At 50.8% G+C, this 43,963-nt stretch carries 27 protein-coding genes and 2 tRNA genes; 9 read left to right on the top strand and 20 right to left on the bottom strand.

Going from position 1 to position 43,963, the window contains the following annotated elements:
* Positions 1–2,551 precede the first annotated feature (2,551 nt).
* Positions 2,552–4,996 (bottom strand): hypothetical protein, encoded by a 2,445-nt coding sequence (locus JOD20_RS24400; RefSeq protein ID WP_204757783.1) that lies wholly within the window; start codon positions 4,994–4,996, stop codon positions 2,552–2,554.
* Between the two features lie 17 nt (positions 4,997–5,013).
* A complete protein-coding gene (locus JOD20_RS24395) occupies positions 5,014–6,639 on the bottom strand; it encodes a choice-of-anchor Q domain-containing protein (protein WP_204757782.1) in 1,626 nt (541 codons plus the stop codon).
* Positions 6,640–6,777: 138 nt separating this feature from the next.
* Here JOD20_RS24395 and JOD20_RS24390 point away from each other — a divergent pair, with 138 nt between their 5' ends.
* The 3 genes from JOD20_RS24390 to JOD20_RS24380 all read left to right on the top strand — a co-directional run bounded on the left by JOD20_RS24390 (position 6,778) and on the right by JOD20_RS24380 (position 11,166).
* Positions 6,778–9,396, top strand: a complete 2,619-nt coding sequence (locus JOD20_RS24390; RefSeq protein WP_204757781.1) for an ATP-binding protein — start codon at positions 6,778–6,780, stop codon at positions 9,394–9,396.
* A gap of 417 nt (positions 9,397–9,813) precedes the next feature.
* A complete protein-coding gene (locus tag JOD20_RS24385; RefSeq protein WP_204757780.1) occupies positions 9,814–10,452 on the top strand; it encodes a chloramphenicol acetyltransferase in 639 nt (212 codons plus the stop codon).
* A 120-nt stretch (positions 10,453–10,572) separates the two neighbouring features.
* Positions 10,573–11,166 (top strand): SH3 domain-containing protein, encoded by a 594-nt coding sequence (locus JOD20_RS24380; RefSeq protein ID WP_204757779.1) that lies wholly within the window; start codon positions 10,573–10,575, stop codon positions 11,164–11,166.
* 43 nt (positions 11,167–11,209) lie between these two features.
* On the opposite strand, the gene JOD20_RS24375 is transcribed toward JOD20_RS24380, so the two are convergent.
* Entirely contained in the window at positions 11,210–11,479 is a 270-nt protein-coding gene (locus tag JOD20_RS24375) for a DUF2277 domain-containing protein (protein ID WP_204757778.1), read from the bottom strand.
* A gap of 6 nt (positions 11,480–11,485) precedes the next feature.
* Positions 11,486–12,022 (bottom strand): dihydrofolate reductase family protein, encoded by a 537-nt coding sequence (locus tag JOD20_RS24370; protein WP_204757777.1) that lies wholly within the window; start codon positions 12,020–12,022, stop codon positions 11,486–11,488.
* Positions 12,023–12,147: 125 nt separating this feature from the next.
* Here JOD20_RS24370 and JOD20_RS24365 point away from each other — a divergent pair, with 125 nt between their 5' ends.
* The 3 genes from JOD20_RS24365 to JOD20_RS24355 all read left to right on the top strand — a co-directional run bounded on the left by JOD20_RS24365 (position 12,148) and on the right by JOD20_RS24355 (position 16,349).
* A complete protein-coding gene (locus JOD20_RS24365) occupies positions 12,148–12,804 on the top strand; it encodes a winged helix-turn-helix transcriptional regulator (RefSeq protein ID WP_204757776.1) in 657 nt (218 codons plus the stop codon).
* A 422-nt stretch (positions 12,805–13,226) separates the two neighbouring features.
* Positions 13,227–15,428: a fascin domain-containing protein gene (locus JOD20_RS24360; RefSeq protein WP_204757775.1), complete on the top strand. Its 2,202-nt coding sequence runs from the start codon at positions 13,227–13,229 to the stop codon at positions 15,426–15,428.
* Positions 15,429–15,557: 129 nt separating this feature from the next.
* Positions 15,558–16,349, top strand: a complete 792-nt coding sequence (locus JOD20_RS24355; protein WP_204757774.1) for a tryptophan 2,3-dioxygenase — start codon at positions 15,558–15,560, stop codon at positions 16,347–16,349.
* A 5-nt stretch (positions 16,350–16,354) separates the two neighbouring features.
* Here JOD20_RS24355 and JOD20_RS24350 read toward each other — a convergent pair whose 3' ends face one another.
* The 7 genes from JOD20_RS24350 to JOD20_RS24320 form a co-directional block, all read right to left on the bottom strand.
* Positions 16,355–16,996, bottom strand: a complete 642-nt coding sequence (locus JOD20_RS24350) for a hypothetical protein (RefSeq protein WP_204757773.1) — start codon at positions 16,994–16,996, stop codon at positions 16,355–16,357.
* 69 nt (positions 16,997–17,065) lie between these two features.
* Positions 17,066–18,841, bottom strand: a complete 1,776-nt coding sequence (locus tag JOD20_RS24345; RefSeq protein ID WP_204757772.1) for a right-handed parallel beta-helix repeat-containing protein — start codon at positions 18,839–18,841, stop codon at positions 17,066–17,068.
* A 106-nt stretch (positions 18,842–18,947) separates the two neighbouring features.
* Positions 18,948–19,037: transfer RNA gene (locus JOD20_RS24340), tRNA-Ser, on the bottom strand.
* Between the two features lie 10 nt (positions 19,038–19,047).
* A tRNA-Ser gene (locus JOD20_RS24335) sits at positions 19,048–19,137 on the bottom strand.
* Positions 19,138–19,703: 566 nt separating this feature from the next.
* Positions 19,704–21,830: a serine hydrolase domain-containing protein gene (locus JOD20_RS24330; protein ID WP_204757771.1), complete on the bottom strand. Its 2,127-nt coding sequence runs from the start codon at positions 21,828–21,830 to the stop codon at positions 19,704–19,706.
* A 358-nt stretch (positions 21,831–22,188) separates the two neighbouring features.
* A complete protein-coding gene (locus JOD20_RS26800; RefSeq protein WP_204757770.1) occupies positions 22,189–25,233 on the bottom strand; it encodes an Ig-like domain-containing protein in 3,045 nt (1,014 codons plus the stop codon).
* Between the two features lie 220 nt (positions 25,234–25,453).
* Entirely contained in the window at positions 25,454–26,980 is a 1,527-nt protein-coding gene (locus tag JOD20_RS24320) for an adenylate/guanylate cyclase domain-containing protein (protein ID WP_204757769.1), read from the bottom strand.
* A 175-nt stretch (positions 26,981–27,155) separates the two neighbouring features.
* Between JOD20_RS24320 and JOD20_RS24315 the strand changes: the two genes are divergently transcribed.
* Both JOD20_RS24315 and JOD20_RS24310 read left to right on the top strand, forming a co-directional pair.
* Positions 27,156–29,003, top strand: coding sequence for a carbohydrate-binding domain-containing protein (locus JOD20_RS24315; protein WP_204757768.1), 1,848 nt, complete (start codon positions 27,156–27,158; stop codon positions 29,001–29,003).
* 346 nt (positions 29,004–29,349) lie between these two features.
* Positions 29,350–30,453 carry a YfgM family protein gene (locus tag JOD20_RS24310; RefSeq protein WP_204757767.1) on the top strand — a complete coding sequence of 368 codons (1,104 nt, stop codon included), beginning with the start codon at positions 29,350–29,352 and terminating at the stop codon, positions 30,451–30,453.
* Between the two features lie 253 nt (positions 30,454–30,706).
* Here the strand turns inward: JOD20_RS24310 and JOD20_RS24305 are convergent, their stop codons facing one another.
* The 3 genes from JOD20_RS24305 to JOD20_RS24295 all read right to left on the bottom strand — a co-directional run bounded on the left by JOD20_RS24305 (position 30,707) and on the right by JOD20_RS24295 (position 34,549).
* Complete coding sequence (locus JOD20_RS24305; protein WP_204757766.1) at positions 30,707–32,299, bottom strand: choice-of-anchor Q domain-containing protein; 1,593 nt, start codon at positions 32,297–32,299, stop codon at positions 30,707–30,709.
* 82 nt (positions 32,300–32,381) lie between these two features.
* Positions 32,382–33,158, bottom strand: coding sequence for an ethanolamine ammonia-lyase subunit EutC (gene eutC, locus JOD20_RS24300; protein ID WP_204757765.1), 777 nt, complete (start codon positions 33,156–33,158; stop codon positions 32,382–32,384).
* Complete coding sequence (locus JOD20_RS24295) at positions 33,158–34,549, bottom strand: ethanolamine ammonia-lyase subunit EutB (RefSeq protein ID WP_204757764.1); 1,392 nt, start codon at positions 34,547–34,549, stop codon at positions 33,158–33,160. Before JOD20_RS24295 ends, eutC begins: the two co-directional genes overlap by 1 nt.
* Positions 34,550–35,153: 604 nt before the next feature.
* On the opposite strand from JOD20_RS24295, the gene JOD20_RS24290 reads away from it, so the two are divergent.
* Positions 35,154–37,364 (top strand): N-acetylmuramoyl-L-alanine amidase, encoded by a 2,211-nt coding sequence (locus tag JOD20_RS24290; protein ID WP_204757763.1) that lies wholly within the window; start codon positions 35,154–35,156, stop codon positions 37,362–37,364.
* 57 nt (positions 37,365–37,421) lie between these two features.
* On the opposite strand, the gene JOD20_RS24285 is transcribed toward JOD20_RS24290, so the two are convergent.
* The 6 genes from JOD20_RS24285 to JOD20_RS24260 all read right to left on the bottom strand — a co-directional run bounded on the left by JOD20_RS24285 (position 37,422) and on the right by JOD20_RS24260 (position 43,597).
* Positions 37,422–38,093, bottom strand: a complete 672-nt coding sequence (locus tag JOD20_RS24285; RefSeq protein ID WP_338034212.1) for an ABC transporter ATP-binding protein — start codon at positions 38,091–38,093, stop codon at positions 37,422–37,424.
* A gap of 30 nt (positions 38,094–38,123) precedes the next feature.
* Positions 38,124–40,571 (bottom strand): ABC transporter permease, encoded by a 2,448-nt coding sequence (locus JOD20_RS24280; RefSeq protein WP_204757762.1) that lies wholly within the window; start codon positions 40,569–40,571, stop codon positions 38,124–38,126.
* A gap of 67 nt (positions 40,572–40,638) precedes the next feature.
* The gene (locus tag JOD20_RS24275; RefSeq protein ID WP_204757761.1) at positions 40,639–40,995 is read right to left on the bottom strand and encodes a hypothetical protein; all 357 of its coding nucleotides are present in this window, start codon (positions 40,993–40,995) and stop codon (positions 40,639–40,641) included.
* Between the two features lie 75 nt (positions 40,996–41,070).
* Complete coding sequence (locus JOD20_RS24270) at positions 41,071–41,634, bottom strand: TlpA family protein disulfide reductase (protein ID WP_204757760.1); 564 nt, start codon at positions 41,632–41,634, stop codon at positions 41,071–41,073.
* Positions 41,635–41,642: 8 nt separating this feature from the next.
* Positions 41,643–42,224 (bottom strand): MauE/DoxX family redox-associated membrane protein, encoded by a 582-nt coding sequence (locus tag JOD20_RS24265; RefSeq protein WP_204757759.1) that lies wholly within the window; start codon positions 42,222–42,224, stop codon positions 41,643–41,645.
* A gap of 155 nt (positions 42,225–42,379) precedes the next feature.
* A complete protein-coding gene (locus tag JOD20_RS24260) occupies positions 42,380–43,597 on the bottom strand; it encodes a cytochrome P450 family protein (RefSeq protein WP_204757758.1) in 1,218 nt (405 codons plus the stop codon).
* Positions 43,598–43,963: the final 366 nt, after the last annotated feature.

Here is a 43,963-nt window from a genome sequence, read left to right as displayed (position 1 = left end):
CCCGACGACGAGGGGTTTAAAACTTTTTCCTCTGACGTCATGTCTTCGTCAAACATTTGTTCAACTCACTGCCCCGACGACGAGGGGTTTAAAACTTTTTCCTCTGACGTCATGTCTTCGTCAAACATTTGTTCAACTCACTGCCCCGACGACGAGGGGTTTAAAACGTACAGGCCCTTGCCTGCGATCAGGAGGGTAAGGCCCGTTCATCTCACTGCCCCGCCGTGGAGGGGTTTAAAACAAAAAGTCACTTTGACTTTATGGGAAGCAGTGCTTCGTTCATCTCACTGCCCCGACCGCGAGGGGTTTAAAACCGAAGTCTGGAAGAAACACAGCGATGATGAGTGCGAGTTCATCTCACGGCCCCGACCGCGAGGGGTTTAAAACATGAAGGCACCATCTGATGATTCCAGTAAATACATGTTCATCTCACGGCCCCGACCGCGCAGGGTTTAAAACACGTATTGCCGAACCAAGTGTAGAGAAAATTCTCAAGTTCATCGCACGGCCCCGACCGCGAGGGGTTTAAAACCTATTGGAAGCCCCCAAATGCTACCAACAATCCGATCAAAGTTCATCTCACGGCCCCGACCGCGAGGGGTTTAAAACTTGTAAAGGTTTGGAAAATATTCCCGTGCTGATGCAAGTTCATCTCACTGCCCCGACCGCGCGGGGTTTAAAACACAGTTGGGGCATTCGCGATCCGAATTACATCCACATCGTTCATCTCACTGCCCCGACCGCGAGGGGTTTAAAACTCTTCCCATTCACCATCTTGGAAACTTTCAATGATCGCGTTCATCTCACTGCCCCGACCGCGAGGGGTTTAAAACACCACACCCCGCCGCCCCAGTCGGCGCTGGTTCGGTCAGAGAAAATTCTCAAGTTCATCGCACTGCCCCGACCGCGCGGGGTTTAAAACGAACGATAATGAACCGAGCATTCACACCCTCGGACGTTCATCGCACTGCCCCGACCGCGCGGGGTTTAAAACACGTATTGCCGAACCAAGTGTAGAGAAAATTCTCAAGTTCATCGCACTGCCCCGACCGCGAGGGGTTTAAAACTTAATACCCATTCTCTTCTAGTTGTTGAACTACCCGTTCATCTCACTGCCCCGACCGCGAGGGGTTTAAAACTCTACCGTTTGTTCGTTTCCGCAGTTAGGACAAAAGTGTTCATCTCACTGCCCCGACCGCGAGGGGTTTAAAACGAACGATAATGAACCGAGCATTCACACCCTCGGACGTTCATCGCACTGCCCCGACCGCGCGGGGTTTAAAACTCAGGCGTTGTGCCTTCGTCTTGAGTTAGCTTGTGTTCATCTCACGGCCCCGACCGCGCGGGGTTTAAAACGCGATATTGGCGATACAACCTGTAATCGGTGCCATAGTTCATCTCACGGCCCCGACCGCGCGGGGTTTAAAACCAGGTAGAGCACGGTATCCATTCTCGTCATAGTAAAAGTTCATCTCACTGCCCCGACCGCGCGGGGTTTAAAACGCTCGGCTCACCGCCGCCAGCCATGGATTCAGTTTAGGTAGGTTCATCTCACTGCCCCGACCGCGCGGGGTTTAAAACTCGAGCACGGTTGTGCCATAACCTGTACGCAGTCAATAGTTCATCTCACTGCCCCGACCGCGCGGGGTTTAAAACTCGCGCCGTCCCCGCAGATATCCAGTCGAACCAGCCGTTCATCTCACTGCCCCGACCGCGCGGGGTTTAAAACTAGGTTGTTTCCATCACTTCGCCGTAGACGTAGATTACGTTCATCTCACTGCCCCGACCGCGCAGGGTTTAAAACCTTGTTGGTCTCCATCGAGGTGCTCCTTTTGGGTGTTCATCTCACGGCCCCGACCGCGCGGGGTTTAAAACACGCCAAAGCTGCCAAACCAGCCATCTCGGTCCTCCTAGCTGTTCATCTCACTGCCCCGACCGCGCGGGGTTTAAAACCAGAATAATACACCTACTGGATTTTGTGCGTCGCATTGTTCATCTCACTGCTCCGACCGCGAGGGGTTTAAAACTGAGTTCTTCGGGAGCTTTGCTAGCGTTTTCATCAATGTTCATCTCACGGCCCCGCCGTGGAGGGGTTTAAAACAGTGCACCTCAATATGGCTGAGGATGTTGAAGCGTTTAATGTAGCCCCAAACCTTTGCAAGTTACGCTTGTGGATTTTCCAACATTCGTAAAAATGCGCAGCCCTCTCGACCATAGTGGTCGAGAGGGCTTTTGTTTTGGTTGCAAGCATCGCTTCAAGCTTAGCTTCGTGACCCTTCGTGTTCTTCGTGGTTTCATCCGTCATCGGTTTAGCCACAAATTGCAGAGCTAATTGCCTATAGCCAAAAGCCTATAGCCTCATCCTTCATATTTTCATCCCTCATCCCTCATAATTCATCCTTCATCCTTATCAATCAACGCTCTGCGCCTCTGCGTTAACAGCGTGATCAATTAAGCTTCGTTGGATTATCGTCCCATAACCAATAGCCTCATCCCTCATAATTCATCCCTCATAATTCATCCTTCATCCTTATCAATGTTCTATGTTCTTTTATTCGATGATCAACACTCCACCACTATCGCTCATTTGCGCGCCACCTTGGCTGATGCTCACGCTGTTGCCGTTGCGCTGCACGCTGTAGCCAGTATTTGGCTGCAAGCCAGTAATTAATTGCAGATTGGCAGCGCTTGGCATGCTATATTCGATTGTGGCAAAGGCTTGATTAACATTAATCGGGAACAGCACTACCTGCGAGCCAATTTGCGCCCCAACATAATTGCCCGAAGTCGCCTGAATTAAGCTCACGCTGGCTGGCGTAACGCCACTATCGGTTGCTTGAAGCACTTGCAAAAAGCGCACATCCTGCGGATTACCAGGCGCATCGATCCGCAATCGCACTTTCATCGGGTCGTCGCTGGCAGCAGTATTTTCGACCTGCTGATCGCTGGTGTTGACGGCGGTTAATGTGGCGTTGGCTGGCAATAAACTGGTGATATTCAAACTTTGGCCGCCAGCTGTTGTCATCGTCGCACGATTGGCGTTGATCGTCGCGGGCGTGGGCAGTTGTAGCCACCAGCGTTTGAAACGATTGGCGGTTTGCGACGTGCCCCGATCATAGGTCACAATCGCATCGGGCTTGAGCCAAACAATCGAGCGGCTGGCATGGCTAATGTCGGTCGTTGCCTCATTTTCGCTGTTGTAGAGATTGGTCGCATCGCCCAACGCATAGACAAAACGGCTATCAAGGCTATGCGCGACCAACGTAGGATCACCAGTTGGTACCAAATTCCATTGCGAGCCACGTCGCCAGAGATCGATCCGCCAATCGCTTGGGTCGCGATCAGGTTGATCGTTTTCGAGCGCGATCAGGTTGCGAAATTCGGAGCTAGCAATGCCTTCGGCAATATCGGCATAGCCAGTGCGCGCTTTGGTCAGCCATTCGCCCTTGCGATACCACTCAAAATGGTTGCCATCGGCCTGTTGATGGTCGATAAAATTCCAACTCAGGCTGAAATTGAACCAGCCTGCATCATCGGCCCAGCTGCTACGCGAGAAAATTTTGTGCATGCCCTCGGCGTAAAAATCAAGCGCCATGCTTGGCCGTGGGTCACTCGCCGCAGCCGCAGTTGGGTCAAACAGCATAAAATAGATGATTGCATCGCGAAAATCATTCGGGTTGCCAACCCGCTCAATCAAGCCCTCAGCGCCACCAGGCGGGGTCACGGTTTCGATCCAGCGCACTTTGGCCAAACGTGCAGCATTGCCAGTCCGTTGATCGTACATCCCCAACGAGCCAAAGGCGTTGATAAAATCGACCAAGTGATAGCTCTGAGCATCGCCATACCACGCTGGCTGATAGACCAAGCCATGATTGGGATCTTCGCTTGGATTAGAACTCAGCGAGTGCAAATAGCTGGTGACAAAATCATCCCAAAATGGATTTTCGCTGAGTTTGCAATGCTGGCCACACGTGTCTTTGCCTGCGGTTTGCAAGGCCAGCAAAAATTGAATCGCATAGCTAGCAGTTTGCGGGCTATACTCAAAGCCCTCGGGCAACAGGCCGCCCTTGCTATCGGTGCGGGTCAGATGATCAAAAATATACAGCCAAGCGCCCGTGGCATTATCCAAATAATGACGCAATTGGTTATTGGGGTCGTCGTTGGCATCAAATGCTAATGCCATCATGCCCAAATTGCGCATATGGGCCACAAAATAATTATTGCCCGACCAACGTACTTGCTCCGTGTTGGCAATTAAGCTGGGATCATTGATCACGCCAATTGGCTCTGGATGATGGTAGGCGCGTTGGACAATTTCATCTGACCAGCGCAAAAATACACCGCGAATCGCCGCTTTATCGCTGGCACTCAACACCGGATAAATCCAATCGACGACCAACGGAAAGGCCTCGCCATGCCAGCGCGCGCGGTTGGAATCCTCGGTGAAAAAGCGCGGGCTACGAAATGGTGGGTAGCCAGTCGATTGGGTTTCAGGGCATAAATAATCGTCGTTTTCGGCGGGGCCTTGCGCAGCAATATTAATAATGTACATCAACAAGGTTCGCGCTCGTTGGGCATAATCGGCACGCGCCGCTTCGTTCGGCTCGATCAACGCCATAAAGGCAAAGAGTTCTGCATACATTTCGGTCGGAAATTCTTCATATTCGGTGCTGCCACAATCGCGGCTTGGCACATCCCCAGCATCCATGGTGATTTTGGCTTCCTCAGCCACCAACTTCAAGCCATCACGATAGAGCGGGTTGCTATCGCTGGCCCAGGCTCGCAGCCGAGGCAAATCGGCTTGGGTCAGCCACAAACGCGGGTGAGCATTGGGATCGCCAGTCATTACCACGGGCAAGCTGGTTTTGGTCGCATCGGGCGGCACATTGGTGGCTTCAGGATTAACGCTTACGCTGGTGGAGCCACTTGGAGCTGGTGCTGCAACTCCACAACCCATTAAGATCAGCAGCACAACGAACATTGATATACGTCGCATACATCCTCCAGGGTGAATTAGCGCTTGGCTAAAGGCAAATAAACTTGCACCAACATCGCCGCCGCTTCGACCGCGCCCACATCGCAGCTTGCAACTCGCGCCGCGCCGCGCTGATCGCTCGCTGGGCAAAGGTTGGGGTCGGCACTATTAATTAATGGGCTGGTTGCGAGCGGCGTATAAACAGGCATGGCAATCCGCCCACCATTGACTTGCAACGCCGAAAGCTTGAGATCGCTCGTGTTTTGCTGGTCGCTGGCGCTATCCAAGCCAGCACATGTTCCATCGCTAAAATTGAAGCCCAACGATTGCACAGCGCTGCCGCCACAATTGTTGCTTACGCCCGCTACCACACTATTGCCAATTTGAATAATGCCTGGTTGCTCAGCGGTCAAAGGCGAATCTTCATACAGTTCAGTGCCCGCCAAGGCCAAATTGCCATAAAACGTGCTGTTGGTAATTACTGCATACCGCGCTTTGTGATACAGACCACCGCCAAATTGATCGGCCTGATTCGCGGCCACGGTTACGTTGGTCAAGGTCAAGTTATCATCGGAAGCTTGGTAAATTGCGCCGCCATGGCCAGCAGTTGCCTGGTTGTGAATCAGGCTGGCATTGGTGATGAAGATCGTGCCATTATCGTGAAAAATGCCACCGCCGCCGTTTGTGCCAGTCGCCACATTGCCTTCGATCAGCAGATCGACTAATTCGGCGTGGCTGCCATAGCTGCTGATTGCGCCGCCTTCATCTGCTTGGTTGTCAAGCAAGCGCGAGCGTTTGAGCAACAAACGTCCGCCGCTGTTCCAAATTGCGCCGCCCGTGCCGCTGACAGTGTTGGCTTGCAACAAGCTATCGGTGATCGTCAGGCCGCCAGTATTTTCCAGCGCGCCGCCATAGCCGCCACTATTTTCGAGAAAATTGCTCAATCTGATGGTTGCTGAGGCTTGGTTGTGGATGAAGATTGCGCCGCCATCACGAGCCTGATTCTGGTAAAAGCGCGTATTGTTGATGCTGGTTGGCCCAACGCTATAAATCGCGCCGCCAAACGAGGTAATATTGTTGGTTGGTGCGCTATTCGCCGTAAAATCGCTATTGTCAATCGTTAATCCGCAGCCATCGTTATAAATTGCGCCGCCTGAGGCCGAGCGATTGCCAGCAAAGCTACTGTCGCGAATCGTCAGGCTGCCGCCGCTGCCTTCAAAACAATAGATCGCCCCGCCTTGGTCGGTCGCTTGATGGTTGTTGAAGCGCACCCGATCGAGCACAACCGTCGCCCCAACCAACTCCAAGGCTCCGCCGCCAACTGCTGAGAAACCAGCTTCAAGCGTGAGATTACGCAATGTAAACTGAATGTCGCCATTGGCCACAAACAAACGATTGAGATTGCGCCCGCTCAGCGTGATTTGATTTGCCCCATCAATCGTGGTAGAACTAACCAAAATCTTGTCGCTGCTCAGGTTGATTGTGGCTGGGCCGCCGCAATTAAAGCTGATAGTGCCGCCATTGGTGAGCGCTGCATCAAATGCCGCCTCGCTGCAACTCGCTGGCGTGCCAGTCCCCACAATGCCAGCCATTGGCGCAGCCTGAACCTGAAATGCCAACGCCAACGTACAACACCATAGCAGGAAAATCTTTAAAAAGTGCATAACTACCTCCTTCTAGGTTGCGGTAGTTATAGCAGCAGTACGCAGCAAAAACTTGACATTTCCTACCAGTCAAGCGGATTGGCCCAAACGCAGCAAGCGAAATCGGGCAGGCGCAATCCCAGCTACGAGGACGGAACAATGACTCAAAGTGCCATCAATTCACCAGCATTTGGCAAGCAATTACGCTTGTTGCGCCGTCGGGCACGCCTAACCCAAGCAGAATTGGGGATTGCGGTTGGTTATAGCGATGCCCAAATTTGTCGGCTTGAAACAGGTCGTCGCCCGCCCGATTTGATTACTTTGATTGCGCTCTTTCTGCCAGCCTTGGATCTTGAGGCCCAATCGCAGGAAGCGCAGCAGCTTTTGGAATTAGCGGCGGTTGCCCGCGAAGAATTAACCGCCGAGCCAGCCAATAGTTCAACCAGCCAAATGCCCAAGCAAGCAAGCCCCTTGTTGGCGAGCCATTTGCCCAGCCCAACCAGCCAATTTTTTGGGCGTAATCCAGAACAGCAACGAATAGTGCAATGGCTGAATAATCCTCGGATTCGTTTGATCAGCCTCGTTGGCTTGGCGGGAATTGGCAAAACCCAATTGGCGCTGCATTGTTTGCATCAATTTGCCAGCCAAAGCGAATATCAGTGTATTTTTGTTGATCTGGTCAGCGCCAACGAACCAGAATCGATGATTCAGGCGATCAATAAAGCACTTGATTTAACCGAAAGCCCCGATGAGCAACCGCTGATTTCAACGATTAATTACCTTGGCCAACAACCAAGCTGTTTGCTGCTCGATAATTGTGAGCAAATTCAAGCAGCAAGTCGGGTGATTAACCAATTGCTGCAAGCCGTGCCAAATCTCAAATTGATCGTTACCAGCCAACTTGCCTTGCGCTTGAACGACGAACATGTGCTGCAACTTACGCCCTTGGCCGTGCCAAATCTCTTGGCTTTGCCAGCATTGGCCGAATTGGCCCAAATCGAAGCTATGGCCTTGTTATTGGCTCGTTTACAGGTGCATAACCCCAAGCTTGAGCTGACCGAGAAAAATGCGTTGGCGCTGGCAGCCTTGTGTGTGCGGGTCGATGGCGTGCCGCTGGCGCTGGAGTTAGTTGCCGCTTCTGGGCGCTTGTTCGATCCCGAGGCCTTATTGAGCGAATTGGCCAGCCATTTTTTAAGTATGCGGCGGCGTGGTCGCGATTTACCTTCGCGCCACTATTCGGTCACAACCGCGCTGGCTTGGAGCTACCAACAGCTTGATTCGGCGACCAAACGCTTGTTCGAGCACCTAAGCGTGTTTGTGAGCGGCTGGACGGTCGAGAGTGCGCTAGCGGTTTGTGGCGCAGAGCAGGAACGCCATGAGTTAATCGAACAATTAAATAGCTTGCTTGATCATAGCCTGATTCAACAACAGAGCAACGAAGCTTCAACCCGCATGCGTATGTTGACCATGGTACGCACGTTTGCCCAAGAGCAAGCCCAAACGCATGGCGAAAACGAGCTGTTGCAACGCAGGTTGCTTGCTTATCAGATTGACTTAGCGCGCCAAGCAGAACAGGCTTTACGCACGGGCAATAGTCAGGCGCAATGGATTCAGCATCTCGAAGCTGAACACGATAACATTCGAACGGCGTTAAATTGGGCTTGGCAACATAATGCTCAGCAGCAAGCGATTCAGTTAATCGGCTATATTTGGCGTTTTTGGTATATGCGTGGCTATTTGCGCGAAGGGCGGCGTTGGTTTGAAAAACTGCTAATCAGCTATGAACCAAATGCCGATGTGGATTTTGCGCGGGCGCTCGATGGCGCAGGCATTTTGGCTTGGCGGCAAAGCGATTATCAACAAGCTGAACAATGGTATCAGCAAGCCCTAGCCATCTACCAAACCAACCAGCATCGCTCAGGGCAGGCGCAGGTGTTGGGCCATTTGGGCTTGGTGGCGATGGATACTGGCGCATATCATCAAGCAGCAGCCTATTACGAACAAAGCTTGCCGCTCTATCAAGCGCTTGCTGATCAAGCGGGCGTTGCTGCAACCTTACACAATTTAGGCAATCTGTATTGCCAGCAATCAGAAAATCAACGAGCTAGCGAGTTATATCAAGCGTGTTTGCAGATTTATGCGCAGCTGGGCGACCAATCTGGCGTTGCCTTAATTGCCTTGGGCCTTGGCGCAATTGCCCGCGATGAACAACGCTTGGAAGCAGCCCAAGCTTCATTTGAACAAAGCCTGAACTTAGCACGCGAGCTAGGCGACGAGTGGAATGAGGCAACAGCGCTGATTAATTTGGGCAATATTGCAGCCGATGTGCACCAGCCAGCCCATGCCTTAACCCATTATCGAACCGCAAAGCAGATTTTTGAGCGCTTAGGCGACCAACAATCGCTGTGTTTGCTCGAAAATCGGATTGCCAATGCCTATTGGCTGCTCGGCGAGCATGCTCAAGCCCAAATTGGCTATCGTCAATGCCTGATGTTAGCTCATGCAATTGGCTTTGATGGCGGCATTGTTGAAGGATTAGAAGGCATCGCCCAGTGTTTGAGCCAAAACTTGCCGACCACCGCTGCCCAGCTGTTGGCCTACGCTGATCACTTGCGCAGCACCAAAGGCTATCCAATGATTCCCGCCGATCAACAGAGCTATAACCAAATTGTGCAAACAATTCAAGCACATTTGAGCGCCGAAGCATGGCAACAAGCTACGCAACAAGGCCAGCAATTGAGCTTGCAACGAGCAATCAGTTTGGCGCTTGCCAATTAGCGCCTACTTGCGCTTGATTGACGATCAAGCTTGGCTGATTATAATGGTTCATTGGATTGACCAAGGCATGTTTTCTGTTCACCCCAACCTCTCTCCCACGATGAGGGACAAGGGGTGCTTTTGCTGTAATGTTGCTGTTATTTAGCTATTAGCACAATAGTCTGTTGCTTATAGTTCTCTGCTCAGAACCCAGAAATGACTGGTTCATCACTGTATGCTTTCGTACCACCCAATGTCCTTTAGGGGGTGCAGGGGGATGAAAACCCCCTGCGTCTCCCGCCTTGAGGCGGGACGGAAGGGTGGTGAACCTGATATATGCCAACATTCCTTGATTCGGTAAACATGGTCTTAAGTAAACAAGGAGTAAGGATCACTGCTGCGGGCCAATCCAATAAACCATTACATATAAGGAAGCATATGCGTACCATTGATCTTGCTACATGGCCCCGTCGCCAGCACTTTGCCCACTATCATAGCATGACCTACCCGCACTTTAGTTTATGTGCCAATATTGATATTCAAACCTGGTATCAAGCGATCAAAGCCCGCCAAATGCGATTAAGCACCAGCCTAACCTTTGTCTTTGCGCGCGCCGCCAATGAGCAAGTGGCCTTTCGCTGGCGAATTCGCGGCGATAGCGTGGTTGAGCACGATCGGGTTGATCCTTCGCCAACCGTTTTGCTCGATAACGATTTATTTAGCTTTTGCGTTATTCCCTATCACTCAAATTATGCAGAATTCGCGCCGCTTGCTGAGGCCAAAGTTGCTGCGGTCAAGGCCAATCCAACAATCAGCGACGAGCCAGGTCAAGATAATCTGCTCTACATGACCAGCATTCCGTGGGTTAGTTTCACAGGCATCATGCACCCCGTTCATCTCAACCCAATTGATTCAGTGCCACGGATTTCGTGGGGCAAACACACCCTCGAAGGCCAACGCCGGCTCATGCCTTTAGCCGTACAAGTGCATCATAGCCTAATGGATGGCTTACATGTTGGGCGGTTCTATGAGCGCGTTCAAGCCATTTTAGACAATCCCGATGAGTTTTTAGGCTAATTTGAGGATTTACTAATGGAGGATGCAATTGCGAAAAGCATGCATCCTCCATTAGTAACCTTCTTGCATAATTGGCGTATACACTCCAGCCTTTGATGTATTGAAGCTATGAGGGATTGTATGCGACGAGGTTTGTTACTTGGGCTTGGGATTTTGTTGTTGGCTGGCTGTGGGCGGGCCAAAAGTGCGGCGCTGCCAACCAATGTTGCCCGTTCGGTCGTGAATGTATCCAACACGCCGCTTCCCAGTCCAATTCCAGTTGAAGCCACGCCTTTACTTAGCTCGGTAAGTTCGATTTCGAATTTGCGGGCTGAGCCAAGCACCGATGCAGCGATTATTACTACAGTTGATCCGCAAGCATCAATTGAGATTTTGGCACAACGCAACGATGCTGATCACGTATGGTATCGGGTGCGGGTCAATGATTATCTTGGTTGGATGAGCGCTAGTCTGTTCAATTTGCCAGCCGATCAACAAGCCAGCTTGCCTTGGGAACAGGCCTTGATTGCAACCGCCTCGCCAACTTTTCGGCCAACCAATCGACCCTATGCAACGACGCGGCCCTACGCGCCAACGCGGCCACGCGCAACCACCAGACCGCAGGCTCCCAGTCGGCCAAACAAGCCAAAGCCGCCGATAACCAGCAAACCACAGCCCGCCAAGCCGAAGCCGCCAACAAGTAGTAAACCGCCAAGCTCAAAACCACGCCGCTAATTCCAGCTGGAATTAGCAAGCGTGATCAGGAATACGCAGCTACTTATGAACCAAAGCGCTGGACATTACGAGCCTGCGCTTTGTGCTTTTCAGTCTCGCGATCTTTGGCGGGGCTGGTCGTTTGCAACGCGGCCAAGAGGGTTTGGGCATTAGCGGTTATCGCCGCCACAGCCGCCTCGAAGGCCTCGCGATTGGCAGCAGAAGGTTGATTGAAGCCGCTAATTTTGCGCACAAATTGCAGCGCAGCAGCTTGAATCTCAGCTTCGGTGGCAGGTGGCTCAAAATTGAACAATGGGCGAATATTACGACACATAAAGCGTTACTCCGCTGCTTGTTCAATGCGTTGATATTTCAGCATCGCCACGCCAGTGCTCATGGTGCGGGTTTCGACCAGTTTGAGGGTTGCGCTTGTGCCTTGGTGAAAGAGGCGTTGGCCTTCGCCAAGCACAACAGGGTAGATCAGCAGGCGATATTCATCGATCAAATTGTGCTTGATCAAGCTATCGGATAAAACGGTACTACCGTAAATCAATAAATTGTGCTCTTTACGCAGCTCGCGAATTTGCTCGATTACGTCGCCCTTCAAGAAAGTAGCGTTCCACTCTGGGGTTTCGAGGGTGCTGGTTGGCACATATTTGGGCAAGGCATTGATCTGTTCAGCACCTTCATCTTTGGATTCGGGCCATGCTTTGGCAAAACCCTCGTAGGTTACCCGACCAAGCAGCAAGGCCGTACATTCAGCTGATTCTTCGCCTTTGAAGGCGGCAATATCATCAGCCCAATATGGCATCGACCAGCCTGGATTTTCGACTACACCATCGAGCGAAACAAACATGGTTAGTACAATCTTACCCATTCGTACATTCCCTTTACACTAATAGAACATATTTGCTATAATATAAGCACTACTTCAAAAAGTCAAGCCCTGATTTCAGGTATACTTGTAGATAATCCTATTATTGAAGTATATGTTAAAGCATTATGAATAATCGCAGTTACAACCAATATTGTGGGCTAGCCTATAGCCTCGAAATTCTCGGCGAACGCTGGACAATGCTCGTCATTCGTGAGCTGATTGCTGGGCCACGCCGCTTTAAAGATCTGCTTAATGGCCTACCAGGGATTAGCACCAACCTGCTCACCGAGCGGCTCAAACATCTTGAGCAGCAAGGCCTGATTATGCGCCAAGTGCTCGCGCCCCCAGCTGGCTCGACCGTCTATGGCCTAACCGATGTAGGCCGAGCGCTTGAGTCAAGTTTGCTCGAATTGGGCAAATGGGGCAGCCAGTTTGTGCCAACCAATACTGAAAATGTGCATATGTTGAATATTGGCTCGTATGCCTTGACGCTCAAAACCTTTTTTCGCCCAGCGCAAGCCCAATTCCACGAACGCTATCAATGGCATGTTGATGGCGAATTGCTGAGCGTGACGATTGATCATGGTCAATTGCTAATTCAGCAAGGGCCGAGCCAGCAACCAGCAATCATGCTGCACACCTCAATTGAGCATTATTTGCAACTATTGCAAGGTGCGCTCAAGCCTGAGCAAGCAATTGTTCAAGGGCTTGTGCAAGTTCAGGGTGATCCCAGCGGCCTCACCCGTTTCCTCATGTGCTGTGCAATTAATCCACCAGAATAAGATTTCCCCTCACCGCCAGATCTCCCCTCACCCCAACCCCTCTCCCGTGGCGCGGGCGAGGGGCTTTAACTCGATGGTTCTAGCACAATTCGTCGGTAAAAACCGGTGCTCCCCCTCGCCCGCGTTTTCGTGGGAGAGGGGGCTGGGGGGTGAGGGAATATTTAACCACCACGCTTTTTTAAAACCTACCCTTGAGAGGAGAGGGGTTGAGGTGAGGGAAGCTCAAACCACACTAGGCAAATGTTTGCAGGCTTGACAAACCTTTAAATTTCATTAATATAGTCGGTATCGTTTCCGGAAACGATACCGACTTGGTATTTTTAGCAGTACGATGCAGGTTTCCGTTCCGCAGGCCCACCCTATCGCATTGTTGGATAGCTGATTTCGAGGATGAAACTGGGTTCAATCTACGGAGGAACGCAATGCTTACTCATGTTTGGCGTAAACTGGCGGCGCTTGGCCTTGCCCTCAGCATCCTGTTTACGTTTATTACAGCGGCTCCCCAAACGGCGTTTGCCGCAGCGCCGCTTGGCCAAACCATCTGGCTACGGGCAGTTTCTAGCGGCAAATATGTTTCGGCGGATAGTAATCGTGGAGCCAACACGCCGTTGGTGGCCGACCGCGATGCTGCTGGTGGTTGGGAGCACTTTCAGGTTGTCGATGCAGGCAATGGCAATATTGGCCTGCGCGCCTTGGCCAATGGCAAGTTTGTTTCAGCCGACCAAAATTTTGCCAATACGCCCTTGGTTGCCGACCGCCCCACAATGAGCGGTTGGGAAGTCTTTCAATGGGTCGATGTAACGGCGGGCCAAGTGCAATTGCGCTCGCTTGGCAATAACAATTTCGTTTCTAGCGATCTTAATCTTGGCACTCACGCACCTTTGGTTGCCAACCGCCCAACTGCTTCTGGCTGGGAAACCTTCAATTGGGGCATCGTTGGAGCCAATCCAACCCCGATTCCAACCACGCCGCCAGGCACAACGCCTGATTTCGGCCCGAATGTTTTGATGTTTGATCCATCAATGTCAACAGCCTCGATTCAAAATCAAATCAACAATGTCTATGGCATTCAGCAAAATAGCCAATTTGGCTCAGAGCGCTATACCTTAATGTTCAAACCAGGCACCTACAATGGCCTGAATATTCCGGTTGGTTTCTATACCCAACTGCTGGGCGTTGGCGCATCACCCGATAGTGTCAACATCAACGGCAGCGTTTATTCGAACGCCTATCTGGGCAACGATAATGCGACCTGTAATTTCTGGCGTGGCGCAGAAGGCTTATCGATTACGCCCGCCAACGGCACAATGCAATGGGCAGTTTCGCAGGCCGTGCCCTTCCGCCGCATGCACATTCGCGGCAATATGAAACTTAATCAAAATAATGGCTGGTCGAGCGGCGGCTGGATGTCGGATGTGCTGGTTGATGGCAATGTTAATTCTGGCACGCAGCAGCAATGGATTTCGCGCAACACCCAATGGGGCAGCTGGACTGGCTCAAATTGGAATATGGTGTTTGTTGGCGTGACCAATCCGCCAGCAGGCAATTGGCCAAATCCACCGTATACCAAAATTGATCAAACGCCGATTGTGCGTGAAAAACCGTTTGTAACGGTCGATGCTGCTGGCAATTGGGGCGTGCGCGTGCCAAGTTTGCGCACCAACAGCAACGGCATCACATGGGCTGGTGGTTCAACGCCAGGCACGACCATCGCCATGAGCCAATTTTTTATCGCCAAACCAAGCGATAGTGCCGCCACGATCAACGCTCAGTTGGCTGCTGGCAAACATTTGTTGTTTACGCCTGGCATTTACGCCTTGAACGACACAATTCGGGTCAATAACCCAAATACTGTGGTTTTGGGCTTGGGCTTTGCGACCTTGCGCCCAACAACTGGCTTGGCAGCGATGACCGTGGCCGATGTCGATGGCGTAACGATTGCTGGCGTGCTGTTTGATGCAGGCGTGATTAATTCGCCAGTGTTGTTGGAAGTTGGGCCAAATGGCAGCAACGCCAACCATGCAGCCAATCCAATCGTCTTGCACGATGTAATTTTCCGCGTTGGCGGAGCCGCAGCCGGCAAAGCCTCGACCAGTTTGCGGATCAACAGCCATAACACGATTGTTGACCATACGTGGGTTTGGCGTGCCGACCACGGCGACGGCGTTGCGTGGAACAGCAACACCGCGGCCAATGGCTTGATCGTTAATGGCAATAATGTGACGATCTACGGCCTGTTTGTCGAGCACTATCAACAATATCAAGTGCTTTGGCAGGGCAATGGTGGCCGCGTCTACTTCTATCAATCGGAAATTCCCTACGATCCACCAACCCAAGATAGCTGGCGCAGTGCGGCGGGAGTCAACGGTTGGGCATCCTACAAAGTTGCCGATAACGTGACCAGCCACGAAGCTTGGGGCTTGGGCATTTACAGCGTTTTCACCTACCCCAACGTCTGGCTGACTCGCGCGATTGAAGCGCCAAACAACCCAAATGTACGCTTTCACAACATGATTTCGGTGGCAATTGGGGCCAATGGCGGCATTAGCAACGTCATCAATAATACTGGTGGCTCGACCCAACCCAATGTCACCTACACCCCCAAAGTAACCAATTATCCCTAATTAACGCCGTTGGATAGCCCAAAACAGCGCTTGGATTAATAACCAAGCGCTGTTTTTTTGGTAGACGCTGCTCGCGGGCTATGTTAAACTTGCGCCGCAAGCCAAAACCTGCATCCAAAGGAGTGTGCAATGTCGCAAGCATTAACCTATGCCAGTTATTTGAAAATTGATGAGCTGTTAAATTTACAAGCTCCCCGCAGTCATGGCCCCAACGGCCCCGAACACGACGAATTATTGTTTATTGTGATTCATCAGGTGTATGAGTTGTGGTTTAAGCAAATTTTGCACGAGCTTGATTATTTGGGCGAACTGCTGCGCGCCAATGATACAGGCAGAGCCAACCAAACAATCCGCCGCATTTTGACAATTCTCAAAACGATTGTGGCCCAAGTTGATGTGATGGAAACGATGACTCCATTGCAATTCAATGCCTTTCGTGGCTCGCTCGAATCGGCCAGCGGCTTTCAATCGCTGCAATTTCGCGAGATTGAATTTGCCTTAGGCCACAAACGGCCTGCGATTTTGCAGCATTTTGGAGCATTACCAAGCCATGAACGGCTCGAACAACGCTATCAGCAAGCCAGCCTGTGGGATAGCTTTTTACATTATTTGCAATTGAATGGCTATGCAATTCCGCAGGCGTACATTGAGCGCGACGTAACCCAAGCGCTAGCAGCAGCGCCCGAAATTCAAGCAATCTTAATTACGGTCTATCGCCAAAACCCCTTGGTGAGCAACCTCTGCGAACGCTTAATCGACCTTGACGAGGGCTTTCAAGAATGGCGCTATCGCCATGTAAAAATGGTTGAGCGCACGATTGGCATCAAGCAAGGCACTGGTGGCTCAAGTGGCGCGGCCTATCTCGCCAGCACAATCAAGCCATTCTTCCCTGATTTGTGGGCAATTCGCGCCGATTTATAAGTGCATTATTGTGGAGCCTGCCAAAAATAGCCTAAGCGGGCGGCCACCTGACCAAATAAGCCAGCATACTCAAGCTCATAGCGATCGATAACGCTTAAATCGTGCTGTGCGAGCAACGAGTTTAAATCGCTGCGAATTTGACCACAAGCCAAAAACAAGCCACTTTGGGTCAGATAATCGATTAATGATTGATCATGCAATGCTTGACTATCAGGTTCTGCATGATCAATTCCTTGCTCAAAGGCTGCGGCGAGCATAGTCAATGGTTGCCACCATTGAACTAATTTATACAACGGAATTAGGGCGTGATTCGGCAGCGGTTCAGGAGCAGGATGCTCATTCCAAAAATAGCCTAAATCTTGCGAAAGCAATTCCAAAAGATCCCGATAATCGGGAGCAGGCTGGTCTAACACGCTTGGCAGCTGCTGAACCACAAAAAAGCGCAGATCGTCAGCGCAGTGTTTTAATTCGTTGATCAGGCCACTTTGCTGCATGTAACGCAAAAAATCGCGCGTTGCTGGAGCTTGGGCTTGATTAAGAAGCGCTGAACCAAGCCGATCAGCTGATACGACCAGCATATTGAGTGCTTGCCACCATTTCACAACGCGAAACAATGGGACTTGGGCCAGCTTCGATTGAGTTTGCATTGCCTAAACCTCAACCATCAAAGCGCTCAAATCAGCAGTTGATTCGAGCGCTTTAATTATTATGTCATCTTAACGACGAGCAATTGGCACATACACCTGAATATTAGTTGGGATTTGATATTCGATGCGTGGGCCATAGTGCGGCAGTGGCTTGCCCAATTCAAACGCACCCAAATCGGGCTGGTTATCAGTTACAAACGGATCGTTGAGGTTGGCAATCACAGCACCTTTGTTGATTGCCACCGAATTGTTTTTCAAGCGCAAATCTGCTTCGCCAACAGGCGAGGCCACATCGACTGAGGCTGGCAAAGTGGCGTTATTCACATCGCTAAAATTGACCGTCACCCCATGAGTTTCGACCCCAATTGCCTGCAAATCGCTCAAGCGTTGATAGCGCACATTATTCCATTTGAAATCGGGAGCCGATGCTGAATCGCTGGCATGGTTGGTTCCCCAGCCATTGTAATCAACATCGCGAAAGCCTTCGTCGGCGATGGTCATAAACTCAAAGGCATAGCGCGTGCCCAGCATTAGATTATTGCGAATAATCGTGTTGCGCCATTGTTGGCCATCGTCGCTAAAGGCATTGCCGATGCGGGCTGAGCTATTGTGGGCAATAAACAGGCCGGTTGGTTGGTTGTGTAATTTAAACGGCGTACCAGCAAGATTGAAAAAGCTATTGCGGAACAGATAGGCCGGCCCGCCATAAATCGGCTGAACGCTAATCCCCATGCGGGCATTGGTTACGCGATTATTCCAAACCCGCGTGTTGGCTTGGTTATAATCAATTTCGATCCCGTCATCAACACAAAATGCCGCATCGTTATTGTACACATCTTGACCATAGGTGCTTTGGGCAGCCCAAGGTTGCAGCGAAATACAATCGCCAAAATTCATCACGCTGTTAAAGGCCACAATATTGCCAGTACCGCGTAAATCGATGCCGCGCTCGCTGGGAATGCCCGTGCCAGGCCAAGGCGTACGGCCAATAATCGTGTTATCAAGCACCGTCTGATTGTATTCTTGGTGGGTTTGGCGGCGATTGTAAATGCCAAAGCCAACATCACGAATAAGATTGCGGCTAATCAGAATATCGTGAGTATGTTGGGCATCGATGCCCCACGTACCATTTTGAATCGTCAAGTTTTCGACAATCACAAAGCCAAGGGTTTGGTCGCTTTCACCAAGGGTTATTATGCCACGGGTCGTATTTGCACCATCAATAATCGCCCGTCGATTGGATGGGCCGCTGATACGAATTGGCTGCGTTTGCGTACCGCTGGTCAGAATTTGAAACGGCTTATACGTGCCTTCTGCCAAGATAAAGCTATCGCCTGGTGCTGCTGCATTAACCGCAGTTTGAATGCCTTGAAATGGATTCTCAATCGAGCCATTACCACCACTCGTGCCTGGAACCACAAAGCGCGTGCGCACAGTTGGGCCAAAATCGGCGAGGCTGCGCGTGCGTTTGGTGATTGTGCGGGTTGTGCTACCGCCATCGGGGTCGGTTAATGTAGCGCGGAGTTCATATTCGGTGCCAGCGCTGAGCCACATGGCGCTGGCCGCCTGATAGTTACGATTGAGGGCTGCGCCTTCGACAATCGTGCTGGGGTTGGCTCGCATTGCAGGTGCAGCAGCCAGCCAAACCGTGCTGCCAAGCACGCGATAGTCTAATTTTAGGCTGCTATCGCGATCAGTATCGCCGCCGATTGCCCATGTTACGCCAATGTGGTTGAAGCCGGCATCGGCGCGTAATTCGCCTGCCACAACCGCGCTTTGCGGGGCAGCCGCCCCAACCTGAGTCACCAATAAAGCGAGAAGAAGAGCGCTAAGGATAGATTTCAAGCCTGCCTCCTAAAAAATTAATAATAGTTAGGCAATGAAGGCAGGATTATAGCATGGATAACTTAAGCTAAAACAAAACAACGTGAGGGTTACTCACGTTGTTTCTTGGCGGGAAGGGAGGGATTCGAACCCTCGGAAGGTGTGACCCTTCGACGGTTTAGCAAACCGTTGCTTTCGTCCACTCAGCCACCTTCCCGTATCTATGGTGGAGGAGCAGGTGGGATTCGAACCCACGAGGGCTTTGACACCCTAACTATTTTCAAGACAGTCGCCTTCAACCGCTCGGCCACTGCTCCGGACGAAATTCGTATTTACTTGTTTACGAGGCGTAAGTATACCAGCGAAGCGCTTGCTTGTCAAATTCTGTGCTGCTGGAGGTTGGGGATCAGGGGTTGGGGATCGGTTGATCGTTCTGGGATAAAACAGCCTATAGCCCAAAGCCAATAGCTTCATCTTCGTGCTCTTCGCGTTCTTCGCGGTTCCTGACCCCTGACCCCTGATTACTGGCTCCTCGTTTCACCACCCTTCCGTCCCGCCTCAAGGCGGGAGACGCAGGGGGTTTTCATCCCCCTGCACCCCCTAATATTTACTTGTTGGACTATTGGGTTTGATCCTATACCCCCATTGTGTTCCTTCGCATTCTTCGTGGTTTCAGGTGTTCTAGACCCCTAACACCTGATCCCTGATTACTGGCCCCTCGTTCACCACTCTTCCGTCCCGCCTCAAGACGGGAGACGCAGGAGGTTTTCATCCCCCTGCACCCCCAAATGTTTCTCCGTGGATTATTGATATGCGTTTACTTCCCCTTCGTGCTCTTCGTGCCCTTCGCGTTCTTCGCGGTTCCTGACCCCTGCCCTCAGCGTTATGGCTTGCGGGTAAACAGATAGGTTTCGGTGCCAATATCCATGGTCAAGGTTGGTTGGTTGTTAGCATCAACACCAGTTTTGAAGGGAATGCCAGTGAGTGGTGGCGTTACTGAGAGGTAGCCATCAGGCTCACCTTGTTCGTTCAGCAAGGGCTTGAATTGGGTCTGAATCGCCCCAATATCGAGCCATAATTCCGCACCATTGAGCATCAACGTCACATCGCCCAAGGCAGGGTTGGTATAGTTGCCCAACAATGGCTCGGCACTGGCAGGGTCAAAATCGGGCGCAATTTGTTTGCTGATTTCGCCCAGCGATTCTTCGATGCCTTGGGCGCTGTAGGCTGCGGTTTCGGCGGCCTTGCTTGGTTGATCGAAGGCCAATTCAAAGTAGCGGTCGCTAATGCTGGTAACAAAATGGTTGGCATATTGGCCATTGCTCAACACAACAATCCCAATCTTGGCCTCGGGAATAAAGGCAAACTCCGATGAGAAACCAAAGGTCGTGCCGCCGTGGGCAATAAATTCCAAGCCATGATAATCGCTGATCATCCAGCCCAGCCCGTAGCTGGTTTTGGCATCGATCGCAACTTGCGGCTCCCACAACACATCAAGATTCTGATCGGAAACTAAGCGCTCACCGCTAGGCGTAATGCCATGATTGAGCAGGGTTATCAAATAGTTGCCCATATCGTTGGCCGTCGACCATTCGGTTGCGCCAGCGGGAGCCACGCCTTTGATCGCGAATTCCATGCTAATTGGCATGGTTTGGTAGGTTGAACTGGTCAGATCCAAGCCATGGGGCAAGGCATGGTTGGGGCTAGCTTCAATAGTTGCTTGATCAAGCGTGGTGTTATTCATGCCCATTGGTTTGAGCACCCGTTCGGTAAGTGTTTGAGCAAAGGTTTGATCAAGCTGAGTTGGATCGCCACCGCTGGCAGCTGCTGCCGCAAAGCCACCAATTGCGACCATCTGATTGCTATATTGGAAGGCCTCGCCAAAATCGGTGAAGAACTCAAAATCAGCAACCGAGGCGATAATTCCTTGGGCATCTAAATCTTCGGCGTTGAAAATCATTTCGAAATCGCGGCGTGGCACGCCAGTACAGGCACAAACCAAGTGACGCACAGTAATTTGCTTGGTTCGCTCAGGATCTTTCACCTTGAAGTTTGGCAATATATCGACAACTGGCGTATCCCAATCGAGCTTGCCTTGATCAACCAAGGTTGCCATTAACAAGGTGGTCAAACTTTTGCCAGTTGAGCCAATCATCAGCTGCGTGTCTGCATCAATTGGCGCTTGCGAAACGACATCGCGCACCCCAAAGCCATTGCTATAAACGATTTTGCCATCTTGCACAATCGCCACACTCACGCCAGGAACCTTGTATTTGGCTTGCTCAGTTTGAATAAAATTTTCTAATTCGCTAATTAATTCAGGGCCAACATCAACCCTTTGATCAGCAGTAACCGTGGTTTGGTTCAGCGCCAAAATTGTATAGCCCGATTGAATGATGCCAACTTGGGATTGGCGTTTGGTAATCGTGGCATTATCACCTTGAATCAACATCAAATAGGCTACGCCTTCGTGCAATTGAGCCATTGCCACCGTTGATTGGCTGGTATTTTTGGTGTCGTAGGCAGCAACTAAGGTTTTTTCGGCTCCATTGGGCGAAGGCACTTCTTGGCTATCATCGGGTGTGAGTTTAAAACTTGGATCAGCTTGTTGCCAGCCCAATTCAATCGCTTTGGCAAGGTCGGCTTCTTCAACGCTCAGCAGCGCAATTTTGATTTTCTGCTCAGGATCGTTGAGCCGCACAATTCCAGCTTCTTCGGCAAGTTGCCAGTTGGTTGGAATTGGCACCGAGAATAATTGGCTGGTGCTGGTATAAATCGTTGAGCTTTCAACGCCAGCGCTTGGGCTGGTTGGCGCAGCGGTGGCAGTGGCGGCACTGGTTGGTGCAGCAGTTGCGGCACTCACGCTGGTTGGCGCAGCAGTTGCAGTTATCGCACTAGTAGCGGTTGGTTGGGGATTGGCTGAGCTACAACTGGCCAAGAGAATTGCCGCCGTCCCGGTCAGCAAAATCCAGCGTTGCCATTGGGGCAAAAATTGAGCAAAATTCGACATAAACTACCTTTCAACCTAACACAATCCAACAATCACGAAGTAGAAAAAATGTTGATCCGCGTTGCAGTGATTGCAGGAAGCATAGTTGATTGATAGCTGCTTGAGCTAGGTTAATAATGCTGAATTGCCCTCGCTCAAAATACAAAGCGAGCCACTCAATTCAGCAGGTAGGCTCTCATACCAAAGATCGAGGCTGGCTCATCTGGAGAGAGGTCGGGGGTCAGGAGCTGGGGATCGGTTGATCGTTCTGTGCCAACAGCCTAGCGCCTCATCTTTTTTGTACGCTTCGCATCTTTGCGGTTGCCGTTTTCCTGACCCCTGACCCCTAGCCCCCTTCATCCCGCTAAGCTCTACTTGGTTAGGGAGTCCAAACAAGATATAGCGGGGTCGCGCTATAGACGCTGCCATGAAGATCCATAAATTCGACCGTTAGTGACTGACCAGCTCTTGGCAGCAACACGCTTGCTGGAACTGCGACCAAGGCAGCCTGCGGTTGTCCGTTGACTCCATATTCATAGCGGAATAGCTCGGTTGTGCCAGCTCGTAACACAACTGCATCATCCACAAGTCCAGGTACAAGGCTCGTCGGGCTGGCTGAAAGCCAATAATTCCCGCCAACTGGCATGAGCGTTGGCAAGGTCATTGTGGCCGAGGCAAAGACAAATCCAGGGGTAGCAACCGGACTCGTTGGGATAGCTGACGTTGTTAAAGTGGCAATCACGCTGGGTTGGCCCTTAGTCACAAATGGCACATATTGAACATAGTTGGCTGGTGTACTAGTTGGCGTGTTGGTCGGAGTATTTGTTGGCGTTGGCGTATTCGTTGGCGTTGCCGTATCAGTCGGTGTATTCGTCACCGTTGGCGTGTTGGTCGGAGTATTTGTTGGCGTTGGCGTATTCGTTGGCGTTGGCGTATTCGTTGGCGTATTCGTTGGCGTTGGAGTATTGGTGTTGGTTGGCGTGTTGGTTGGTGTATTCGTTGGTGTGCTGGTCGGCGTGTTGGTTGGCGTGTTGGTTGGCGTGTTGGTCGGTGTGTTGGTTGGTGTACTTGTCGGCAACGCCGTATTCGTCAGGGCAAAACTGGCCGGTGGAGCAAGCGCAGGGCTAACATTGGCGGTCACTGTATAACTGCCATCGATGCTATTAGCAGTAAACGCGACGCTGGCTTGGCCATTGGCATTGGTCAGCGCCGTATTGCCATTTGGAAAGCTCCCGCTGGCCCCGCTGGCTGGTGCAGTAAACGTAACCAACACATCGGCGATTGGATTATTGTTTACATCCAGAACCGTCGCTTGCAATTCGGTTGCAAACGCTGTATTCAGCTGCGCACTTTGAGGCGTGCCCGCAGTTGCGCTGATACTGGCTGGAGTTGGAGCCACAATCGTCACCAGTCCGCTAGCGCTGGTAGCACTCTGCCCATCAGGATTGGTTACGGTGATCGTTCGTGCACCCAAGCTGGCACCCGTTGCAACACTCATATTCAGCGAAATTTGGGTTGGGCTGATGTAGCTAACGCTATTGACTGTCACGCCAGCACCATTCACACTGGCCGCAATGCGATTGGTAAAGCCAGCGCCAGGATCATAAAAACCAGAGCCAAGGCTTGAAGTGCCAGTCAGCGTAATCGTGGTTGTTGCGCCTTGCTCAACTGTGGCGACACTACTGCTTGAAGGGGTGGCTGGTGGTGGGGCGAGCACCTTAACAACTTGCACGCCATAAGAATCGGTTGCATTGGTAAATTCTTGAATTGTCCACATAGTCATATCGTCGCTGGGGTCAAGGCTGGTGTATGAGGTTGGCCCCCAGAATCGTCCAGTAGTTCTGCCAGGATCGCCTGCTGGATTATAATCAAACGTGGTGGCAGTATAGGGAGTTGGCGCTTGGGTTGTTCCAAGTGGGTCACTAGCTAGGCGGCGGGTCATTGCTGCGTCAATGCGGGCGTTAACTCCTGCACGGCTAAAGCCGAACACAGCATGGCCTTGGCCAGAGACAGCAACCGTTGGCAACCAGTAAAAAATCGGATTGGTTGCAGCCGAATCAAAAATGGTGCCTGCTTGCCGTAAACTCGGGGTCGTGGTGAGATTTTGAATCTCATACCAGCGCACTGAATTGCGGGCACCTGTTGCCGTACTGGCAACCCCTGAACTATTCGTTCGAAAGCTGTGGGCCATCCACAGGCGACCATTCCGAATCATCGCGCTATACAATCGATCATCACTGCCATCAAGCTGACCGTTTGCCCCGCCAGTATTGCCAAGGTGAGGAACGCGCGTCGGAAATGTAGTAGTAGGAACTGTCAGCGAAATATTGCCAGACAACGTCGGTGTGCCAGCAGGATCGCTCACCCGCCGAAATATAAGCGTGCTAAACGTTGCATTGTCAACGCCAACAAAATAGCCTTCGGTTGCGCTCTGGTCAAAGTTATCAACGCCTTGGGGCGCAAATGGGCCAGCACCAGTTCCACCAGCAACTAAGCCAACAAACGAGGTGACAACAATCGGCCCAGCACCAAGAATCGAACTTTTACGCACCACATAGCCATTCGTTCCTACGAAACTCCCGCTAGCCGAAAACAGATTAGCCCCGATGTACAGCGCGTTGACATCGACACCTAAGCTTGGAAAATCCATCACATCGGTGGCGCTGCCTTGAAAAAAGAAGAATGTCCAGACAGTACTTGGGCTAATCACTCCAGCACTGGCAGCATCGCTCACTGCAAGCAGCATCCGATTAGGCTGAGTACCGCCTTGACCAGGCAGATCGATCGCGGTCAAGATCCAGCGCTGGGTTGTGCGATCATAGCGAATGCGTGGTTCCCTGGTGAGATTATTGGCGATCGGCGGGGTCATAACCGAGGCAAAAAAGCTATCCAAGCTGCTATCAATCACGCCATCAGCAATACCAGTGGCCTTGTTGAAGCTGCGCACCCGCCCATTGATTGCAACCACAAATTGGCTTGGCCCAACCGTGCCCATGGTGCTTGGCGGAAATGTTTGGCTATCGGCCAAGGTTGCCCCAGTAAAATTGGTGCTCAAACTGGCGAAGGTTGCAGAATGAGCTTCAACAATGTGAACTGGGGCAGCAGGGCCAATCAGCGGCGGCCATTGGCCCACTCCAAGAGCTTGGGAATTTTCGGCCAAATGCTGGCGATTAACCTGAAAGCGCGGCGTGGATTGGCGTTGGGCTGCTGGCGATCGATCGGCGAGCGCTTGGCTAGCCATAATCGCCGCAGTCGTCCGTTGCACGCCAAGCGCCCCAGTTTGCGGCACGCCCTGCGTTTCGCCAGCAGCCAGTGCGCGAGGCGCAGCAGCGACCTCAGCCTGAGCACGAACGCTGGTGTCGGTGTAGGCCATGGTTACGAGCAGAAAGGTCATGATGATACAATGAACCGGCTTTAACCGCATGAAATTCTCCTTGCACTGTGGATGAGCATTCGATAATGGTCGAAAAAAGCGCCTGCTCTCTCAGATTTCAGCGCTCATTGCAGTAGCCTGCGATTCAGGCAAACGATTTAACGTGGGTTGAGGGGTAAACCTATCGTAGCATAGTTCATCATCCAACGCAGCCATGAATTTCACCCACACTCAAGCAAGATTATTAGGCTTGATAGTTTGGAGAGTTGGCTCATTCAGCGGGATGCAGGCTAAAAATAGCGGTTGGGCTGGCTTTACCCTTCAACTGAATCGTACCCAAATCGACACAACGCAGCCGATTATGAATTAACTGCTGCAAACCAGGCTCAAGCAAAATCTGGCCAGGTTCGGCGGCGGCCATCAAGCGCGCAGCAGTATTGACCACATCGCCAAGCAAATTAAACTCGCGCCGCCCGCGTGGCTCGCCAATTTCGGCGGCAAATGCTGGGCCATAGGCGAGGCCAATTTTGCAACCAATCCGTTGTTGATAGTTGCGAAAATGCAATTCAGGCGATTGTGCAACTAAGCGCTGGATTGTAAGCGCAGTTTGGGCCGCCCGCAGCGCATCATCAACATGCGCCCCAGTTACCCCAAAATGAATCAAAATATTTGAGCCAGATTTATCGTAGGTGACGTTTTTGAGCATGCCGCCTGTCGTCTCCACTGCTGCATTGATCAGCGCAAAAATTCGCGAATAAGCAGTAATCAACAATGGTTCTTCGGCTGGGTCGAGATATTCGGGCGCGTCGCTGATGCCGCTCAGGTTCATATAAATGACTGGTAGTTGCAGCCATTGCGGCGGCACTTTGCGCTGGGCAGCGGTTTCAACCAACAAGCCCAACACCGATAAGGGCAGAAAACTGGCCAATGGCTCAATCGCGGTCAACATTTCTTCAATTTCGCGCACCAGCGCCTCAACGCTGCGATCGAGCAAAAATCCGCCAGCTTGGCGGCGTTTGGTCGGCGCAATATCGTACTCGCCTAAGGTTTGCTCAGCCAAATCATCACAGACCAAGGCATAACCATCGGCCAACGGCTCGCAGCGATACAAACCAGCAATCGCTTGTTGCGCAGCTTGGCTCAAACACACACTACCAACTTCGCCAGCACCCTCAGCATATTTGGTGATTTGCACCGCCTCGCCCAACAGCACATATTCCATCCGTTTGGGCGTGCCAATATCGGCAGCAATAAAACGCCCACGATGCAGACCAATCCGCATCCCAAGCGAAATAACTCCTTGCGGGGTGGTTAATTGATGAAATTGGGTCATTGCCCGTTGCATCCGCAGCCCAGCCCGTACCGCCAACGCGGTATGGTTGCGCTCGCCATCAGCAGGAAACTGCACCAGCATCGCATCGCCAGTCCATTCCAATAAATTACCGCCAGATTTGCTAATAATTTCGACCATTTGGGCAAAATAGGTATTCAACACATTCAACACTTGGTCAGTGGCCTGGGCATCGCCGTGGGCATCCATCAAGCTGGTAAAGCCCGCCAAATCGGTAAACATTAACGTGCCTTCTTGCCACGCAGAACGCGCGATGCCTGGCGTTGGTGGCGTTTCGGCCACAAAGCGCGGCACATAATCGCCAAGCATGCGCCGCATCGTGCGCAAATGCTCAAAAACCTGAATTAAGCGCTCAGGGATTGGCTCGACCCAAACTGAGGCATACAACATTGCTGGCAACAATGAACGTAGCCGCGGCTCTAGCAAAGTTAATGGATGGGTTGGCATAATAGTCCGACTCCTTGACCACAGGATAGATGCAAATCCAGTATACAGCGCATCCCACACAGCAACCACATAATCCCTTCACTAGTTCCTCACACTTGCTAGCTAGAATTAGCCATAGATTAAACGTTTGAGCAGCCAATTTGCTCAACCTTGAATTCTATTGTGGAGTTTTTGCATGAAACCATTTGCCCGAGCATTAATCACCAGCATGCTGGTTGCCATACTAACGGCCTGTTCGACGAACCAAACCACCACAACCACCGTCAATTCGGCTAGTGGCGGCCAAGCTGTAAGTTCAAATTCAGCCAGCACAAGCAGCCCAACCGTTGTTGTGCCAACCGTCGCATCAATTGACGAAGCGCTGGCGAACAAAGCCACGCCTCACGACACAGCCGCCGATTTGGCTTGGCAAAATGCCGATTTAGTTGAAATTAAGCTCAACGAGAGCAGCATCAGCGCCAATAACCCAAATGTGAAGATCGATGGCACGACCGCCACGATTAGCGCAGCAGGCACCTATCAACTCAGTGGCAAGCTCAACGATGGCCAAATTATTGTGGATACCGCTGATAAAGATTTAGTGCGCTTGATTTTGAATGGCGCTACGATTCATAGCTCCGGCAACGCGCCAATTGCAATTATGCAAGCTGAACAGATGGCGATTATTCTGGCCGACGAAAGCCAAAATACGCTTTCCGATACGGTTGATGCGTCGGCGAATGCAACCACCACTGAAGATTTGCCCAATGCCACGCTCTACAGCAAGGCCGATCTTTCAATTGCTGGCAATGGCAGTTTGACGATTCAGGCCAATGGCAACGATGGCATTAGCAGCAAAGATGGCTTAATTATCAACAGTGGCACAATCAACATCACCGCGCTGGATGATGGTTTGCGCGGCAAAGATTATCTGGTGATCAACGGTGGCACAATTAACATCAATGCCCAAGGCGATGGCCTAAGCGCTGATAATGAAGAAGATGCCAGCAAAGGCTATATTTCGATTGCTGGCGGCAAGTTGAATGTTACGGCTGGCGGCGATGGTTTGAGCGCAATCACCGATATTTTGATCGATGCTGGCGAGCTGACGATTAGCGCAGGTGGCGGCAGTAGCACAAGTATCAGCGCCGATGCCTCAGCCAAAGGCTTGAAGGCGGGCCAAAATTTGGTGATTGCCGAGGCAACGATCACGATTGATGCAGCCGAAGATGCGATCCATTCCGATAACAATGTGACGATCAACGCTGGCACAATCGGCCTTGCTGCTGGCGACGATGGCGTACATGCCGATGCAACGCTCACAATCAACGGTGGTGATCTGACGATCAGCAACTCCTACGAGGGCTTGGAAAGCGCCGTCATTACGATCAACGAAGGCAATATTAGCCTTGTGGCCCAAGATGATGGCGTGAACGTGGCTGGTGGCGACGGTTCGAGCATGCAAGGTGGTGGAATGGGCCGGCCAGGCCGCAACGATAGTTTTGCTGCCGGCAATTATTTCTTGTATATCAACGGCGGTACGTTGGTCGTCGATGCTGCTGGCGACGGCTTGGATGCCAATGGTTCGATCGTGATGAACGCTGGTTTGGTACTGGTGCATGGGCCAACCGCTCAAATGAACGGCGCGCTGGATTACGATGGCGGCTTTGCCTTGAATGGCGGAACCTTGGTTGCCGCTGGCAGCGCAGGCATGGTGCAAGCGCCGGATAGCAATTCAACCCAATCTTCAGTGCTAATCAACTATAGCTCGGCTCAAGCTGCTGGCAACCTTGTGCAAATTCTCGATCAATCTGGTCAAGCGCTTGTGAGCTTTACGCCACGCAAACAATATCAAGCCTTGGTCTTCTCGTCGCCAGCCTTGCAACAAGGCGCAAGTTATACGATCAATAGTGGCGGCACGCTCGAAAGCAGCAGCAGCGGCTATGCCCAAACAACTGCCAACGCTGGCGGCACGGCCTACGCAACCTTTAGCGTCAGCGAGATCGTGACCCAAGTTGGCCAACGCATGGGGCGACAACGCTAACTAAGGATGAAGGATGAAGGATGAGGGATGAAGCCAAAGGCAGAAATCAAAAATCATAAGTCAGAAATCCACATCAGTAACAACTTTTAACGCAGCGGCGCAGAGCATAACGAAATTATGAAGGATGAGGGATGAAAGCAAAAGGCAAAAGGCAGAAGGCAAAAATTAATAGCCCATAGCCTAACTTCGTGCTCTTCGTGTCCTTCGTGGATCAAAAATGTACCCTTCGCGGTTCCCGATAGCAAGCCTTCATTTTCTTTGCGCCTCTATGTTAAAACGTGCTTTTGTGCTCTTTAGTTAGTAAATTCGGCTAAAATAGGCCTAGTTCGTTAGCGAGGGAGCACATATGGCGGCAAGCAGCAAAACCCAACGTTGGCAAATTGGCCTGATCCTCGGATTTTGGCCAATTGTGCTCTTCGCCTTATTCAATGATTCGGCCTGGCTCAACGCCCAAGGCTTCAACGGCCAAATTATCAGCAACGTGGCTGCGCCGCTCTATTTTGGCTTGATGCTCTATCATTTGCGCCCCGACCAGCGCCTAATTGCCCTAGTATTTGTGCCATTCTCCGCGCTTGGCGAATATGTGTTTAGCTTGCTGCTCGAACTCTATAGCTATAAATTTGGTTCAATTCCCATCTATGTGCCGTTTGGCCATGCAATTTTGCTCGGCACAGGCCTGCTAATCAGCGAATTAGCTTGGGTCAAGCAGCACGCTGAGCGCCTACGCTGGGGGCTGCTATTTGGCCATGCAAGTCTATTTCTTGGGGCATGGCTGCTCTTTGATGATAGCCTGAGCGCGATTTTCGGCCTCATTTTTAGCCTGATTCTGCTGCTTTTTCGGGCGCAGCTTTTGCACCTCATTATGGGCTTTTTGGTGCTCTACATCGAATTAATGGGCACATGGCTTGGCTGTTGGCGCTGGGATCTGAACCCGCTCAATGGCCTGCTACACACGACCAATCCACCAGTCGGCGCATTTGTGTGCTATGTGATTGCCGATATTATTGTGATTATGAGCTTGCGTTGGGGCCGCTGGATGTGGGGCTATCGCCACAATCGCCATGCCAAAGGTTCTGCCGCCTACTATCAACAAAAACTGGCCCTAACTCAGCACATTTATGCCGATCAGGCCAGCGAGCCAGCAACCAACGAGGCTGATGGCTTTGGCAAAGGCTATGCACTTGGCACTGTCGGCTTGCGTTATGTCGAATTAAATCAACTGCCTGCGGCAAGCACCTGCTTCGAACGCACGCGCCAATTGGCCGAAAGCCGCAACGATCTGGCAATTTTCCATTTGGCGGGCTGGCATTTGGGCCAAGTTTTGTGGCAGCAAGGCCAAACCGAGGCAGCCTTAGTTTTATTAAATGCTTATGTCAATTATCTTGAAGCGGCAAACCCAGCCCAAGCCAAACATTTTGCCGAGCAACTGCAAGCCCTCAAACAAGACTAGTGCAGTTCATCCACGAAGGGGATGAGGCTCTGGGCATTTGGCGATAGGCTATAGGCTCTGGGCTTTTGGCTGTCATGAATTGTCCGCAAACCAGAGCCTATAGCCCCATTCTCCTCTGCGCCTCTGCGTTAAGCTGCATAGCGTTTTGAGACACGAATTCCACGAATTTCACGAAATAGACATCCTTCGTGCACTTTGTGTTCTTCGCGGTTTCAATAGCTCACCCTTCGTGGATCAATTATGTTCTATGCTCTTACTTAATCGTTAGCGGTAAAAATACTTGATACCACAACGAGCCGCTTTCGACCGCGCCCATATCGCAGGCAGCGCCCACAAAGCCCGCCAACCCACGTTGATCGCTCATGGTGGAGCTTGAACATGAACCAGCATCAATCGATTCGCTATCGCTGCGTGGCAAATAGGTCGGAGTTGGGCCGCCATACCAGCCTAATGGATACAAGACTGGCCAGGTATTTGGTTTATTGCCATTAATCGTTTGCGTGCCACAAGTTGCGTCGCTCCATAAACTGAAACTCATGCTTGGCACTTGGCTGGCATAGCCACATTGATCGCCTGTCGCGGCGTGATTGCCCATAATAATGCTGTTGTTGACGGTAAATTTCGTGCCAGCATGATACAGCCCGCCGCCAGCACCCTCAGCAGTATTGGCAGTCATCGTCACATGATCAATCCCAATTGTGCCATTCGGGCGATTGTTAAGCCCAGCACCACGCGCAGCATTGTTTTTGGCGATGGTGCTATAGCTGAGCGTTGCCGTTCCATAGTTATCAAGCGCTCCGCCATCACCTTCGAAAGCATCATTATTGATTAAGGTTGAGCGTTGAATAATGATGCTGCCGTTATTGGTAAGACCGCCACCAGCCAAGGCCGATAAATTCAGCTCAGCAATACTTTGGGCGAATGTTAAGCCAGCATTTGGCGCAATATATGCTCCGCCACCCTCGTGCACACTGAGATTCGATTGCAATGTACTGTTGAAAAATTCAAACACACTGCCTTCGCGCAGATACATGCCGCCACCTTTGCCAGCAGTATTGCCCCAAATGCGCCCATATTGAAACACGCCATGGCTTTGGCGCAACACCATGCCACCGCCAAAATCAGTATCTTCTTGGCCTTGCAACTCGTTTAAATCAATAATTGTTTGGCTCATGTCAAAATTTGCTGACCAGAGTTCAAGCCCAGCGCCTTCACTTTCAGCCTCGTTATTAATAAATCTGCTATTGCGAATGATCAGATTGCCAGTGTTGAAGCTCAGGCCGCCGCCGCTACCACTCGATTGATTGGCTTCGATCTGGCTATCAATGATGCTCAGGTTGGTATGTTGCGAGCCAATTGCGCCGCCAAACTGGCTGGCTCGATTCTCGCGCAACGTCACGCGATTGAGGCTCAGGTTGGTATAATCGCCACTCCAATTTGGCTCGGCAAAAATCGCCGCGCTATGCTCAGCAAAGCCATTGCTCAGGGTGATGCGCTGAATTTCGACTCGCGCTTGTTGGCTGATCCAAAAAATGCGCGTGGTATTGCCACCAGAGAGCGTAATCGTGCCGCCGCCATCAATCACCGAGCCATCGTGCAACACTTTTTGGCTGCTGAGCACAATCGTATGTGGATTCGAACCGCAATTAAAGCTTAGCGTACCACCAGGCGCTTGATCGCCGGGGTAGAGCAGAGCCAAGCCAGCATCAAATGCGGCTTCGCTACAGCTAGCAGGCGTGCCCGTGCCAACCACAACGCTATCGGCGGCAACAGGTTGGCTCTGCCAAAATTGGGCCAAACCAAGCACGATCAATCCGCTTAATAAGATTTTTTTGCGCCGTAGCATCGCTGTTGCTCCTTTTGCATTCAAGTGATAGCAACAGCATAGCAAACTGACAGTCGCAAAATTTGACATTTTCTACCAAGCGTTATTCAAGGCTTGGGTTCGTGGGTTGGCTCAGGCGTTGGCGCTCGTCTTTCAGCCCAACTCCAGTTAAACGTCGTTGACGCGCTTGGCCCAACAAATAGACCAATAATTCGCTGGCTGAGGCATAGCTCAGGCCTTGGGGGTGAATGTTGGAGATGCAGTTGCGCTCTGCATCGTTACGGCCACGCTGCGGCGCATAAGTTAAATACATGCCCAAACTATCGGCAACGCTCAAGCCAGGCCGCTCACCAATTAGAATCACGACCAACTCGGCACGCAATAATTCGCCAATCTCGTCGCCAATCGCCACCCGCCCTTGCTCAACTAGGCTCAACGGAGCCAGCGACCAGCCAAGCTCGCTCAATTGGGGCTTGATTAGTTTGAGCAATGGCGCAGCATGGCGTTCAATCGCCACCGCCGATAAGCCATCGGCGACTACCAAGGCTATAGTCGCTGGTGCAGACTGTAATGTCTCAAGCTGTTGGCGCGAATCAGCATCCAACATACGGCCCAAATCTGGCCGCTTGAGATAGCTAGCGCGATCCACGGCTGCACTTTTGAGCCTGAGAATGTGCGGGAATTCAGCCTGCACTGCGCTAGCCAGCGCCGCAAAATCAACCTGGGCATGCACCGCATCACGCGCCAAAGCATGATCTTGTTGAAAAGCCAAATGGGCCTTGGTTGGCAAGCCATCGCCAACCCGACCAAGCCCAATCCGCGCATTGGTGAATTGGCGCAGGCGTTGCCAAAGTTGCTCGCTTTCTGGTTGTTCGGCCATTACCAGCCTCCTAGTTGAGCAGCTGATTGCAATAAACGATGACGCTCATTGGCAATCAATAATCCTGCTTGATCGACGATGCCAAGCTGTTGCAGCCATGCTTCAAACTCTGGCGCAGGCCGCAAACCCAAGCTGCTTTGCACAAACCGAATATCATGATATGAGGTGCTTTGATAATTCAGCATAATATCATCAGCACCAGGAACGCCCATCACATAGGTGCAGCCAGCGCTCGCCAACAATACCAGCAAATTATCAATATCGTTTTGGTCGGCCTCGGCATGGTTGGTATAGCAGGCATCGCAGCCCATCGGCAGGCCCAACAATTTAGCACAAAAATGATCTTCCAAGGCTGCACGGGTAATTTGCTTGCCATCGTAGAGATATTCGGGGCCGATAAAACCCACGACCGTATTGACCAACAACGGCTCAAAAGCCCGCGCCACAGCATAGGCCCGCGCCTCGCAGGTCTGTTGATCAACGCCATGATGCGCGTTGGCCGAAAGCGCACTGCCTTGGCCAGTTTCAAAATACATCACATTATTGCCAATTGTGCCACGCCCCAACGAACGCGCTGCTTGATTGGCTTCATTCAAGAGTGCCAAATCGATGCCAAAACTGCGGTTGGCAGCCTCGGTACCAGCAATCGATTGAAACACCAAATCAACCGGAGCGCCACGCTCGATCACTTGCAAGGCGGTGGTGATATGGGCCAACACACACGATTGCACGGGCATGGTATAGCGCTGACGCAATTCATCAATTAAATGCAATAAGCTGGTCATAGCTTGCGGGCTATCGGTCGCCGGATTGATGCCAATCACCGCATCACCGCAGCCATACAACAAGCCATCAAAAATCGCCGCCGCAATTCCCTGCGGATCATCGGTGGGATGGTTGGGCTGCAAACGTGAGGAAAAACGGCCTGCCAAGCCCAAGGTATTGCGAAAGCGGGTGATGATTTGGCATTTTTTGGCAACCGCAATCAGATCTTGGTTGCGCATAATTTTGGCCACTGCTGCCGCCATTTCAGGCGTAATGCCTGCTGCAACCGCCGCCAATTGCTGGCTGTCGGTACGATAATCAAGCAGCCACTCGCGCAAACCACCAACCGTCAGATGGCGAATTGGCGCAAATGCCTGTTGATCATGGCTATCGATGATCAAGCGGGTAACTTCATCTTCTTCGTAGGGAACCACCACTTCGTTGAGAAACGTGGTTAATGGCAGATCGGCCAAACACCATTGCGCCGCCACTCGTTCCTCTGCATTGGCAGCGATCAAGCCAGCCAATGCATCGCCCGAACGCTCAGGGGTTGCCTTGGCCAACAGGGTTTTGAGCGAATCAAATTGATAACGGTTTTGGCGAATTGTATGCTGATAGATGGTCATAACCAGCCTCCTACAGCGCGAGAATGGTCAATTATGGCATTCTTTTGGAGCAGTTGCAATTGCGCTGAGGGATCAGGGGTTAGGGTTCAGGGGGCAGGCAACGAAACCACGAAGAGCGCGAAGAACGCCAAGGATTGATGCGTTGAATATTTGTGAATAGGGTTCAGGGTTCAGAAATGCAACCAGCAATAAAGAGAATGGAGCTTTAACGCAGAGGCGCAAAAAAGAATGGGGCTATAGGCTAGCGGAAGTTTATTCGTGCAATTCGTGGAATTCGCGGCTAAAAAAGCCTTCGCGCTCTTCGCGGTTTCAGCATGAAGGATCAGGGGTCGGGGTTTGGAGATCGGTCGCCCTCATGTGTCAATCACCTGTTGCCAATCCCAATGATTGTCCGCTAGCCAAAAGCCTAGAGCCAATAGCCTTCTCCTCTTCGTGCGCTTCGCGTGCTTCGCGGTTTCGGCCCTTTGTGTTCTTCGTGGATCAAAACGCATCAGCAAGTTCTCAGTTATTAATTGATTTTAACAGTTATACTTAATTGCATGAGTAGGGTCTTTTAGTTGTTGAGGAAGTTATGATGAACCGATTGTGGTTACGATCAAGAATCGTGATCGTTGTTGTGGTTTTAGGGCTGCTAGCGGGCTATCTGCCGCTGCCAAGCTTCGCCAACTCGCCAACACCTGCCCCAAGCACGCTGCAAGCGGCCTTTGATCAGGCTGCTGCCGAGTTTGATGTGCCAAGCGAATTGTTGTTGGCCTTGAGCTACAATCTTTCGCGCTGGGAGCAGCATTCAGGCCAGCCAAGCACCAGCGGCGGCTATGGAGTTATGCACTTAACCCAAATCGATCTTGGCCATTGGCAGGCGAGCAAAGGGCTTGATTGGGCTGAGCCATTCAAGCAGCCTGCCGAATTTCAAACCCTTGCTCGAGCAGCTAAATTGATTGATCAACCAACCAGTGCCTTGATCAACGATCCAGTGCAGAATATTCGTGGTGGCGCGGCGCTCTTGGCTGAATATAGCCGCAGCATCAACCCCAAACTGCCAACCAACCTCGCTGATTGGTATGGCGCAGTGGTTTTGTTTAGTGGCAGCAAAGAGCGTTCAACTGCCTTTGCCTTCGCCGATCGCGTCTATCTAACCCTCCAACAAGGCGTAAGCCGCAGGCTTGAAAATGGCGAACAGCTGAGCCTTGCGCCAAGCGCAGTTACGCTCAATCGCCAAAGCGCCGCCAATTTGCCACTCTTGCAGGGCGATGATTTCCCATTGGATTGTCCAGCGACGCTTGATTGCGAAGTGGTTCCTGCTGCCTATGCCTTGAACAATTCCGATGATCGTGGCGATTATGGCAACTACGATTTAGCCAATCGTCCAGCTGATGGCTTGGATTATCGCTACATTTTGATTCACGACACCGAAATTACCTATACCCAAACGATCAATGTCTTTCAAAACCCATTGACCAAGGCCTCAACCCACTATGTCGTTCGCGCCAGCGATGGCCACATTGCCCAAATGGTCGAGAACAAAAATGTGCCATGGCATGCAGGCAATTGGGATGTGAACGGCCATGCGATTGGGTTGGAACACGAAGGCTATGCAATCGAAGGCGCAAGCTGGTATAGCGAAGCAATGTATCAAGCTTCGGCCCGCCTCACGCGCTATCTCGCCGACAAATACCAAATTCCGCTTGATCGCAGCCATATTATTGGCCACGATGAGTTGCCCGGCCCGCTACCACAGCATCAAGCAGGCATGCACTGGGACCCAGGTCCGTTTTGGGATTGGGCGCATTATATGGATTTAGTGCGTGGTGGCCCCGCCCAAATGAGCAATCCCGACCCACAATTACTAACGATCAATCCTGATTTTGCAACCAACATGCCAGCCATGACCTACTGCTACACCAGCAATGATTGTCGCGCAGTGCCAACTCAAAGCGCTAATTTTGTCTATTTACACACTCAGCCTAACGCCAACTCGCCATTAATTACCAATCAATACATTGGTTCAACGCCAACCCACGCCAACAACTGGGCCAATAAAGCGGTTACTGGCCAAACCTATGTTTCGGCGGGGCAACAAGATGCCTGGCAAGCAATTTATTTTGGCGGCCAAAAGGCCTGGTTTCATAACCCAAATGGCGTGAACACCACTGCTGGCCAAGGGCTAAAAGTTCGACCCAAAGTTGGCCAAGCCAGCATTCCAGTCTATGGGCGGGCCTATCCTGAGGCTGCCGCCTATCCACAAGGCATCACGCCGCAAGCAATTACGCCAATTTACACCCTGCCTGCTGATAATGTGGTGGTGGCGACCAAACTGTACACCAGCACCTACTACTCGTCGCCAGTCTACACGCCGACGCTTGATCCACGTTCGCACGTCGTGGTAAGCGGCCAAACCAAGTATTATCAAATTAATTTCAATCATCGCTTTGGCTTTGTCAAAGCAAGCGATGTTGAAGTGCAATCAAGCATCATCAGCTTAACCACGCCACAAACTGAGCAAGGCAGCATCAGTGGCAACAGCATCACCTACACGCTAACCTTGCGCAATCTAAGTCAACAAACCGTGCCAATTAGCCTCAGCCTTACGGGCAATACCTGGCCAACGACGCTCACCAGCGCCGTGCCAAGCAGCCTTGGGCCAAACGCCAGCCAAACGATCACGCTGCGCGTCGATCTACCAGCAGGCCAAAACCCGAGCAGCGATCAAGTTTGGGTTAAAGCGCAAACCAGCGCCGACCCCCAACGCAACGCAGTCTTGCTGCTGCGTTCGCGGCTTGGCATTCCGACCTTCTTACCAGTAGTTGGCAAATAAGCAACAAAAGAGCACCCATGAGAATTTTCATGGGTGCTCTTTTTGCTTAAATGCTGGTTATTGGGCAGCTTCTCCAAGTTTACCATCGTGCATTGGTAAGATCCGTTGTGCAGCAGCACCAACGACCGGATCATGGGTCACGATCAAAAAGGTAGTGCCAGCTTGATTGATCGCGTGAAATAGCTCAAGGATATGGTCACGATTATGGCTATCTAAATTGCCAGTAGGCTCATCGGCCAAAATAATCGCCGGTTTGGTAACTAAGGCGCGCGCAATTGCAGTGCGTTGCTCTTGACCACCGCTTAATTCGCTAGGCATATGCTGGATACGCTCAGCCAAACCCACCTGTTCAAGCACTTGCGCCGCGCGTTTGCGGCGCTCTGGCTTGGATACGCCAGCATATTTCAATGGCAAAGCCACATTATCCAAAATAGTCAATTCAGGTAAGAGATTATAGGCTTGAAAGATAAAGCCAACTTGGCGATTACGAAATTGGGATAGCTGCGCATCATTCATTTGCGCAATATCAACTGGGCCATAATTAATACAGCCACTGGTTGGCGTATCAAGCCCACCCACCAATTGCAATAATGTTGATTTTCCGCAGCCTGATGAACCCATAATCGCCAAAAAATCACCAGCTTCAATCTGTAATGACACATGATCAACAGCTACAACTGAACTTGAACCTTTGGAGAATATTTTGGCAACCTTATCGAGTTGAATCACATGGTCCAAAATCAATTCCTTCCCTATCAATTATTGAACATTGATCGCGCGCGTTGGGGGCAGATTGGCCGCCCACCATGCAGGTAAAACGCCAAACGTAGCACCAATCAGCAAGGCGGTAACGCCAGCGACACCCAGCAAATGCCAAGGCATCGTTGGTGGCCAACCCAGCTGGGTTTGTAACACTCGTGCCAGCAGGAGGCCAATCACACCCCCAAGCAGCGCAGCACCCAAACAGATCTTGATTGTTTCAGTCAAAATTTGGCGTAAAATGGTCTGTTTGGTTGCGCCAACTGCTCGCCGAATCCCGATCTCACGTGCCCGACTCAGAATGCTAATAAAGGTGAGATTCATCAAGCCAACGCCACTGATCAATAAACATAAGCTTACCATCAGGCCAGCTAGCAAATAAATCTGGGTTCGTTGTGCTAAAAGTTCTTGGGTTATGCCTGCTGGCAAAATGAGATTTGGCACGCCCTCAGGATGCCGAGCAGCCAAAAATTGTTCTAAGCGCTTGGCTGCTTGATCAAGATCAGTCGTCGCGGGAATCTGCACCAAAATTTCGCCGTTGATCAGATACATATCTTTGGGAAAGTAGCTTTGAGGGTCATCGATCGTTGGATTGATATTACTCTGCAATGGTGCGTAGACAGCCCGCGGCGAGAAGCCTTGCGCAATCATCAATGGCCATGAATCAAGGCCAGCCAAAACCCCAACCACTGGCAGATTGCGCCATTGTTTCAGATCACAAACATTCGCCAGTTTGCGTTCTTTAGCAATTTCAAGCGCCCGATCATAGCCCAAAACAATCACCTGACGGGCCTTGGTTTCTTCCTCGGCATTCAACCAGCGTCCACACGCCAAAGAAATTGGCTGCAAATCAGCTAGATTCGCACTTGCCTCAATCACGGTGTACATTGGTGAGCGTCGCCAAGCAACCTGCCAAGCGGGAAATTCGGCCTTAACTGCGGCATAATCTTCATGGGTTAGGTAGATCGCAGGCTTAAACGGCTCCAAGCCAGATGTCCATGAGACTGCACTGATTGTTTTCGCACCTGTGCCACCAAGAATTTGATCGATGCGGGCGACCAAGCCGCTGCGTAAACCTAAAAGCATAATCAAGGCAATGATGCCAAGCATCACATTAGCCCCACCAACCAACCAGCGATGTTTGGCCAATGTCGTGCCAAGTTGCTCACGAATCATTGCACTTGGGGCTGCGCGGAGCAAATACCAACTCGTTAGCCCAAACGAGCCAGCTACCATCGCCAGCATTACGAGGCAACTCATCGCCAGCGTTTGTACGTCAAGCAACGGAGCAATGCCACTTAAGCGCGCAAAAAAACCTTGGCTAATCCAAGCAAGGAGCAAACCACTCGCAACACCTACCCCACCAATCAATAAGCCAACGCCAATTAATGAGCGAAACAAGCGAACTTTGGTTGCCCCGAGGCTGCGTTGAATGCCCAAGCTGCGGCGTTTCAGCACAATTGCCAAATAACTACTAATGCCAACCGTGCATGCCATCAGAATCAGGGCAATTGCCACAATCCAGAGGAAATTACTGTTGACCAGTTGTTGTAAATCACGCATTTGGGCTTGCTGATAGCTTGCTTGTTCACTTTCAACAACAACCCGCCAGCCTTCAGGCAAATTTTCAGCTAATTGCGTTTGTAGTTGGCGTATTACTGCAGCTTGTTGGCCAGCCTCTGGCTCGACGACAACACTCGCCAAATTTGTGGGTAAACTATTGTCAATCAGAAAAATAGTCGTATCAAAAGCGCGATCAAAGACGTTACGGGCTGGATTCACTGGAGCCAATACCCCAGTTACGGTCAAGCTGTAACTATGGCCTAAGCCTGAAGTTGCGACCCCAGGATGCATCTTCGCAACTGTCGGAAAGGCCCCTGGTGGCGGCGTATTAGGGTCTGAGCTAAGCACCTGCCCAATTGGTGATTGCTGAGGAAAGAAATATTCAGCAAGTTTTGCACCGATCACCACATGGTCTGTTGCTGAATCAAGGCTGCCAGCAGTCAATGGTAGTTTTTGAACCGTAAAAAAATCGCGTGGAACCCGTTGGACTGGCAAATTAATCGTGCCATTAATCCCAAATGCTTGAGCATAATTTGACCAAGCAACACCCTTGATGCCGGGGACATTGTTAAGCTGCTGAATATCTAAATGCGCGGGCTGGAGTGTTGCCATATTCAGGTCAACATACGAGCCAGCAAAAGGACTTGTCAGTAAATCAAGCCCTTCGGGCTTCAAGCGATTAAGTTCGTCAACCCCAGCATTGACCGAATCAGAGGTAAGAATCACGGTAATTCGTTCGCCTACTGCTCCATCAACAAGTTGGTGATATTGCAACTCAATCCCACGATACATGCCGATCAGCAAGGTTAGCAAACCAGCTGCCAACGCAATGCTCAACACGGTTACTGACAAGCGAATCGTATTCAGCGACTTCAATGAAGCCATAATACTACCTTCTATAAACAGACTCTACCCAATTTATCAGAAAAAGGTAGAGTCTGTTTAGGCTATGTTATTGAGGGCAAGCTGCTACACAGCTTCCATAGACTGTATCACCTGGAGCAGTTAAACATTGGCGTGAACCATCGTTGCAATTCCACCAATAATAATAAGCATCCTTGGTTCTAACTTTACCACCTGAACATGCAACGCAGGTTCGGACAGAACCACAGCTTTCAGTTGTTTTCGTACAAGTAGCATTAGTAGCAGCGGACGTATCTTTGACTGCTAATGCCATGCCTAGCGCGGCAACTCCTCCTCCTGCTTTCTTGAAAAAACTTCGACGCGATAAACTTACTGCAGCAGCTTCGGTAAGCTGATCAAGAACCGATTGCGTATTGGCTTTAGATTTCCGATTAAACCAACCCATAAATGAACCTCCTCAATATATCGTCACATGCAAGTCGCACGAAACGCCACGTTAATTCACCTACCAAAGCAAAAATTATGCAGGAAGGGCTACTTGGGGTAAAGAAAATCCTACATGTTGGTTCGTAATTTTTGCGGTAGCATCAACAGTAATAATGGTAGGGGTCGAATAAATACCCCATACTCGACTCAAAGAATCTGTGGTATCACAATAGAAGGATAGATTCTTCGAATCAATGCTATATTCTTCTAAAAGATCTTGAAGTGCTCGATTATTACTCATACTGATAACAATCGTTTTTTCAACTCCTAAATCTAGTGGATCATTATCTGGGTTATCTGCTAAATATTTGATCAGGTCGCGGCAAGGCGCGCAGTGCGTGCTAATGATAATAATTGCAGTTTTTTGATCAACGTGCGCTACTAAATCAAACGCTACGCCTTGTATCGTAGTAACTGTTAGTGGCTCAACTTGTTCATTTATTTCATACTTGGATATTCTTGTATCAGGTTGTACATTCTTTTGTTCTATTCGCTGATAAAGAGTACCCATATTACGCATAATACTCATCATAACGAAGCTTAAGCCTATTAATAAAACCCACATGGTAATATATGATACTAACCAAAAACCACTCATATACGCTCCTAATTATTACTAAACCCATGAATAAAAAAAGAGCTTCCAGTTTCGATTAATTTAAGTATCAAAAATATACTTACTAAAATACCCATTGTTAGGAATAAGGTAAGCGGATTAACCAGTATGCGAGTCAGGAGAGGAATGATTGAAGATTCGTTGACGACTTGGAATTGATCAAAGATCCCAATGAGAAAGGCTATCAGACTTAACAAACAATTGCGGATCAGTAAACCCCAACTAATCTGCTCGCTGGCAGAGGCTCCTTTACAGCCGCATGATACTCGATTACCCCGCAAAAGGTTAATACCAATTGCCACAATAAAGATAATAAGCAGCAGGCTAAGTAAATATGCTGAGATGAAATGACCAATACCCAGAAGCAAACATATTGGTAAGATCAATTCAGCAACAGGAATAGTTACAACAAATAGCCATACGATAGGTACTGGAACGATTTGATATTGTAATAAGGCATGCTTAAAATTCGTCAGATTAGACAATTTACTCAAAGCTGAAGGTAAAAAAATTATGAGGAGTAGAAGCTTAAATATCAAAAAAAGAACAATAGAAATCGGAAGTTCAATCATATCATCCTCTCTCTCAAAGAAGAATTTATAGTGATATATTTTCCCAAATCAGAAGCTTATATCAAAATAACATTAATATTTCATCCTGTCAACTAGTTATTGTTTTTAGTGCTAGCATTGTTATACAGATGACCCTATAACAATGCCAGCTATTTCTAAAACTTAACCGGCAGTTCGATCATACCGCGAATCAGCATGCCAGGCCGCCAAATCAGGTCTTGGGCGGGCACGGCCAAACGCAAGTTTGGCAGCCGTTGCACCAACGAATTGATCGCAATTGCACCTTCAAGGCGAGCCAATGGCGCTCCCAAACAATAGTGAATACCATGGCCAAAGGCAATGTGGTTATGCTCGCTGCGCGTAATATCAAGCTGATCAGGCTCGACAAAATAGTTCGGATCACGATTCGCCGAGGTAATTACGGCCAGCACTTGCTCACCACGCGGAATTGTTACCCCAGCGAATTCCAGATCTTCGCGCGCCCAACGCAGGGTTGAGGTTTCGACCGGGCTATCGAAGCGCAGCAATTCTTCGATGGTGTTGCGAATCATGTCGGGATTTTCGCGCAGCAATTTCAATTGTTCAGGATGTTGCAACAAGGCCAACATGCCATTGCCAATCAAATTAACTGTGGTTTCGTGGCCTGCAATCAACAAGAAGAACACCAACGAAAACATTTCTTGCTCGGTCAGTTTATCGCCAGCTTCTTCAACTTGCACCAAGGCACTAGTCAAATCGTTAGTGGGATTGGCCCGTTTGATCGCAAATAACTCACGCAGATAATTGCCAAATTCTTCCATCTCACCCGCCATGCGCGTAAAACGATCTGGCGAGGGATCGACAGTCACAACCAAGCCCGACCAATAGCGAAATTTCTCGCGATGATCCAAGGGAATGCCCAACAATTCGGCAATCACGGTCAACGGCAAGGGAAAGGCATAGGCTGTGAGCAAATCGGTGCTGCGTGGACCAGCCAGCATGGCATCAAGCAATTCATCGGCAATTTGCTGAATCCGTGGCCGCAGTTGCTCGACCAATTGCGGTGTAAACGCTTTATGCACCATGCCGCGTATCCGCGTATGATCAGGCGGATCGATCGCCAACAGATGTTTGAACAACAATTGAACGACTGGCGGCATCACGGGCATGAGCTTTTGCTCTTCAGGGGTAAGCACTTTGCGCCAATTCTTAATAAAACGCGGATCTTTCAGCGCAGCCTTAACATCTTCAAAACGGGTAATCATCCATAAACCACGGCCATCGGGTAGGGTAATGCGGTGAACAGGGGCTTCGGTACGGAGTGCAGCATAGGTTGGGAAGGGATCTTGGACGAATTGCTGATTAAATACCTCTGCATAGGTCGAATGGATCATCGATCCTCCTCTACATAGGACTAATCCATTGCCTTATCTTATGCTGCTTTTAATAAAGATCAAGTGGGCAAATTGCCTAAAGTTATGGATTTGGATGCCCTCACCCCAACCCCTCTCCCGCCCAGCGGGCGAGGGGCTTTTATTCCGTGGTTCTTGCACGATTCGTCGGTAAAAATGGGTGCTTCCCCTCGCCCGCATCCAGTGGGAGTTAATCAAAGCCTCAATATGCCAAACCACACCCATGTACTGGCGGCTCCCCCTCGCCCGCATCCAGTGGGAGAGGGGGCTGGCTTACAAGGGTAGGTAGTTAATCGATGCGATGTACAAACGGCAGAGAATCCGCGTATACTGGACGTGTCAGCAGCC

Source organism: Herpetosiphon giganteus (assembly GCF_016907925.1).
In the GTDB taxonomy this organism is placed as follows: Bacteria; Chloroflexota; Chloroflexia; order Chloroflexales; family Herpetosiphonaceae; genus Herpetosiphon; species Herpetosiphon giganteus.
The sequence above is the reverse complement of the archived record's forward strand: the minus strand, read 5'-3'. Positions and strand labels throughout refer to the sequence as shown.

Excerpts from the sequence above, each read along its gene's own strand:
- JOD20_RS24350 (WP_204757773.1), bottom strand. The coding sequence starts at position 16,996 with ATGCAAACTCAATCGAAGCTGGCCCAAGTCCCATTGTTTCGCGTTGTG.
- JOD20_RS24330 (WP_204757771.1), bottom strand. The coding sequence starts at position 21,830 with ATGTCGAATTTTGCTCAATTTTTGCCCCAATGGCAACGCTGGATTTTG.
- JOD20_RS24395 (WP_204757782.1), bottom strand. The coding sequence starts at position 6,639 with ATGCACTTTTTAAAGATTTTCCTGCTATGGTGTTGTACGTTGGCGTTG.
- JOD20_RS24275 (WP_204757761.1), bottom strand. The coding sequence starts at position 40,995 with ATGGGTTGGTTTAATCGGAAATCTAAAGCCAATACGCAATCGGTTCTT.
- JOD20_RS24390 (WP_204757781.1), top strand. The coding sequence starts at position 6,778 with ATGACTCAAAGTGCCATCAATTCACCAGCATTTGGCAAGCAATTACGC.
- JOD20_RS24370 (WP_204757777.1), bottom strand. The coding sequence starts at position 12,022 with ATGGGTAAGATTGTACTAACCATGTTTGTTTCGCTCGATGGTGTAGTC.
- JOD20_RS24310 (WP_204757767.1), top strand. The coding sequence starts at position 29,350 with ATGGCGGCAAGCAGCAAAACCCAACGTTGGCAAATTGGCCTGATCCTC.
- JOD20_RS24375 (WP_204757778.1), bottom strand. The coding sequence starts at position 11,479 with ATGTGTCGTAATATTCGCCCATTGTTCAATTTTGAGCCACCTGCCACC.
- JOD20_RS24280 (WP_204757762.1), bottom strand. The coding sequence starts at position 40,571 with ATGGCTTCATTGAAGTCGCTGAATACGATTCGCTTGTCAGTAACCGTG.
- JOD20_RS24270 (WP_204757760.1), bottom strand. The coding sequence starts at position 41,634 with ATGAGTGGTTTTTGGTTAGTATCATATATTACCATGTGGGTTTTATTA.
- JOD20_RS24265 (WP_204757759.1), bottom strand. The coding sequence starts at position 42,224 with ATGATTGAACTTCCGATTTCTATTGTTCTTTTTTTGATATTTAAGCTT.
- JOD20_RS24305 (WP_204757766.1), bottom strand. The coding sequence starts at position 32,299 with ATGCTACGGCGCAAAAAAATCTTATTAAGCGGATTGATCGTGCTTGGT.
- JOD20_RS24360 (WP_204757775.1), top strand. The coding sequence starts at position 13,227 with ATGCTTACTCATGTTTGGCGTAAACTGGCGGCGCTTGGCCTTGCCCTC.
- JOD20_RS24380 (WP_204757779.1), top strand. The coding sequence starts at position 10,573 with ATGCGACGAGGTTTGTTACTTGGGCTTGGGATTTTGTTGTTGGCTGGC.
- JOD20_RS24365 (WP_204757776.1), top strand. The coding sequence starts at position 12,148 with ATGAATAATCGCAGTTACAACCAATATTGTGGGCTAGCCTATAGCCTC.
- JOD20_RS26800 (WP_204757770.1), bottom strand. The coding sequence starts at position 25,233 with ATGCGGTTAAAGCCGGTTCATTGTATCATCATGACCTTTCTGCTCGTA.
- JOD20_RS24400 (WP_204757783.1), bottom strand. The coding sequence starts at position 4,996 with ATGCGACGTATATCAATGTTCGTTGTGCTGCTGATCTTAATGGGTTGT.
- JOD20_RS24320 (WP_204757769.1), bottom strand. The coding sequence starts at position 26,980 with ATGCCAACCCATCCATTAACTTTGCTAGAGCCGCGGCTACGTTCATTG.
- JOD20_RS24315 (WP_204757768.1), top strand. The coding sequence starts at position 27,156 with ATGAAACCATTTGCCCGAGCATTAATCACCAGCATGCTGGTTGCCATA.
- JOD20_RS24260 (WP_204757758.1), bottom strand. The coding sequence starts at position 43,597 with ATGATCCATTCGACCTATGCAGAGGTATTTAATCAGCAATTCGTCCAA.
- eutC (WP_204757765.1), bottom strand. The coding sequence starts at position 33,158 with ATGGCCGAACAACCAGAAAGCGAGCAACTTTGGCAACGCCTGCGCCAA.
- JOD20_RS24355 (WP_204757774.1), top strand. The coding sequence starts at position 15,558 with ATGTCGCAAGCATTAACCTATGCCAGTTATTTGAAAATTGATGAGCTG.
- JOD20_RS24385 (WP_204757780.1), top strand. The coding sequence starts at position 9,814 with ATGCGTACCATTGATCTTGCTACATGGCCCCGTCGCCAGCACTTTGCC.
- JOD20_RS24295 (WP_204757764.1), bottom strand. The coding sequence starts at position 34,549 with ATGACCATCTATCAGCATACAATTCGCCAAAACCGTTATCAATTTGAT.